Source organism: Citrobacter sp. RHBSTW-00029 (assembly GCF_014104295.1).
Classification (GTDB): Bacteria; Pseudomonadota; Gammaproteobacteria; order Enterobacterales; family Enterobacteriaceae; genus Citrobacter; species Citrobacter youngae.
Genome location: NZ_JABXRT010000002.1, coordinates 57,672 through 114,016, shown reverse-complemented (window position 1 = coordinate 114,016; position 56,345 = coordinate 57,672). Strand labels below are relative to the sequence as shown.

Sequence of the window (56,345 nt, the reverse complement as noted above, 5' to 3'; positions counted from 1 at the left end):
GTAAACGTTTTGTTACTGCTTTTAACGGCGTCAGAGAGGGGCAAAGGGAATTTGATTTTCGCGTTCTGCAAGGATTTGTCGGAAAATGAACGGATCGGGATCGCAAACCTTAGTATTTTCAGGGTTAACCGTTTCAATATGGAACGCATGTCATTTTTATCTGTTTCATATCAGAACAAAAAGACGAATGATTTTTTTGTTCCCGCCTCGCCATACAGTTATTGCATCGCTCCGGTCTCCCGTTTTCGCCGTTCGCAATAGGCTAAACAGGTTAACGCCAGGGCTCACCATGTAAAAACATGTACTTATTTGAGGATGAAAGGAATGCTAAAAGTTATTCAATCTCCAGCCAAATATCTCCAGGGTCCTGACGCTTCTACCTTATTTGGTCAATACGCTAAAAATCTGGCAGACAGCTTTTTCGTGATTGCAGATGACTTCGTCATGAAACTGGCGGGAGACAAAGTACTCAATGGCCTGCACAGCCACGGTATTAGTTGCCACGCGGAACGCTTCAATGGCGAATGCAGCCATGTTGAAATTAATCGCCTGATTGCCATTCTGAAGCAGCACGGTTGCCGTGGTGTGGTTGGGATTGGCGGTGGGAAAACGCTGGATACAGCCAAAGCGATCGGTTACTACCAGAAACTGCCGGTGGTGGTGATCCCAACTATCGCCTCAACTGATGCGCCAACCAGTGCGCTGTCTGTTATCTATACCGAAGCCGGTGAGTTCGAAGAATATCTGATCTACCCGAAAAACCCGGATATGGTTGTCATGGATACGGCAATTATCGCCAAAGCGCCGGTACGTCTGCTGGTAGCCGGGATGGGCGATGCGCTCTCGACCTGGTTTGAAGCAAAAGCGTGTTTTGATGCCAGAGCGACCAGCATGGCGGGAGGACAGTCCACGGCGGCGGCCCTGAGCCTGGCGCGCTTGTGCTATGATACGTTGCTGGCAGAAGGTGAAAAGGCTCGTCTGGCGGCGCAAGCTGGCGTGGTGACCGATGCTCTGGAACGTATCGTGGAAGCGAATACCTATCTCAGCGGAATCGGCTTTGAAAGCAGTGGTCTTGCGGGTGCACACGCCATCCATAATGGCTTCACCATTCTGGAAGAGTGTCACCATTTGTACCACGGTGAAAAAGTGGCGTTTGGTACGCTGGCGCAACTGGTGCTGCAGAACAGCCCGATGGAAGAGATCGAAACGGTGCTGAATTTCTGCCAGAAAGTAGATCTGCCGGTAACGCTGGCGCAAATGGGCGTGAAAGACGGCATCGACGCTAAGATTATGGCCGTTGCGAAAGCCACCTGCGCGGAAGGTGAAACCATTCACAATATGCCGTTCCCGGTGACGCCTGAAAGCGTCCATGCCGCTATTCTGACGGCAGACCTGCTGGGACAGCAGTGGCTGGCACGTTAATCAGACGTCGGTAAGCCTTTTATTTGGCATCTTCTCCCCCTCTGGCAGTCTCTGCCGGAGGGGTTGTCTATGGTAAAACAGCGGAAATGGATATGACGGCGCACACTCATGGCATCGGGAAGGAAGTCTCTTCGGTCATTGCTCAGTCATGGCATCGTTGCAGCAAGTTTATGCAGCGGGAAACCTGGCAGGCACCGCATCAGGCACAGGGACTGACTTTTGCGTCGATTTGTCGCCGTAAGACTGCGCTACTGACGATTGGACAGGCTGCGCTGGAAGATGCCTGGGAGTTTATGGATGGACGTCCGTGCGCACTGCTGATTCTGGATGAATCGGCTTGTATTCTCAGCCGGTGCGGCGATCCGCAGACGGTGGAACAGCTGGCGGAACTTGGCTTTCGTGACGGTAGCTACTGCGCGGAAAGCATTATCGGCAGTTGTGCGCTATCGCTGGCAACGATGCCAGGGCAGCCGACAAAAACCTCTGGCGATCAGCATTTTAAGCAGGCGCTGCATCCGTGGTCGTTCTGCTCGACGCCGGTCTTCGATAACCATGGTCGACTGTTTGGCTCTATTTCCTTGTGCTGCCTGGTAGAGCATGAGTGCGTTTCTGATTTATCCCTGACGCTGGCGATCGCCAGAGAAGTCGGCAACTCTTTGCTGACTGATAGCCTGCTGGCCGAATCTAACCGCCATCTGAATCAGATGTACGGACTGCTGGAAAGCATGGATGATGGCGTGATGGCGTGGAACGAGCAGGGCGTTCTGCAATTTCTTAATGCCCGTGCCGCTTTGCTTTTACATCTGGATGCACAGGCCAGCCAGGGTAAAAACATTAATGACTTGCTCAATCTGCCCATGCTGCTGCGCCGGGCGATCAAACATGCCCGCGGCCTGAATCACGTCGAAGTCACCTTTGAAAGTCAGCATCAGTTTGTTGATGCCGTCATTACCCTGAAGCCGATTGTTGAAGAGCAGGGCAACAGCTTTATTCTGCTGCTGCACCCGGTCGAACAAATGCGCCAACTGATGACCAGCCAGCTCGGAAAAGTCAGCCACACCTTTGAACAGATGTCGACGGATGACCCGGAAACCCGTCGGCTGATCCATTTTGGTCGCCAGGCGGCGAGAGGGAGTTTCCCTATTCTGTTGTGTGGTGAAGAGGGAGTGGGTAAAGAGCTATTGAGCCAGGCTATTCACAATGAAAGTGAACGTGCCAGCGGGCCGTATATCGCCGTGAACTGCCAACTGTATGCCAACAGCGTGTTGGGGCAGGATTTTATGGGCAGTGCGCCAACCGATGATGAAAACGGTCGGCTGAGCCGCCTTGAACTGGCGAACGGCGGTACGCTGTTTCTGGAAAAAATTGAGTATCTGGCACCAGAGTTGCAATCCGCGTTGTTGCAGGTTATCAAGCAGGGCGTATTGACCCGCCTTGATGCCCGCCGCCTGATCCCGGTAGATGTCAAAGTGATTGCTACTACCACGGTTGATCTCGCCAACCTGGTGGAGCAAAACCGCTTTAGCCGCCAACTGTATTACGCGTTACACTCCTTTGAAATTGTTATTCCACCGCTGCGGGCACGGCGTAACAGCATTCCGGCGCTGATTCATACACGCTTAAATAGCCTGAAAAAACGCTTTTCATCCAGCCTGAAGCTGGACGATGACGCGCTGGCGCAACTGGTGGCCTACTCGTGGCCGGGCAATGACTTTGAGCTGAACAGCATTATCGAAAACATCGCCATCAGCAGTGATAACGGCCATATTCGACTGAGCAATCTACCGGATTATTTGTTTGCCGAACGTCCGGGTCTGGAGACGGCATCTTCACTGCTGCCTGCCAGTCTGACGTTTACCGCTATCGAAAAAGAGGCGATTATCCATGCTGCCCGCGTCACCAGCGGACGCGTACAGGAGATGTCGCAACTGTTGAATATCGGTCGCACTACCTTGTGGCGCAAGATGAAGCAGTACGACATTGATGCCAGCCAGTTTAAGCGCAAGCATCTGGACTAGTTTCTTCAATTCTCGCCATCGAGAACAGCGCGTCTGACAGTCGGTTGATATAACGCCTGAGTTCATCGCGTAACGTTAGCGATCTGCTCATCGCGATGAGCACCCGTTCCAGTCGGCGCGTCAGGGTTCGCGCAACGTGTAGCTGTGCCGATGCGAGATTTTTCCCCGGAATAACAAACTCTTTGAGCGGGCCACTTTGCGCCATATTGCGGTCAATAAGCTGCTCCAGCGCCTGAGTATCCTCTTCACCAATACGCTGTTGTAAGCGAGCGAGTCCTTTCTCATCGCTGGCGAGTTCCGCACCCAGTACAAACAGCATTTTCTGTATGGCGTGCAGATCCTGGCGTAGCCCGGCCTGACGCGTGCTGGCATAGCAGACGCCAAGTTGGGAAATCAGTTCATCCACCGTGCCATAGGCCTCAACGCGGATGTCGTCTTTGTCGATACGGCTGCCGCCAAACAGTGCGGTCGTGCCTTTATCGCCGGTTCGGGTGTAGATGCGGTACATTTATTTTATCTCGCTGAAGGGAAGCACTTTGACCAGTTGACCGGCATTGGCGCCAAGCGTGCGGATCTGCGCAATTCCGGCGCGGATATGACCACGGATCAGCGCCCGATCCTCGGGCAACTGGGCGTGGGTTAAAGCAATATCACCCGTGGCGTTAAGACCCAGACCGACACGTAGCGTTGAGCTTTTGGCCGCAAGTTTGCTCAATGCCAGTGCGCAGTCATGCTCGTCGCAACAGATTGCCCGGCAAGGGACGCCTTGCTCTTCCAGTCCCCAGCACAGCTCATCAAGCACGCGAGTATCCTGCCAGCGTGAGTGATAAAACAGATGTACGCCCGGTGATGAAAGTGACATTGCGCCCCCTGTACTATCAGAATGCCTGACGGAAAATCTCGGCAATTTCTTTCTCGTTCCCTTTGCGCGGGTTAGAGAAGGCGTTGCCGTCCTTCAGCGCCATTTCCGCCATGTACGGGAAATCAGCTTCTTTAACGCCCAGATCGCGCAGATGCTGCGGAATGCCGATGTCAGCGGAGAGACGGGCAATGGCGTGAATGGCCAGTTCGGCGGCATCCATGGTGGAAAGTCCGTCAGTGTTTTCGCCCATAAACTCAGCGATATCGGCAAATTTTTCCGGGTTAGCGATCAGGTTATAGCGCGCCACGTGCGGCAGCAGTACGGCATTCGCCACGCCGTGCGGCATGTCGTACAGACCACCGAGCTGGTGTGCCATCGCATGAACGTAGCCGAGGTTGGCGTTGTTGAAAGCCATACCCGCCAGCAGAGAGGCGTAGGCCATGTTCTCGCGAGCTTTCAGGTTGCTGCCCAGCGCTACGGCCTGACGCAAGTTGCGTGCGATCAGGCGAATAGCCTGAATAGCGGCAGCGTCGGTGACCGGGTTGGCATCTTTGGAAATATAGGCTTCCACGGCGTGGGTCAGGGCGTCCATACCGGTCGCGGCGGTCAGCGGGGCGGGTTTGCCGAGCATCAGCAGCGGATCGTTAATGGAGACCGACGGCAGGTTGCGCCAACTGACAATCACAAACTTCACTTTAGTCTTGGTATTGGTCAGCACACAGTGGCGGGTGACTTCGCTGGCGGTACCGGCAGTGGTATTCACCGCAACGATCGGCGGCAGCGGGTTGGTCAGGGTTTCAATCCCGGCATAGCTGTAGAGATCGCCTTCGTGAGTTGCTGCGATACCGATGCCTTTGCCGCAGTCATGCGGGCTACCGCCACCGACGGTAACGATGATATCGCAATGCTCTTTGCGAAAGACTTCCAGACCGTCGCGCACGTTGGTGTCTTTGGGGTTAGGTTCTACGCCGTCAAAAACCACCACCTCAATACCGGCTTCACGCAGATGGGCGAGAGTTTTATCTACCGCGCCGTCTTTAATGGCCCGCAGACCTTTATCAGTAACCAGCAGCGCTTTTTTACCGCCTAACAGTTTGCAGCGTTCGCCGACAACGGAAATAGCATTGGGGCCAAAGAAGTTAACATTCGGCACAAGGTAATCAAACATACGATAGCTCATAATATACCTTCTTAGATTTAAATTATAATTCAGAGAAACAATTCAATGCGGTCTCAGCCAATAATCTATCTTGTTCCACAGTACCGCCGCTAACGCCGACGGCACCAATTAATTGACCGTCAAATACAACAGGTAAACCGCCACCAAAAATAACGATTCGCTGTTGGTTGGTGAGCTGTAAACCATATAGAGAAGCACCTGGTTGTACTGCATCGGTAATTTCATGGGTGCCCTGCCGCAGACAGCAGGCGGTCCAGGCTTTATTGAGAGAAATATCACAACTGGTGACAAACGCCTCGTCCATGCGCTGCATCAGTAGCGTGTTTCCGCCGTGGTCGACCACGGAAAAGACCACCGGAACGTTGATTTCAATCGCTTTTGCCTCGACGGCAGTCGCCATTTTCTTTGCGGCCGCCAGCGTAATGGTGGCGATTTGTTGGCTCTTATTCACAGTATCTCCTGACAAGGTTGTAGGGCTGAGGTCGCAAAAAATATCGCGCTACAGCTATTTTTTCTCATTGGGTTTTCTGTATTTTCTCGCGACGCGTTATTAAGTCAATAGTGTGGATTTTTCTAAAATATTAATTTAATTCCCTGCGTTCGGCATTTGTTGATAATGATCATTTAAGCGCGTCACAATTCTTTATGGATATTCCTGTTGACCGTTTCAATATGAAACGCTGACATTTAAATATGTATCAAATTGGAACGTAATTAATTTTATTTTTTTATCGGCCTGCTCATTTAAAGTTCGGCTATTGCTGATAAAGGCGATTGCTGGGGGGATAGAGCACCAGCGATACAGCCTGGCGTCCCTATTCTTTATCTTTTGAGTCTATAAACTATGAGAAGATCAAAACGATTCGAAGTTCTTGCGAAGCGCCCTGTAAATCAGGATGGGCTTATTGGCGAATGGCCGGAAGAAGGTCTGATCGCCATGGAAAGTCCCTACGATCCAGCGTCGTCGGTGAAGGTGGAAAATGCTCGTATTGTTGAGCTGGACGGTAAGAGCCGCGCCGAGTTCGACATGATCGACCGTTTCATTGCCGACTACGCCATTAACGTGGCTGAGGCCGAGCGCGCCATGCAGCTCGACGCGCTGGAGATCGCCAGAATGCTGGTGGATATCCACGTCAGTCGGGAAGAGATTATTGCCATTACCACCGCTATTACCCCGGCGAAAGCGGTGGAGGTGATGGCGAAAATGAACGTGGTAGAGATGATGATGGCGCTGCAAAAAATGCGCGCCCGACGCACCCCCTCTAACCAGTGCCACGTGACCAACCTGAAAGATAATCCGGTGCAGATTGCCGCCGATGCCGCTGAAGCGGGGATTCGTGGTTTTTCCGAGCAGGAAACGACGGTCGGGATTGCCCGCTATGCGCCGTTTAACGCCCTTGCGCTGTTGGTCGGTTCTCAGTGTGGTCGCCCTGGCGTACTGACACAATGTTCTGTTGAAGAGGCTACTGAGCTGGAGCTGGGAATGCGTGGGTTAACCAGCTACGCCGAAACGGTGTCGGTCTACGGAACGGAATCGGTATTCACTGACGGCGACGATACGCCATGGTCAAAAGCGTTTCTCGCCTCGGCCTATGCGTCCCGCGGCCTGAAGATGCGCTACACCTCCGGTACCGGTTCGGAAGCCTTGATGGGCTATTCCGAAAGTAAATCGATGCTGTATCTGGAGTCGCGCTGCATTTTTATCACCAAAGGCGCGGGCGTACAGGGGCTGCAAAACGGCGCGGTTAGCTGTATCGGGATGACGGGCGCAGTGCCGTCGGGGATCCGCGCGGTACTGGCGGAAAACCTGATTGCGTCGATGCTCGACCTTGAAGTGGCCTCGGCTAATGACCAGACCTTCTCACACTCCGATATTCGCCGTACCGCCCGCACCCTGATGCAGATGCTGCCCGGCACCGACTTTATCTTCTCTGGCTATAGCGCCGTCCCCAATTACGACAACATGTTTGCCGGTTCTAACTTCGATGCTGAAGACTTCGATGATTACAACATACTGCAACGTGACCTGATGGTTGACGGCGGCCTGCGCCCGGTAACCGAAGAAGAAACCATCGCTATCCGTAACAAGGCGGCGCGGGCTATCCAGGCGGTATTCCGCGAACTGGGCCTGCCGACTATCAGTGATGAGGAAGTGGAGGCTGCCACCTACGCTCACGGCAGCAAAGACATGCCTGCGCGCAATGTGGTGGAAGATCTGGCGGCAGTGGAAGAGATGATGAAGCGCAACATTACCGGGCTGGATATCGTCGGGGCGCTAAGCGGTAGCGGATTTGAAGATATCGCCAGCAATATTCTCAATATGTTGAGACAGCGCGTGACCGGTGATTACCTGCAAACATCGGCCATTCTGGATCGTCAGTTCGACGTGGTCAGCGCCGTGAATGACATCAATGATTATCAGGGACCCGGCACCGGCTATCGCATCAGTGCCGAACGCTGGGCAGAAATTAAAAATATTGCGGGCGTGGTTCAGCCCAGCTCGATTGAATAAGGCGGTACACCGTGGAATGCACAACTGAACGTAAGCCCGTTTTTACCTTGCAGGTCAGTGAAGGCGAGGCGGCAAAAGCAGACGATCGCGCTGATGAAGTGGTGATTGGCGTCGGGCCGGCCTTTGGCAAGCACCAGCATAAAACCCTGATTGATATGCCGCACAACGCGATTCTGAAAGAGCTGGTGGCAGGGATTGAAGAAGAGGGGCTGCATGCGCGAGTGGTGAGAATTCTGCGCACCTCTGATGTCTCTTTTATGGCGTGGGATGCGGCGAACCTCAGTGGCTCCGGCATCGGGATTGGTATCCAGTCAAAGGGAACCACAGTTATTCATCAGCGTGATTTACTGCCCCTGAGTAACCTTGAACTCTTCTCTCAGGCCCCGCTGCTGACGCTGGAAACCTATCGCCAGATTGGAAAGAACGCTGCGCGCTATGCACGCAAAGAGTCGCCCTCGCCGGTTCCGGTGGTCAATGACCAGATGGTGCGCCCCAAATTTATGGCCAAAGCCGCGCTGTTTCACATTAAAGAAACCAAGCATGTGGTGCAGGATGCTGCGCCTGTCACGCTGCATATTGCATTAGTAAGGGAATGACAATGAACGACAACATCATGACCGCGCAGGATTATCCTTTAGCTACCCGCTGCCCGGAGAAAATCCTGACCCCCACCGGGAAACCGCTAACCGATATCACCCTTGAGAATGTGCTGGCGGGACATGTAGGGCCGCAGGATGTGCGTATTTCTCAGCAAACGCTGGAGTATCAGGCGCAGATTGCCGAACAGATGCAACGTCACGCCGTGGCGCGCAACTTCCGCCGGGCGGCGGAACTGATTGCCATCCCGGATACCCGCATTCTGGAAATCTACAACGCGCTACGTCCGTTTCGCTCTTCATTCGCGGAGCTACAGGCGATCGCTGATGAGCTGGAACATACCTGGCACGCGACGGTGAACGCCGGATTTGTGCGTGAGTCGGCAGAGGTGTATCAGCAGAGAAACAAGCTGCGTAAAGGCAGCCAGTGACGGAGGGAATATGCCGTTAATCGCAGGGATTGATATCGGCAACGCCACCACGGAAGTGGCGTTGGCGCAGCATGACCGGTTTATCGCCAGCGGGATTGTCGCGACCACGGGCATGAAAGGAACGCGGGACAATATTGCCGGGGTGGTCGCTTCCCTGCAGCAGGCGCTGGAAAAAACGCCATGGTCGCTTAAAGATGTGGCGAAAATCTGTATCAATGAAGCCGCACCGGTGATTGGCGATGTGGCGATGGAAACCATCACGGAAACCATCATTACCGAATCAACGATGATAGGGCATAACCCACAAACGCCCGGCGGCGTTGGCGTGGGAATGGGAACCACCATTGCTGTGGAGAAGCTGGCGGCATTGAGTGAGGATCGATTTGCTCAGGGCTGGATCCCATTGGTGGGTGAGGCAATGGATTTTCTCGAGGCAGTTTGGCTCATTAATGAGGCACTGGATCGCGGAATCAACGTGGTGGCGGCCATCCTGAAAAAAGATGATGGCGTGTTGGTGAATAATCGCCTGCGTCGGCCAATGCCGGTGGTTGATGAAGTCACCCTGCTGGAGAAGGTGCCGGAAGGTGTGCTGGCGGCGGTGGAAGTGGCGGCCCCGGGACAGGTGGTGCGGGTGCTGTCGAATCCTTACGGTATCGCTACCTTCTTTGCCCTGACGCCGGAGGAAACACAAACCATCGTCCCTATTGCCAGAGCGCTGATTGGTAACCGCTCCGCCGTGGTGCTAAAAACCCCGCAGGGCGATGTGCAATCAAGAGTGATCCCGGCGGGTAAGATCTTTATCCGTGGTGAAAAGCGCGGCGGTGAAGCCGACGTAGCGCAAGGTGCGCAGGCCATTATGCAGGCGATGAACGCCTGCGCGCCCGTGCGCGATATTGGTGGGGAAGCTGGTACGCACGCAGGCGGCATGCTAGAGCGAGTGCGAAAGGTGATGGCCTCGCTGACTGGGCATGATATGAACGCGGTGCATATTCAGGATCTGTTGGCGGTTGATACGTTTATTCCGCGCAAGGTGCAGGGCGGCATCGCCGGGGAGTGTTCGATGGAAAATGCTGTCGGCATTGCGGCGATGGTGAAATCCGATCGTTTACAAATGCAGGCTATTGCCAGCGAGTTGAGCGCGCGATTAAACACCTCCGTTGAAGTAGGAGGGGTAGAGGCCAATATGGCCGTGACAGGTGCGTTAACGACGCCTGGATGTGCTGCACCGCTGGCGATCCTCGATTTAGGCGCAGGTTCCACTGATGCAGCCATCATCAATAGAGAAGGGACAGTAAAGGCGGTACATCTGGCCGGTGCGGGTAATATGGTCAGCCTGTTGATTCAGACGGAGCTGGGTCTGAGTGATCCGTTTCTGGCCGAGGAAATAAAAAAATACCCGTTGGCGAAAGTAGAGAGCCTGTTCAGTATTCGTCATGAGAACGGTGCGGTGGAGTTTTTCCGCGAACCGCTCAGCCCATCAGTATTCGCCAAAGTGGTGTATCTGAAAGATGGCGAGTTGATCCCGGTAGATAACCAGACTTCGCTGGAAAAAATTCGTCTGGTGCGACGTCAGGCCAAAGAGAAGGTTTTTGTGACCAACTGCCTGCGTGCATTGCGCCAGGTGTCCCCCGGCGGATCCATTCGCGATATCTCTTTCGTGGTGCTGGTGGGCGGTTCCTCGTTGGATTTCGAAATCCCACAGATGATTACCGACGCGCTGGCACATTACGGGGTTGTCGCCGGACAGGGCAACATTCGTGGTACCGAAGGGCCGCGTAATGCGGTGGCGACCGGGCTGGTTTTGGCCGGAATGGCGAATTAATCGTGCAGAAAACAGCCGCCGCAAGCGTTTAGCTGCGGGGTAAATCAAATAAAGGCAACGTTCTCTTTGATATCCCGGCGGAGTTGGGTACATAGTATAAATGTGTCTCTCACGTGGTTAATTTTAAGGATAAGAGCATGCCAACAGCAATTGAGAAAGCATTGGATTTTATTGGTGGTATGAACACTTCGGCGTCAGTACCCCATTCAATGGATGAAAGTACCGCTAAGGGAATCCTAAAGTATTTGCATGACTTAGGTGTGCCAGCGAGTCCGGAAGTTGTAATGGCACGGGGTGAGCAGGAGGGATGGAATCCTGAGTTCACGAAAAAAGTAGCCGGATGGGCAGAAAAAGTCGCCTCCGGTAACCGTATCCTTATCAAGAATCCAGAGTATTTTTCGACCTATATGCAGGAGCAGCTCAAAGAACTCGTGTGAGCTGACTATCGAATAACACGCTAACGGACGTTTCCATCTCTGATGGTAGCGTCCTAATGGCATGCCAGCGATATGGGCTGGCGTATCGCATGATATACCTTATTCCCCGCGTGGCGTGTTCCCAGAGACCATTACACATCCCGAACTACTCAATTATTGGTTTGCCAACAATTGAATATATTTCCCATAACAAAAAGGACCTGCGATTTCTCGCAAGTCCTTGAAATTTGGTGGCCCCTGCTGGACTTGAACCAGCGACCAAGCGATTATGAGTCGCCTGCTCTAACCACTGAGCTAAGGGGCCGTGGCGGTGGATTATAAAGTAACTCCGCGTTGCAATCCAGACATAAGCGTACGGATGCTGTTTTTATAAACAATGTATTTTCAGTCCGTTATACTTGTCCCTTGATGTATTGTTCGGAGTAATTATGGTTAAGGACATACTGGCACCGGGGCTGCGGGTAGTATTTTGCGGCATCAATCCGGGGCTCTCTTCTGCGGGTACAGGATTTCCCTTTGCGCATCCCGCGAATCGCTTCTGGAAGGTTATCCATCAGGCGGGGTTCACCGATCGCCAGCTTAAACCTGAAGAGGCACAGCATCTGCTGGATTTCCGCTGCGGCGTGACTAAGTTTGTCGACAGACCAACGGTACAAGCCAATGAAGTGAAGCTACAAGAGATGCGTAGCGGCGGTCGTCTGCTCATTGAGAAAATAGAAGAGTATCAGCCCGCCGCGCTCGCAATCCTCGGTAAGCAGGCCTTTGAGCAGGGCCTTAGCCAGCGTGGGGCGCAGTGGGGGAAGCAGACGTTGACCATTGGCGCGACGCAATTATGGGTATTGCCGAATCCCAGCGGGTTAAGCCGGATCACGCTGGATAAACTGGTGGAAGCGTATCGGGAAGTGAACGACGCCCTGCTCAGGCGGGGACTATAAAGAAAAACGCCACCTTGCGGTGGCGTTTATGCTTATGTGGCGAGATTAATCGTCGAGGAAGCTACGCAGTACTTCAGAGCGGCTCGGGTGACGCAGTTTACGCAGCGCCTTCGCTTCGATCTGACGGATACGTTCACGGGTAACATCGAACTGTTTACCGACTTCTTCCAGCGTGTGGTCGGTGTTCATGTCGATACCGAAACGCATACGCAGAACTTTCGCTTCACGGGCGGTCAGGCCAGCCAGAACGTCGTGCGTTGCGGCACGCAGGCTCTCGGTGGTCGCAGAGTCCAGTGGCAGCTCGAGGGTGGTATCCTCGATGAAATCACCCAGATGCGAATCTTCATCGTCGCCGATCGGCGTTTCCATGGAGATAGGCTCTTTAGCGATCTTCAGCACTTTACGGATCTTGTCTTCTGGCATCAGCATGCGTTCAGCCAGCTCTTCCGGCGTCGGCTCGCGGCCCATCTCTTGCAGCATCTGACGGGAGATACGGTTGAGCTTGTTAATGGTCTCAATCATATGCACCGGGATACGAATGGTACGCGCCTGATCTGCGATCGAACGGGTGATCGCCTGACGGATCCACCAGGTTGCATAGGTGGAGAACTTGTAACCACGACGGTATTCAAACTTATCCACCGCTTTCATCAGACCGATGTTACCTTCCTGAATCAGATCCAGGAACTGCAGGCCACGGTTGGTGTATTTTTTAGCGATAGAGATAACCAGACGTAAGTTCGCTTCAACCATCTCTTTTTTCGCACGGCGGGCTTTCGCTTCACCGATGGACATGCGACGGTTGATATCTTTAACCTGCTCGATGGTCAGGCCGGTTTCTTCTTCAATCTGCTGCAGTTTCTGCAGGCCGCGGTGAACGTCATCTGCCACATCGTGCAGTTTTTCAGACCACGGCTTGTTCATCGCGATTGCCGCGTTGAACCAGGTTTCGCTGGTTTCGTTGCCAGTAAACAGGGTGATGAAGTTTTTCTTCGGCATTTTGCACTGCTCAACGCAGAGCTTCATGATCAGACGTTCCTGAGTACGCACGCGGTCCATCATGACGCGCATGCTGTTTACCAGGTAGTCGAACTGCTTCGGTACCAGGCGGAACTGTTTGAACACTTCAGACAGCTTCTGAATTTCTTCCTGCGCGGCTGCATGGCTGCGGCCTTTCGCTTTGATAGTGTCGCGGGTGATTTCGTACTGAGTACGCAATTCACCGAATTTTTCACGCGCTAACTCAGGGTCGATGCTGTTGTCGTCATCGCTGCTGTCGTCGTCGCCATCTTCTTCATCTTCGTCTTCATCGTCATCCATCTCTTCCTGAGAGAGTTCAGAACCGACGTGGGTCGCCGTTGGCGCCATGTCTTCTTCCGCGTTTGGATCGACAAAGCCAGTGATCAGATCGGAAAGACGTGCTTCTTCAGCTTCAACGCGATCGTACTGCTCAAGCAGGTAGGTGATAGCTTCCGGGTATTCGGCAACGGAGCATTGAACCTGGTTAATCCCGTCTTCGATGCGTTTAGCGATGTCGATTTCGCCTTCGCGGGTTAACAGTTCAACGGTACCCATTTCACGCATGTACATGCGGACCGGGTCAGTTGTACGACCGATTTCGGACTCAACGCTGGACAGAACCTGGGCAGCCGCTTCTTCCGCGTCTTCATCGGTGCTGTTGGAGGTTTCAGCAAGCAGCAGATCATCGGCATCAGGTGCTTCTTCCATCACCTGAATACCCATGTCATTGATCATTTGGATGATGTCTTCGATTTGATCTGAATCGACGATATCTTCCGGCAGATGGTCATTGACCTCGGCATAGGTCAGATAGCCTTGCTCCTTACCACGTTGGACAAGAAGCTTCAGCTGTGACTGCGGGTTTTGCTCCATAAGACGGTATCCACACTTAATTCGTTTGATTGGTGTTGGGCGGTAAAACCGCCAACGGCAAAACGAGGGCATACTTATATTTTGCCGCTGCCTCTCCGTGCGGCTGTCGGGGGCTTCCCGATCGATATTCGGCAGTTAAGCCGTTAAATACTTCATCCTTCACGTTGTCTCTGCGTTAGCTGCGTTCTCTTTTCCTGGTCATGTACTTATGTACACTCCCAGGCGTTCGTTCACTTGCTGCCTTGATACAACGCGAATGATTTTGTCTTTGTTTTGTCTTTCTCTTATTTCCTGGCCAGTTCCTGGTTCAGTGTCCAGAGTTCCCTGCGTTCTTCGCTGCTTAAACCGTGTGTGCGCTCACGAGCTATCAACTCTTCCTGGCGCAGTTCAAGCATCGAATCAAACATATGGTTGAGTGAGTCGGTGAAGGTTTTTTCCGCGATATCTTTATCTGCTATATCGTCCCACATCGACAGTTTTTCAAGGGTCGCAGCATCATTTGTGCCACGGTAGTGTTCTAAAAGTTGCCCGGTGGTCAGACCTGGCTGAGCCAGACAAGTGTTGACCAGTTCTCTGAATAAGCCAAGTCCAGGCAGCTTATTGCTATCGAGTGCGCCTAACGGTGGAACCAGCGGGGCGAGCTCCGGGTTCTGCACCAGCAACCCTATAAGTATACGCATGGTCGTACGTTTTAGCTGTGGAACAGGGCGGGAAGCCCCATTTTCTGCCAGTTTTGGCATTAAACGTTCAAGCTGGCTGTCATCCAGAATGCCGAGCTTGTTTCCCAACTCCTGTCGCAGGTAAATGCGCAACGTTTCGCCTGGTACCTGAGTAATCAGCGGTAATGCCAGCGTGCTGAGCTGTGCGCGTCCGTCCGGGGTACTCAAATCCACCTGCGGCAACAGGCTGTTAAATAAAAACGCGGAGAGCGGCAGCGCCTGCTCCATCCGGGCTTCAAAGGCCTCTTTCCCTTCTTTACGCACCAGCGTATCGGGGTCTTCGCCGTCAGGTAAAAACATAAAGCGTAGCTGGCGTCCGTCTGTCATATAGGGCAGTGCGGTTTCCAGCGCGCGCCATGCTGCGTCGCGTCCGGCACGGTCGCCGTCGTAACAGCAAATTACGTTGTTCGTCGCGCGGAACAACAGTTGGATGTGATCGGCGGTGGTTGACGTCCCAAGGGATGCCACGGCGTAGTTAATGCCGTATTGCGCCAGCGCCACCACATCCATATAGCCTTCTACCACTAACAGGCGCTGTGGATCGGCGTTATCTTGCTGGGCTTCATAAAGACCATACAGCTGGCGACCTTTATGGAAAATATCGGTTTCCGGGGAGTTCAGATACTTCGGCAGGGCATCGCCCAGCACGCGTCCACCAAAACCAATGACCCGACCACGTTTGTCGCGGATGGGGAACATCACCCGTTCGCGGAAGCGATCGTAACTGCGTCCCTGATCGTTGGTGACCAACATCCCCGCATCGACCAGCGATTTGCGATTTTCAGCATTACCGCCAAACCGTTTCAGGACGTTGTCCCAGCCGGGGGGCGCAAAACCAATAGCAAAACGGGTGATAACGTCGCTACTTAATCCTCGCTTTTCCAGGTACTGGCGCGCAGGGGTAGCGGCGGGTTGCATCAAAGACTGTTGATAAAAAGTGTTCAGGCCGTCCATCAATTGATAAAGGCTTTGCCGTTGATGGCGCTCTATCTGACTGGGGCCACTGCCTGCTTCATAGGGCACTTCAAGGTTGTGCATTGCGGCCAGTTCTTCGACGGTTTCCACAAACTCGAGCTTGTCGTAGTTCATGAGAAAGTCGACGGCGTTGCCATGCGCGCCACACCCAAAGCAGTGATAAAACTGTTTTTCACCGTTTACGGTGAAAGAGGGGGTTTTTTCGTTATGGAACGGACAGCACGCGTGATAATTTTTGCCCTGCTTTTTCAGCTTTACCCGCGCGTCGATGAGATCGACGATGTCGGTTCTTGCCAGCAGGTCATTGATAAATACGCGTGGAATTCGTCCAGCCATATGCCCCTTTTATACACTTCATCCTTCAGCCTGCCTCTGTGTTGGCTGCGCTCGCTCACCCCTGTCACTTACTTATGTAAGCTCCGGGGCTTCACTCACTTGCCGCCTTGATGCATACTGAATGATTTTGTGTATATGCCAATGCATAAACGAAAATAAGCCGCGCATTCCTTCCGGAAGCACGGCCTTACAACTACAACTCAGTCTGAATTGAGAGCTTTGGCTCTCAATAGATTAGTACAGACGAGTGCGGCGTGCGTTTTCGCGAGCCAGTTTCTTCGCGTGACGTTTCACAGCAGAAGCTTTAGCGCGCTTACGTTCGGTAGTCGGTTTTTCATAGAACTCACGACGACGAACTTCCGCCAGAACACCTGCTTTTTCGCATGAACGCTTGAAGCGACGCAGTGCTACGTCGAACGGCTCGTTTTCACGTACTTTAATTACCGGCATGTAACTCTCACCTTTAATAAATTCGGTTTGCCGCTGGCATCAACGCCAGCTTATTTCAAAATGGTGCGGAATTTTACTGCAATTGCTGCTGCTTTGTAAAGCACCGACGCGATTTTGAAAGGGACTTTTATAAGGACAAGGAGTATACACGAGCGGAACTCCTGGGGCGAACAAAGTTTTACATCAACCCGCATTGGTCCTACACTGCGCGGTAATAGAGCGAGGTAAAACAAGTCATGCGTGTACTGGGTATTGAAACATCCTGCGATGAAACCGGCATCGCCATTTACGACGATGAAAAAGGTCTTTTAGCCAACCAATTGTATAGTCAGGTGAAATTACACGCTGACTACGGCGGCGTAGTGCCAGAACTGGCCTCGCGCGATCACGTACGTAAAACCGTACCGCTGATCCAGGCCGCGCTGAAAGAGGCGGGACTGACGGCAAAAGAGATTGATGCGGTAGCGTATACCGCAGGTCCTGGTTTGGTTGGTGCGCTGCTGGTTGGCGCAACCGTAGGACGTTCACTGGCGTTCGCCTGGGGCGTACCAGCAATTCCTGTGCACCATATGGAAGGGCATCTGCTGGCGCCGATGCTGGAAGATAATCCGCCTGCTTTTCCGTTCGTCGCGCTGCTGGTTTCTGGCGGTCACACGCAGCTTATCAGCGTCACCGGTATCGGTCAGTATGAATTACTCGGCGAATCGATTGATGATGCTGCTGGCGAAGCGTTCGACAAAACCGCCAAGCTGCTGGGACTGGATTATCCTGGCGGTCCAATGCTGTCAAAGCTGGCCTCGCAAGGCGTTGAAAAACGTTTTGTCTTCCCGCGCCCGATGACCGATCGTCCGGGGCTGGATTTCAGCTTCTCCGGGCTGAAAACCTTTGCCGCGAATACCATTCGTAATAACGAAAATGACGATCAGACGCGCGCAGATATCGCCCGAGCCTTTGAAGATGCGGTAGTTGATACGCTGATGATCAAGTGTAAACGCGCGCTGGATCAAACCGGTTTTAAACGTCTGGTGATGGCGGGGGGCGTGAGCGCTAACCGTACACTACGCGCAAAACTGGCTGAGATGATGCAAAAACGTCGTGGCGAAGTATTTTACGCGCGTCCGGAATTTTGTACCGACAACGGGGCGATGATCGCCTACGCGGGCATGGTGCGTTTTAAAGCAGGCGCAACGGCGGATCTTGGCGTGACCGTGCGTCCACGCTGGCCACTGGCGGAATTACCGGCGGCGTGATTTTTGCCCGGTGGCGCAATGTTACCGGGCAAGACGCTACATCCGCAGCATTCCTTTCTCTTCCAGAAACGCGATAATTTTTTCCAGACCCTCTCCGGATTTTAAATTACTGAACGTCCACGGACGCTCGCCGCGCATACGCAGGGTATCGCGTTCCATCACCTCCAGCGAGGCGCCGACGTAAGGGGCCAGATCGGTTTTATTGATAACCAGAAAATCGGATTTAGTGATCCCCGGGCCTCCCTTACGCGGGATCTTCTCGCCTTCGGCAACGTCGATCACATAGATTGTCAGATCCGCGAGTTCCGGACTAAAGGTGGCGCTCAGGTTATCGCCGCCGCTTTCCACAAAAATCAGATCCAGATTGCCGAATTTCTCGCTTAACGCCTCTACGGCAGCCAGATTCATCGATGCATCTTCGCGGATGGCGGTATGCGGGCAACCGCCGGTTTCCACACCGACGATCCTGTCTGGCTCCAGGGCGCCCGCCTCGGTGAGAATGCGCTGATCTTCTTTGGTGTAGATATCGTTGGTGACTACCGCCAGTTGATAGCTGCTGCGCATGGCTTTGCATAACGCTTCCAGCAGCGCCGTTTTGCCGGAACCGACCGGGCCGCCAACGCCTACGCGCAGGGGATGCTTGCTGTTACTCATTTTTTCTCCTCAGGAGCGGAATAATCGGGAATATTGCGTTTCATGCCGGGCAGAGGCGATGGCGGCCAACGGCGTTGCGGAGCCGAGACTGGCGTCAGGACACGCCAGCGCCTGTGCCAGACCCTGCGCATAGCGATCGCAGAGCGCAATAATCAAACGCTGGGCCGCCTGTTGTCCAAAAGGAACCAGCTTGACGCCAGCCATCACTGCGCTCTCAATCCAGCTGTAGCCGAGGCTTAACGCCAGCTCGGTCAGGGGGATTTTCCAGCGCACGCCCAGCCAGGCCATGCCGCAAAGCTGGCTGTCGGCGAAGAGAGTGCGCCACTCTCGCGAGCAATCCGCCTCCCAGTCGGTGACCAGCCGCGTAAACGCCGCGCCCCGGCTGCGTTCTTCATCCCGCAGTTCGCGGGTTTCGCGACAGGCCAACAGGTAAGTGGTCCAGCGGCGCGCGGAAGCGAGATCGTCCTGCTCGCAGGCGTGATACAGCCTCGCCAGCAGCGGTAGGTCGACGGTAAAAAAGTTCTGCTCCATCTGTTGAATTTGCCAGGCAGAGAAGTCATCGACGCTTTTCACCCAGCCGATTTCCACCGCCCACTCCAGACCCTGGGACCAGGTAAACGACCCCACCGGGAGAGCGCTGCTGGCGAGCTGCATCAGACGCAGCTGTTGGGTGTTATGCATCAGTGCGCATGGCCGTGATGATGCCCGTGTGATTCACTGGCATAAGCGCCTGCTTCCGGTTCAAACGGTAGTTGAGCGAACGTCACCTCGAGGTTGAACTGGCGCAGCATGGCGTCCAGCACGTGATCGTGGTGGTAGCGCAGCTCATCGGGCAGGATTTGCAGCGGAACGTGGCGATTGCCGAGGTGATAACAGGCTTTGGCGAGCAGGAAAGGATCGGCGCAGCGCACCACGGAAACCGACTCCGGCGCGGCGATCACTTCGATCACCTCGCTGCCATCGTCGGTGGTCAGCAGGTCGCCACCGCGTAACAGCAAACCGCGCGGTAGTATTAGCCCGGCTTCGCGACCGTCGTTCAGCGCCACTCTGGCACGACTTTTTACCCGCATATCAATGGGTAGCGTGACGCTTGCGGTGGCGCGGTGAGCGTGGTCAAGGCGTTGGGTCAGGTAGATCATCGTCACTCCTCAAAACAGAAAATAGCGTTGTGCCATCGGCAAAACGTTTGCCGGTTCGCTGGTAATCAGTTCGCCATCAATACGCACCTCGTAGGTCTGAGCATCGACGGTGATATTGGGTTGCAGGTCGTTGTGGATCATGTCGGCCTTTTTCACCGTTCTGCAGCCTTTGACGACGGCGATGGCGCTTTGCAGGTTGAGCTGCTGCGCGATGTTTTGCGCGTCAGCGGCTTGCGAAATAAAGGTCAGCCGGGTGTGATGCCGCGCTGCGCCAAGTGCGCCGAACATCATGCGGTAATGCACCGGCTGCGGGGTGGGGATCGAGGCATTGATGTCGCCCATCGGCGCACAGACGATCATCCCGCCTTTAACGATCGTCGCCGGTTTTACGCCAAAGAATGCCGGTGACCACAGCACCAGATCGGCCAGTTTGCCAGGCTCAACGGAGCCGACTTCATGGGCGATACCGTGGGTTAGCGCCGGATTAATGGTGTATTTGGCGACGTAGCGTTTAACGCGCAGGTTGTCGTTGTCGCCGGTTTCTTCTGCCAAAGCTCCACGCTGCACCTTCATACGGTGTGCCACCTGCCAGGTGCGCAGGATCACTTCGCCCACGCGCCCCATTGCCTGCGAATCGGACGAGGTCAGGGAAAAGGCGCCAATGTCATGCAGCACATCTTCGGCAGCGATCGTTTCCCGGCGAATGCGTGATTCGGCAAAGGCCACGTCTTCGGCGATATCCGGATCGAGATGGTGGCAAACCATCAGCATGTCGAGATGCTCGTCGATGGTGTTGATGGTATAGGGCAGCGTCGGGTTCGTAGAGGAGGGCAGGATATTCGGATGCGCGCAGGCGGTGATGATATCCGGTGCATGACCGCCGCCCGCGCCTTCGGTGTGAAAAGTATGAATGGTGCGATCGCCAATCGCCGCCAGCGTATCTTCCACGAAACCGGACTCATTGAGCGTGTCGCTGTGCAACGCGACCTGGATGTCCATCTCGTCGGCCACGGTCAGTGCGCAGTCGATGGCGGCAGGCATGGCACCCCAGTCTTCATGGATTTTCAGGCCAATTGCGCCCGCGGTGATTTGCTCGCGCAGGGCGTCAGGATTTGAGCCGTTACCTTTGCCCAGTAAACCGATGTTAACCGGCAACGCGTCCGCCGCCTGCAGCATGCGTGCGATGTACCACGGACCCGGCGTACAGGTGGTGGCGTGCGTTCCCGCGGCCGGACCGGTGCCGCCGCCGATCATCGTCGTCACGCCGGAAACCAGCGCCTCTTGCGCCTGCTGTGGGCAGATCCAGTGAATATGCGTATCCACGCCGCCCGCGGTGACGATCTTGCCTTCCCCGGCGATGACTTCAGTTCCCACGCCTATCGGGATCGTAACGTTGGGCTGAATATCGGGATTACCTGCCTTGCCGATGGCGAAGATCCTGCCGGCTTTGATACCGATATCCGCTTTCACGATCCCCCAGTGATCGACGATCAGCGCGTTGGTTATTACCAGATCCACACATGCATCGGCGCGCATTTGCCCCTGGCCCATGCCGTCGCGGATCACTTTTCCGCCGCCGAATTTGACCTCTTCGCCGTAGGTGGTGAAGTCTTTTTCTACCTCGATCCACAGGTCGGTATCCGCCAGACGCACTTTATCGCCGGTGGTTGGGCCAAACATGTCGGCGTACGCCTGCCGGGAAATTTCACTCATTATCTGCCTCCAGCGCGCCCATTACTTCGCTGCGAAAACCCACGATCCTTTGTGCGCCAGCAACGCGCACCAGTTCGACTTCGCGTTTTTGTCCTGGCTCAAAACGCACCGCTGTGCCCGCAGCAATGTTCAGACGAAAGCCGCGTGCGGCCAGCCTGTCAAAGCGCAGCGCCGGGTTCACTTCGTAAAAGTGATAGTGCGATCCCACCTGGATGGGCCTGTCGCCATGATTTTCCACCACGATCGTGCAGATCTCCCGCCCTGGATTGAGTGCGATATTGCCTTTTGCGATCTGATATTCACCTGGGATCATTGCCGCTCCTTAGACGATCGGGTTGTGGACGGTGACCAGCTTCGATCCGTCCGGAAATGTGGCTTCAACCTGAATATCCGGGATCATTTCAGGTACGCCTTCCATCACCTGATCGCGGCGCAGGACGTGACGCCCGTCCTCCATCAGCGCGGCCACGGTTTGCCCGTCGCGCGCCCCTTCCATGATGAAAGCGCTAATCAGCGCCACCGATTCCGGGTAGTTCAGCTTCAGCCCGCGGGCCAGGCGACGTTCCGCCACCAGCGCGGCGGTAAACAGCAACAACTTGTCTTTTTCTCTGGGAGTCAGTTCCATAAGGGTTCTCTTAGGTTTGCCAGATTCGCGGTAGCACAGGCGCTTTGTGTGTCAGCAACGGGCGTAGGAATTGCCAGATGTCACGCATAACGCGCTGTACAATCAGGTTGTCGTCGGCAAGAAAGCGGATTGTTAGCAGCGAGTCATTAAGCGTTGCCCCGGCGTAATCGCCAAGCGGTGTAAGCCGCTCGCGCGTGCCCTCCAGCATGTGTTCGCTGGCCGGATAACACAGCAACGTGCCGACCCAGGGATGATGCGCAATGCCACTCAGATTCCCCTCCTGCAATATCAAGCGTTCTATCAACAGCGGCTGGTCATCTCGCCACACTTCCAGACGGTTTTGCAGCACGCCGTGGCTGAAGGTCTCTTGCATAACCGGTCGCCCAAGACACAACAGATCCCAGGCCAGCAGGCGGCTTGCGGATGTCAGATGAAAGACGGTCTGAATAGCGGCGTTGGCGCCGGGAAAGAGGATCGTATCCTGCGGCAACCACTCCAGCGTGGCATGCGAGGCGAGGGTAAAGTGCTGGCGCAGCAACGCTTGTGGCCCTCGGCTGCGATAAAACTTGCCCGCGCCGGGCTGGGTGATTAACGCATGGCTGTTTTCGTCGAGCGTGACGGCAATATGAAGCTCATCTCCGCCAACGATCCCCGCAGGTGGATGCAGCAAATAGAGGTGACAGACCTCCTCTTCCGGGTAAAACGGACGCTGAACCGTCAATGGACCATGATGACGCGCCGAGGCGAGCACCGTTTTGTGCCCGGTGCGGGTAAAATGCAGATCCAGTTCGGCCTGCCAGCCCCGTGTGAGTGTCTCGTGCGCAACCGTGTCCAGAGCGTTTCCCCTATCAGCATGAGGGTGTTTGCATACAAAAAAGTATGCCTCAGCGCATCGGGAAAAGGGTCATATGAGAAGCTTATGGAAAAAGGGGCGACAATACGCCGCCCCAATGGGGTTTACAGTAAAACGAGGGGCATCCAGACCAGACCGGTGATCACCAGTAGCACGAGGAAAATCAGGCCAAAAATAGCACCGAGCCGCCAGTAATCCACCGTCGGCAAATAACCGCTGCCGTAGTAGATAGGGCTAGGACCGGTGGCGTACGGGGTCAGAATACTGCCCAGGCCAATGGCGGCGCCGACCATCAGGCAGAAGACCGGTAGCGGGATTTCCGGCATTGCCAGCGCGGCGGCAATCATCATCGGCGCGAGGGCAGAGGTATACGCCGTGGCGCTGGCAAAGAAGTATCGCAGCAGGTAGAACACCACGATCAGCGCTACCATCACCATCATCGGCGAATAGCCGCTCAGTCCTCCCGCCAGCAGCTTGCCGAACCAGGTGATAAAACCGGTGTTATTGAGCCCGGTGGCGAGCGTTATCAGCGAGGCCAGCCAGAAAAAGACGTTCCACGCGGCTTTATTACTGACGATGTCATCCCAGTTGATGATGCGCAAAACCAGCATCAACGCCACTACGCTGTATCCGACCATCGCCGCGTCAATAAAATCGCCGCCGAAAATCCACAACACCAGTGCGCCGACCATCAGCACCAGCATCTTTTTCTCGCGGGCGCAGAGTGGTCCCATCGCTTTTAGCTCTGTATCCGCCCAGCGTGGAACCTGATCGCCGGATTTCAGTACCGGTGGATACAACACATATGCCAGCCACGGCACGATCAGCACCAGCAAAATGCTCAGTGGCAGCATGCCTAAGAACCAGTCGCCCCAGCTCAGCGCCGTGTGGGACGCGCCTTTCATCAGGCCGATCAACAGCAGGTTCGGTGCCATCGCCGTTAAGAAAATAGCGCTGGTAACGCAGTCAGCGACAATGCCCATCCACATGATGTACGAGCCAATGGAGCGTGAACTGGCGCTATTGGGTTGTGAATTATACAGCGGCGGCAGGTTGCGGATAATCGGGTAGATTATTCCGGCTCCGCGCGCGGAGTTGGAAGGCGTGACGGGAGCGAGGATCAGCTCTGAGAACATCACCGCATAGCCGAGAAAAAGCGTCCGGTGTCCCATCTTTTTCACCAGCATCAGCGCGATACGCCGACCGAGCCCGGTTTTTTCATAGCCGGTACCAAACATAAAGGCCGCGAAGATCAGCCAGATAACCGAGTTTGAGAATCCAGATACCGCCCACGACAGCGATTTGGCGGTAAATTTAAAACCGTCCTGCGCGAGTTGCTCCGGGCTGAACAGCAGCCACGGTGAAAGGACGGCGATGATCGAAATTCCAATCATCGCCACCACTGCGCCCGGTACAGGTTCCAGAATAAGCCCGACAATCACACCGGTAAAGACGGCAAAATAGAGCCAGGTATGACTCTCAAGACCGGTGGGGACGGGCAGAACAGCAATAATGGCGATGACCACCAGCGGAGCCAGGTATCGCCACCAACCAGCTAAAGGTGCCATTGTTGTATCCCTGCGAAGAGGGAGAGGCGTTACGCCCCTCCGGGAGGGTTATTTGATGTAGTGCACGTGCTCGCAGATTTCATCGACGATAGGATCGCGACGTTCAGCGAACAGCTTTTTGTTTTCGGCAATCAGGTTATTGCCGTGGGTATCGATGGAAACGATCAGCGGGCCGAACTCTTTTACCCGGCATACCCACAGAGATTCCGGCATGCCGAGTTCAGTCCAGTGTACCTCTTCAATTTCTTCAACCTGAGTTGCCGCCACGACCGCACAGCCAGCCGGGAAGATGACGTGCAGCGCTTTGAACTGTTTGCAGCCTTCTTCCGTCAGCGGTCCCATGCCGCCCTTGCCGACCACCAGCTTGACGCCCGTCTGCTCGATAAAGTCTTTCTCAAACGCTTCCATACGCATGCTGGTAGTTGGGCCGACGGAGACCATCTCCCATTTTTCACCGTTCTTACGGACGATCGGGCCCGCATGGAAAATGGCTTTGCCGTTCAGGTCATAAGGAATCGGGCGCTTCAGTTCGATCAGGCGGCGGTGGCAAACGTCACGGCAGGTCACCAGCGTACCGGTCAGGTAAATGACATCGCCAACGCGAATGTCTGCCAGATCTTCGGCTTTGATCGGGGTTGTGAGGATCTTTTTCATAACGCGCTCCGGGTGTGAGACAGGTTTTCGAAGGAGAGGTCGGCATGAACCAACAGCGTGCCGCGACGATGCGCCCAGCAGCCGGTAGAGACGGCAACGCCGATAGTCGACGGGTGGCGCGCGGCGGATTCGATATGCACACCCATCACTGAGCTATTCCCGGTCAACCCTTGCGGCCCAATGCCCAGACGGTTAAGTCCTTCTTCCAGGCGCAGTTCCAGTTCTGCCGCTTTTGGGTTTGGATGGCGTGAACCGATTGGGCGCAGCACCGCTTTACGAGAAAGCACGGCAGCGGTTTCTACGGAGGTGGCAATACCTACGCCCACCAGCACCGGCGGACAGGCGTTGACTGCCAGCGTGGAGATATTTTCGAAGACAAATTTCACCACGCCTTCGTAGCCTTCAGAAGGCATTAACACTTTCGAGCGCCCCGGCAGCGTACAGCCGCCGCCTGCCATGTAGACTTCGATTTCCGCGTCATCATTATCAGGGATGATGTCCCAGGTGACCCACGGCACACCGGTACCGGTATTTTTTCCGGTATTCACTTCGTCAAAAATCTCAACCGCGTTATGGCGCAGCGGCGCTTTTACCGTGGCGTCTTCAACGGCCTGTTTCAGAATGCTTTGTAGTTCGCCAAGTAGCGGAAAACGGGAACCGACCTTCACGAAGAACATAATCTCCCCGGTGTCCTGACAGGCAGGACGGTTCAGGTCGATAGCTTTCTGCATGTTGTCAAACATGGTGTGGTAGATGATTTTACCCATCTTTGATGTTTCGCCTTCACGCAGCTGTTTTAATTTATCCACAACATCGTCAGGCATGCGGGTAGAAATCATGGCGGTAAAGTCGGCGACAATGTTCGTCAGCGTAGTTATCGCTTGTTGGTTATTTTGATTGCTCATCTTATTAACTCCAGTTCTTTTATTTGTCTGGAAATAAATTCTCCGCCACAAACTACCACTAAAAATGTGGTTTTATATTATTTGGCACTGTGAATATCTAATTAACAGTTCGTGAATGATGTCCAGATAAGGCAATAAAAATTGCGCCAGGGCAGGGTTTAATACGTATGGGAGAATTACACTGCGGTTAACCACATTACGGATTACCGATCATGCTGAACACGTATCCCCTGGCGAAAGACCTGCAGGTGCTGGTTGAAATTGTGCATAGCGGCAGTTTCAGCGCCGCCGCTGCGACGCTGGGGCAAACGCCGGCGTTTGTGACGAAACGCATTCAGATCCTTGAGTCCACACTAGGGGCTACGTTGCTAAGCCGCTCTGCGCGTGGCGTAGCGCTCACTGAGAGTGGTCAACGTTGCTATGAACATGCGCAGGCGATCCTCGCAGGTTATCAGCATCTGGTCGATGACGTTACGCAACTCAAAACGCGTCCGGCAGGGATGATTCGTATCGGCTGTAGCTTTGGTTTTGGGCGCAGTTATATTGCACCGGCAATTACCGAATTGATGCATAGCTATCCGGAATTACAGGTGCATTTTGAACTTTACGATCGGCAAATTGATTTGGCGCAGGATAATATCGATTTGGATATTCGTATTAATGATGAAATTCCGGATTATTATATTGCGCATTTGTTAACGAAAAACAAAAGAATATTGTGTGCGGCCCCGACGTATTTACAAAAATACGGTGAGCCGATGACGTTACAGGAATTAATTCGGCATGATTGTCTGGTCACCAAAGAACGGGATATGACTCACGGGGTGTGGGAACTGGATAACGGCCAGGAGAAAAAGTCGGTTAAGGTGGCGGGACATCTTTCCTCTAACAGCGGTGAGATTGTGCTGCAGTGGGCGCTGCAGGGAAAAGGGATCATGCTGCGTTCTGAATGGGACGTACAACCGTTTCTGGCTAGCGGTGAACTGGTGCGGGTGCTACCGGACTATGCGCAAAGCGCCAATATCTGGGCGGTTTATCAGGAGCCGTTGTATCGCAGCGTGAAGCTTCGCGTGTGCGTGGAGTTTCTGGCGACGTGGTGTCAGAACCGATTAGGCAAACCGGTGGAGGGGTATCACATCCCCGAGGCCGGATAAGACGCCGACGCGTCGCTATCCGACAATAAAATCACTCGGGGTCTTTTTCGCGTTTTTTCTTTAGCTTGGTCCAGATCTTCGGCTCCTGACGACGCCACAGACGCTGAATGTTGTCATGGTGACGAAGCAGAATTAAGCACGACAACATGGACACCGGGAAAGTGAACTGGGGATTGAACCACCAGACGTAAAAAGGGGCGATCAGCGCACTGACGATAGCGCCTAACGACGAATAGCCGCTTAACAGGACGGTTAGTAGCCAGGTTCCGGCCATCACGCCGGTTAAGTCCCAGCCAATCGGCGCAATTGCGCCAAAGGCGGTGGCAACGCCTTTTCCACCTTTAAAGCCGAAAAATACCGGCCAAATGTGTCCCAGACAGGCGGCGATTGCGATCAATCCCAGCCAGAAGGGGCTGACGCCTAGCGCATAGGCACCCCAGACGGGTAACATACCTTTCAGGACGTCGAAAATCAGTACCGCGACGGCGGCTCCCTTGCCACCGATGCGCAGCACGTTTGTCGCGCCCGGATTCCCAGAGCCGCTGTCGCGCGGGTCCGGCAATCCAGCAAGGCGGCATACCAGAATAGCACTGGAAATTGAGCCACAGAGGTACGCGAAGATAATCATTCCAGGCGCGATTGCACTCATAAGCTGTTCCGTTTTGAAAATGTCGTGTAAAACGCTACTTCTGTGGATAATACGCATATTTCGCCGGAAGTGGTATCCGGGTTAGCCAAAAAGCAGGCAGGTCGTGATGGATATTGTATTTATAGAGCAACTTTCTGTAATCACCACTATTGGTGTTTACGACTGGGAACAAACGATCGAACAACGGTTGGTGTTCGATATCGAAATGGCATGGGATAACCGCAAAGCGGCGAAAAGCGATGATGTGGCTGATTGCCTGAGCTATGCTGATATTGCTCAAACGGTTGTTAACCATGTGGAAGGCGGGCGTTTTGCGCTGGTAGAACGTGTGGCGGAAGAGGTGGCGGATCTGCTACTTAACCGCTTTAATTCTCCGTGGGTGCGCATCAAGCTGAGCAAACCTGGTGCGGTGGCCCGTGCGGCAAACGTCGGGGTCGTTATTGAGCGTGGCAATAATCTGAAAGAAAATAATTAATTTAATAATTTCTAAATCAAACGGGTATAAAAGAGTCCTGACGTCGGCTCTTTTTTGCCGTGTTTTTTCTCTTTCGTTAGGGGTTTATTGATGAGTGATATGCACTCGCTGCTGGTGGCGGCAATTTTGGGTGTGGTCGAAGGGCTGACGGAGTTCCTACCCGTTTCCAGTACCGGCCATATGATAATTGTTGGCCACTTGTTAGGTTTTGAGGGCGATACCGCAAAAACGTTTGAAGTCGTGATCCAACTGGGTTCCATTCTGGCGGTAGTGGTGATGTTCTGGCGACGTCTGTTTGGTTTAATTGGCATTCACTTTGACAAGGCCCCGCATGAAGGTACTGGTAAAGGTCGGCTGACGCTGGGGCATATCCTGTTGGGGATGATTCCAGCCGTTGTCCTGGGGCTGGTCTTCCACGACACCATCAAGTCACTGTTTAATCCGATCAACGTGATGTATGCGCTGGTGGTGGGGGGCGTGCTGCTGATTGTCGCAGAGTGCCTCAAACCGAAAGAGCCGCGCGCGCCGGGTCTGGATGATATGACGTATCGACAGGCGTTTATGATTGGCTGTTTCCAGTGTCTGGCGCTATGGCCTGGTTTTTCTCGTTCCGGTGCGACGATTTCTGGCGGTATGCTGATGGGGGTGAGCCGTTACGCGGCCTCTGAATTCTCTTTCCTGCTGGCGGTGCCGATGATGATGGGCGCGACGGCGCTGGATCTCTACAAGAGCTGGTCGTTCCTTAGCGCATCAGATATCCCAATGTTTGCCGTCGGCTTTGTGACCGCGTTTATTGTGGCGCTGGTGGCGATCAAAACCTTCCTGCAGCTGATTAAGCGTATCTCGTTCATTCCGTTTGCGATTTACCGCTTTGTTGTGGCGGCTGCCGTCTATGTGGTTTTTTTCTGATCGCCACTAAATGCCGGATGGCGCTGCGCTTATCCGGCCTGCGGGCGCAATATGTAGGCCGGATAAGGCATTTATGCCGCCATTCGGCAACGCCAGTTTAATGGGCAGGTTTCGGGCACCGCTTCTCCTTCCAGTTGGCCACCGCCGCGATGCGGCGTCGGGTCAGTTCTTCACGAATTGCCTGACCTTTGAATCCCGCTTCCACGACATCTTTCGTGGGTACCGCCTGCGCAACCTGCCAGGCTTCGCGCAACAGCCTGCCTTGCGGGTAATCCGCCGCTTCAAAACCGGTTCGCCCACGTACGTCGGCCTCACTGGTCAGGGCGATTTGCTCCACGCGCTGCGGTTTGCGCCACGCATCGATGGAATCAAACAGCTTAACGATGGTTTTCGGTTGCAGGATCGGGAAGGTATGAATCAGGTCGTGGAACTCGGCTACCAGTTTGGCTAAGTCGCGGATGTCATTCGGCACGCGCAGGCGCTGACACAGTTGCTCGACCAGCTTAACGCCCGCCGGACCGTGGCCATGATGGCGCGGCCATAGCGCTTTAGGCGTTAATGCTTTACCGAGATCGTGACACAGCGTGGCGAAACGCACGTCGACCTCCGGACTTAACATGGCTGCCATCGACAGCGTCATCAGCGTGTGAATGCCGGTGTCAATTTCCGGGTGCCACTGCGCGGGCGCGGGAACGCCGAACAGAGCATCTACTTCCGGGAACAGCACGCGCAGGGCATCGCAATCGCGCAGGACCTGAAAAAATACCTGTGGGTTGCGGGTGGTTAAGGCGCTTTCTGTCTCTTTCCACACGCGTTCTGGCGTCAGGTGTTCCAGCTCGCCAGCGGCGTTCATGTCGCGCATCAGCGTCATGGTTTCGTCAGCGATACGAAAGCCGAGGTGCGCATAGCGAGCAGCAAAGCGCGCCACGCGCAGAACGCGTAGCGGATCTTCGCTAAAAGCCGGGGAAACATGACGCAGCAGGCGGTTTTCCAGATCGTCGCGCCCGTTATACGGGTCGATAATCTCCCCGTTGTCATCGCGGGCCATTGCGTTGATGGTCAGGTCGCGCCGCTGAAGATCGGCTTCCAGCGTCACATCTGGCGCGGCATAACAGGTGAATCCGGTGTAACCTGAGCCCGATTTTCGTTCGGTGCGCGCCAGCGCATACTCTTCTCGGGAGTGTGGGTGGAGAAACACGGGGAAATCGCGGCCTACCTGCTGATAGCCCGCGTCAAGCATCTCCTGCGGCGTGGCACCGACAACGACCCAATCTTTATCTTTAATCGGTAGCCCTAATAACGCATCCCGAACAGCACCACCGACCAGATAAATCTTCACGCCACTTTCCTTTTGAAAAAAACATCCCTTAATCATATGTCAGTGTGGCGGAGAAGGCGATTCAGTTCATCCAGCGATCTTTGCGTTTACGGCTTGGGATCATGTGCGGCAGAACCAGACCGAGCAGCAGACCAAGACCCAGCACGCCGCCGCCATACATAAACCATTGCATGATGATAGTACGCTGTTTGTCATCAAGCTGAAGGTTGGCTGCGCTTACCTTCTTTTGCGCCACGATAAGCTCGTTCTTCAGCTTCTGGTTTTCTTCTTTCAACCCGTCGATCACGCTGTCGCTTTGCGATACTTTTTGCTGCATATCGGCGGTACGCTGATTCCATGTGGTATCGATATTATTGAGCTTATCGGTCAGTGTTTTAACCTGGTTTTCCAGATCGGGTACACGGGTACGCAGGCTTGGCGTACTGTTCAGCTCTTTCAGTGGGATCCAGGCGGTACGTCCGGTGCTGTCTTTCACCTGGGCGTAGTTGGTGTTGGCATCGGTCTGTAATAGCGTGACTTCCTCGCCGGCGTTAACCGTACCCACGAGGCGATAATTATCTCCCGGACCGCTGCGGACCCAGGTGTTCAGTTCGTCAGAGACATAGCGCTTCTCTTCGGCATGAGAGACTGCAGTGGCGCTAAGTACGAGTAAAGTTAATCCAATCAGGCGTAATTTTGGCATCAGGCTGTCGTTATTGTCATAGAAAGTGGAACGATAGTAGTGGCATCAGTGTCTCTACGCAAAGCATTCGACATCAATCGGAATCATCTGTGTCCTTTTTGCCACCACCCGAAACTTTTACGCCCGTCAAATTGCTCGTTGCATGGCAATTTGGCGCAAAATACTATCTACTGACCATAAAGAACGAACTTAGTTCGCAGTCAGTTTTCTCAACTGTGACATAACCCATAAGTACAAGACCATGGCCCAGGAAATCGAATTAAAATTTATCGTTAATAGTGACGCTGTCGATGCGCTACGTGAACGTCTGAATACGCTGGGGGGAGAGCATCATGCGCCCAGCCAGTTGCTGAATATTTACTACGAAACGCCGGATGCGTGGTTGCGTGGTCACGATATGGGGCTGCGTATTCGCGGTGAAAACGGTCATTACGAAATGACCATGAAAATTGCCGGACGCGTGACGGGCGGACTGCACCAGCGGCCGGAATATAACGTTGCACTAAACGCGCCTGAGCTGGATCTCACCTTGTTCCCAACGGAAGTCTGGCCTGATGGCGAGCTGCCCGCTGAACTTGCTTCTCAAGTGCAGCCGTTGTTCAGCACCGATTTTTACCGTGAGAAATGGTTGGTTGATGTTGATGGCAGCCGTATTGAAATGGCCCTCGATCTGGGGGAAGTGAAAGCGGGCGAGTTTGCAGAACCTATCTGTGAGCTTGAACTTGAGCTGTTAAGCGGCGATACCCTGGCGGTACTGAAGCTGGCAAATCAGCTGGTTTCGCAGGCCGGTTTACGCCAGGGCAGCTTGAGCAAAGCGGCGCGCGGCTATCATCTGGCTCAGGGGAATGCGCCGCGCGAACTCAAACCGACGCGGATTTTAAAGGTTCCGGCGAAGGCGAGCATTGAGCAGGGGCTGGAAGCGGCGCTGGAGCTGGCATTATCACAGTGGCAGTACCATGAAGAGCTGTGGGTACGCGGCGTCAAAGGGGCGAAAGCCGAGGTGCTGGCGGCAATGGGGCTGGTGCGTCACATTCTGATGTTGTTTGGCGGTAATGTGCCACGAAAAGCGAGCGCTCACTTACGTGAGTTGCTGACCCAATCGGAAGCGATCATTGCGTCGGACGTTTCTGCTATTTCGGCGGTTTACAGCACCCAAACGGCAATGGCCAAACTGGCGTTAACCGAATGGCTGGTGGCCAAAGGGTGGCAGCCGTTCCTGGATGCGAAGGCGCAGGGCAAAATTGCCGACTCCTTTAAGCGTTTCTCGGATACGCATCTCTCACGCCATGCCGCTGAACTGAAAACCACTTTCGCTCAGCCGTTGGGCGATAAGTACGTCGATCAGCTACCGCGCCTGACGCGCAACATTGATAGCATGCTGATGCTGGCGGGATACTACGACGAAAATGTTGCATCGGAATGGATCGCCAACTGGCAGGGCTTACGTCGCGCCATTATAGCTAACCAATATATTGAAATTGAACACTTCCGCAACGAGGCGATCGCGCTGGAGCCGTTCTGGCTGCACAGCGGAAAACGATAATCAGGGTTGAGGCCGGGATGCCTGATGGCGCTGCGCTTATCAGGCCTACGAGGCCATACCATGAGCCTCAATACGCAAAGGATGTCCCATACATGAAGCAGCTCTCTTCACCGTTACAGCAGTACTGGCCGACCGTTGTTGAGCGGCTGCCAGCAGCAATCTCTGAGTCCTCGCTTAGCGTGCAGGCGAAGTCAGTGCTTACATTCAGTGATTTTGTCCGCGACAGCATGATTGCCCATCCCGAATGGCTGGTTGAGCTGGAAAGTGTGCCACCTCAGGCGGATGAATGGCAACACTATGCCGAGTGGTTGCAGCAAGCATTGGTTGGCGTTGGCGATGAAAACACGCTGATGCGCGAGCTGCGCCTGTTTCGCCGCCGCATCATGGTGCGTATTGCCTGGGCGCAGACGCTGTCGCTGGTGACGGAAGAGAGTATTTTGCAGCAGTTAAGCCATCTGGCTGAAACGCTGATTGTCGCCGCACGCGACTGGTTGTATGACGCCTGCTGTCGAGAGTGGGGTACGCCCTGTAATTCTGAAGGTGTGGCGCAGCCGCTGCTGATTTTAGGTATGGGAAAACTCGGCGGCGGCGAGCTGAATTTTTCCTCCGATATCGACCTGATTTTTGCCTGGCCGGAACACGGCAGCACACAGGGTGGGCGCCGCGAGCTGGATAACGCCCAGTTCTTTACTCGTATGGGCCAGCGGCTTATCAAAGTGCTGGATCAGCCCACAATGGATGGGTTTGTCTATCGGGTGGATATGCGTTTACGCCCGTTTGGCGACAGCGGCCCGCTGGTGCTGAGCTTCTCTGCGCTGGAGGATTATTACCAGGAGCAAGGGCGCGACTGGGAACGCTATGCGATGGTCAAAGCCCGCATTATGGGCGATTCTGACGGTACTTACGTCAGCGAGCTTCGCGCGATGCTGCGACCTTTTGTCTTCCGCCGCTATATTGATTTTAGCGTGATCCAGTCTCTGCGTAACATGAAAGGGATGATTGCCCGAGAAGTGCGCCGTCGTGGCCTGAAAGACAACATTAAGCTGGGGGCGGGCGGCATTCGTGAAATCGAATTTATCGTGCAGGTATTCCAGCTTATTCGCGGTGGGCGGGAGCCGTCGCTGCAATCCCGCTCGCTGTTACCCACGCTCAGTGCCATCAATGAATTACACCTGCTGTCTGATACCGACGCGGAACAACTGCGCGCAGCCTATCTCTATTTACGCCGCCTGGAAAACCTGCTGCAAAGCATCAATGATGAACAGACCCAAACGCTGCCGGGCGATGAACTGAATCGCGCGCGACTGGCGTGGGGGATGAACGTTGATGACTGGCAGCAATTAACCGATGTACTGGCCAATCATATGGACAACGTACGCCGGGTATTTAACGAGCTGATTGGCGATGACGAGGCCGAAACCCAGGAAGAGTCACTCTCAGAACAGTGGCGCGAACTGTGGCAGGACGCATTACAGGAAGATGATACCACGCCGGTGCTGACGCATCTGGCGGATGAAGATCGCCGGCGCGTGCTGTCTCTGATTGCCGATTTCCGCAAAGAGCTGGATAAACGCACCATTGGCCCGCGCGGACGTCAGGTGCTGGATCATTTAATGCCGCATCTGTTGAGCGATGTCTGTACGCGTGACGACGCCTCAATACCGCTGTCGCGCATCACACCGCTGCTGGTGGGCATTGTGACCCGCACGACCTATCTGGAGCTGCTGAGTGAATTCCCGGGAGCGCTTAAGCACCTGATTTCGCTCTGTGCCGCCTCGCCGATGATTGCCAGCCAGCTGGCGCGCTATCCGCTGTTGCTCGATGAACTGCTGGATCCGAACACCCTGTATCAACCCACCGCGACGGATGCCTACCGCGATGAGCTGCGCCAGTATTTGCTGCGCGTACCGGAAGATGACGAAGAGCAGCAACTGGAGGCACTGCGCCAGTTTAAACAAACGCAGCTTTTGCGAATTGCGGCGGCTGATATTGCCGGTACGCTGCCAGTGATGAAAGTGAGCGATCACTTAACCTGGCTGGCGGAAGCGATTATCGATGCGGTAGTCCAGCAGGCGTGGACGCAGATGGTTGCTCGCTACGGGCAGCCAACGCATCTTGGTGAACGTGAGGGGCGCGGTTTTGCCGTCGTCGGCTATGGCAAACTGGGCGGCTGGGAACTGGGCTACAGTTCGGATCTCGATTTGATCTTCCTGCATGATTGTCCGATGGACGTGATGACGGACGGTGAGCGTGAGATTGACGGGCGACAGTTCTATCTGCGTCTGTCGCAGCGCATTATGCACCTTTTCAGCACCCGCACCTCGTCCGGTATTTTGTACGAAGTGGATGCGCGGCTGCGTCCATCCGGCGCGGCGGGAATGCTGGTGACCTCAACAGATGCTTTCGCTGACTACCAGCGTAACGAAGCCTGGACGTGGGAACATCAGGCGCTGGTGCGTGCTCGCGTGGTATACGGCGACCCGCAGTTGACCTCTCAGTTTGATGCGATTCGTCGCGATATCATGACCCTCGTCCGTGATGGGAAAACCTTGCAGACCGACGTGCGTGAAATGCGTGAGAAAATGCGCGCCCATTTGGGCAATAAGCATCGGGATCGTTTTGATATTAAAGCGGATGAGGGTGGCATCACAGACATTGAGTTTATTACGCAGTATCTGGTGTTGCGCTATGCGCATGAAAAACCGAAGCTGACGCGCTGGTCGGATAATGTGCGCATTCTGGAATTACTGGCGCAAAACGACATTATGGATGAGCAGGAAGCGCTGGCGCTTACCCGCGCTTATACAACGCTGCGCGATGAACTTCACCATCTTGCGTTGCAGGAACTTCCGGGCCATGTAGCGCCTGAACACTTCAGTGCTGAACGTACGCTGGTGCGTGACAGCTGGCAGAAGTGGCTGGTTGCCGAGTGAAGTGTGCTATTATCGCGCGCAAATTTTAAGACCCTCAGAGAATCTCTCAGGAGACAGGAATGAAAGTAACGCTGCCAGAGTTTGAACGTGCAGGAGTCATGGTTGTCGGTGATGTGATGCTGGATCGCTACTGGTACGGCCCTACCAGCCGTATTTCACCTGAAGCGCCGGTTCCGGTGGTGAAGGTCGATACCATCGAAGAACGTCCCGGTGGCGCAGCAAACGTGGCGATGAACATTGCCTCTCTGGGCGCAAATTCTCGTCTGGTGGGTTTGACTGGTATCGACGACGCGGCGCGTGCGCTGAGCAAAACGCTGGCGGATGTGAACGTAAAATGCGACTTCGTTTCCGTGCCGACGCATCCGACAATCACCAAACTACGCGTACTTTCCCGTAACCAGCAGTTGATTCGCCTGGATTTCGAAGAAGGTTTTGAAGGCGTAGATCCGCAACCGCTGCACGAGCGTATTAATCAGGCGCTGGGTTCTATCGGCGCTCTGGTGCTCTCTGACTACGCCAAAGGCGCGTTGGCAAGCGTGCAGCAAATGATTGCTCTGGCGCGTAAGGCTGGCGTGCCGGTGCTTATCGATCCGAAAGGGACCGATTTTGAACGTTACCGCGGCGCAACGCTGCTAACGCCGAACCTGTCTGAGTTTGAAGCGGTCGCCGGTAAATGCAAAAGCGAAGATGAACTGGTTGAGCGCGGCATGAAAGTGATTGCTGATTTCGACCTTTCCGCACTGCTGATTACCCGTTCAGAACAGGGGATGACGTTGCTGCAACCGGGCAAATCGCCACTGCATATGCCGACGCAGGCGCAGGAAGTGTATGACGTGACCGGTGCGGGCGATACGGTAATCGGTGTGCTGGCGGCGACGCTGGCGGCGGGTAATTCGCTGGAAGAGGCGTGCTATTTTGCTAACGCTGCAGCCGGTGTCGTGGTCGGTAAACTGGGAACCTCCACCGTTTCTCCGATTGAACTGGAAAACGCCGTGCGTGGCCGGGCTGATACTGGTTTTGGCGTGATGAGCGAATCTGAGCTGAAACAGGCCGTCGCCAGCGCCCGCAAGCGCGGTGAGAAAGTGGTGATGACTAACGGCGTGTTCGACATCCTGCATGCGGGCCATGTCTCCTATCTGGCAAATGCGCGCAAGCTGGGCGATCGCCTGATCGTGGCGGTAAACAGCGATGCGTCGACCAAACGTCTGAAAGGCGAAACGCGTCCGGTCAACCCGCTGGAACAGCGCATGATCGTGTTGGGCGCGCTGGAATCCGTCGACTGGGTGGTCTCTTTTGAAGAGGATACGCCGCAGCGTCTGATCGCTGGCATCCTGCCGGATCTGCTGGTCAAAGGCGGCGACTATAAGCCAGAGGATATTGCGGGCAGCAAAGAGGTATGGGCCAACGGCGGAGAAGTGTTGGTGCTGAACTTCGAAGATGGTTGTTCGACGACCAATATCATCAAGAAGATCCAGAAAGACAGCGATAAATAACAAATGCTGGAAACGGGTCAAACTTTTCGTTTCTGTGCGTTTCCCGCTGTTGACGCTGCTGTTTTTTCGACCTAAAGTACAGGAATAAGGGTGAGAGGGGATTTCTCCCCCCTCTGATTGACTGTTAGTAAGCGTGGAAACTTAACAGTAACAGCACAACCAGTATGATGACTCGCTTCATCATAACCCTTTCCTTATTAAAGCCCCTTCTTCGAGAGGGGCTTTCTCGTTGCAGCCCCTTGCTGACCAAGCGATTGTTAGTGAGCGACCTGACAGGCGCAAGGGCTTTCTCCCGCAGGTTTTTTATTGCTGGAGCATCCACGCAAAACGGCGCGCCAGAATAAAAAATCCCCGGCTTTATGGGCCAGGGACGGGGGACATAAGGGCAGAAGTCGTTATTCTTCTTTTATCGTTGTCTGATGGTTAACGTCGACTGTTGTCGTGGCGTTTAACTGAGTGGTAAGCGCATTTAGCGAACCGCCAGACAAACCAATTTCATTTAACAGCGAGTCAATCAGCGGCGCTTGTGTACGATAGGCAAGGGCGGCTGATAATGCCTGCTCAGCCAAATTTCCACCGCTTACGTTACCTGCATTCACTTCACCGACGGCGCCACCACGATTCAGGCCATCAACCTGGATAATCTTGATCCCATCGATAGACTTCATTGGCTCAACGGATTTCTCAATAACCGCTGGCAGAGACTGCAGCAGAGCCAGCTTAAATTTCAGGCTGGTCTGTTCGTCGGAAAGCACGTTGATGGCATCGTTGAGCGCACGCTGGGCTTCGGCTTCTGCGAGACCTTTTTTGCGCGTCGCTTCGGCCAGTTCAACAATTGCCGCCGCCTGCAATTCTGCGGCTTCTTTTTCGGCTTTTGCCCGCACGGTCAGTTCAACTGCCTGGGTTTCTGCATCCTGCGCCGCGGCGATCAGCGCGACCTGTTTGGCACGATCCGCTTCCGCGGTCTGGCGGGTGGTTTCTACGTTCTGCTGGGCGCGAACCGCTTCGGCCAGCGCATCGTTAGCTCGCGCTTCAGCCTGAGACTGTTGCTCGGACTTGGCAGCAATGGCGATGGACTTGGTTTGGTTGGCTATCTCCGTTGCCTGCTGCTGTTCGATCTCTTTGATACGAACTTCACGCTCGGCCTCGACTTTTCTGGATCGCACCGCCTGCTCGCGCTCGATTTCTGTTTCCTGAATCTGGCGTTCGGCAAGGATACGCGTCTGTTCAGCTTCACGATGACGTTCGGCTTCGAAGGCGGCGATTTTGGCGTTTTGCTCGGCCGTGCGGGTTTTCACCTGCTGCTCCTGCTCGAGCGTCATGAAGGCTTCCTGCTGCTCGATCTCCAGCTTGCGCGACAGCGCATCACGGTTTTTCTCACGCACTGCAACTTCAACGTCCTGTTCGACTTCGTTACGTTCGCGGCGACGGCGTTCTGTTTCCTGGGTCAGCTTGGTCAGACCCTCGGCATCAAAGGCGTTATTCGGGTTGAAATGGACTTTTTCGGTCTGGTTAAAGTTGGTGAGTGAAACGCTCTCCAGTTCCAGGCCGTTTTTGGATAGATCTTCCGCGACGGTATTTTGTACGCCCTGAACGAAGTTTTCACGCGTATCCTGCAGTTCATGCATGGTCATCTGCGACGCAGTGGCACGCAGGGCATCGACAAACTTATCTTCTATTAGCACACGTAAATCCTCTGGTGACAGCGTCCGCTGCCCCAGGGTCTGTGCGGCGGTAGCAATCCCTTCAACAGACGGTTTTACACGCACGAAAAAGGCGACGACGACATCCACACGCATACGGTCTTTAGTGATGAGGCTGTCGACAGTCGAACGGCTCACCTCAAGTTTGAGGGTGTTCATGTTGATAGGAATAATTTCGTGGAAGATGGGCATGACAATTGCGCCACCGCTCATCACCACCTTTTGCCCGCCAAGTCCGGTACGTACAAACGCCTGTTCAGCTGACGCGCGGCGATACAGGCGGGCAAAGATAATCCCGATAATTAATAAGACGACCACCGCCACAATAGCGGTAAACATCCATGAAGGTAACATGCCAAAAACATCATCCATTGTGTTATTCCCTTAAAGTAAAAATTACAAAACATTTGGCCAGGGGTTTAGCTCGGCCAGGTAACGCGTTGCGGAGAGTCGGCAGATAATCAGCACCTTGTCTCCTTTTTTGAATTCTTTGCCTGCTTCAGGCTCTAGTAGCACATAGTGGGTCTGCCCGAACTTATCGGTAAATTTCCCTTCGCATGGGGTTCCGGCACTTGCGGAATGTCCGGTAATAATCGCCATGCTGCCGATAAACTCATCTTCTGCGAGAGCGGTGGTTTCATCCCGTGGCAGCCAGGGAGCAATGATTTTTCCGCTGTAATGCACGGCGAAGACGGCAAGAATAAAACTCACCGGAGCAAGCAGCAGGTTGCTGAGCGGAGCTTGCCACAGTGTGACCGAACCATGTTGAAGAAGGATGCCGAAGAGTCCAAAGAAGCCAGCGAGTAAGCACAGCACGATCAGTGCGGGAATACGTCCGATATTCAAATAGTGCAGCGCTTGTCCAATATTGCCTGAAGTCAGGGCATCGTAGTGATCGAGATGCGCATCCAGTGCGCCCGAAAGGAAGTGCCCGAAAACAAGAGAGATGACTTCCAGTAAGCCAATCAGCAGGACAAATGAAATAGCAAACAGGTAGGGTCCGTTATAATCCGTGAATAAAACCAACTTTCTTCCTCCTGCGACCGCGTTCCCTGATAGTGTCAAAAGTAATGGTTTCACCTCTTACTTTTACATGACGTTACAATAACATGCGTCCTCCTGGTCTTGAATCCGAAAAGAGGCTCATCCCCCTCTTAGATTTCGTAGGAAACTGTGAAGCTGAAGGTTTTTTTGCGCACAATATGTGCAGAATATCTTCGCATCCAGGGAAATACTGAAATCAGAAAAAGCATATGGCCTTAGCAGATATTCAATAACTGGAGGGTATGCTCATGAACAGCAGTATGTATTCAATGAATAATTTCGATTTCCTGGCCCGAAGTTTTGCCAGGATGCAGGCTGAGGGCCATCCCGTTGATATCCAGGCGATAACTGGGAATATGGATGAAGAACACCGTAGCTGGTTTTGCAAACGCTATGCACTTTACTGCCAGCAGGCGACGGAGGCCAGGAAGCTGGAACTGGAACACTAACAGAGAAACGGGCCTTGCGGCCCGTTGTCGTTTTTACTCTTGCGGATCGACTGATGGGATCGCCGGGGCAGGCTTAACTTCTGCCGTTGTTTCACGCGATTCCAGCTCAGTCAGGCGTTGCTCAAGCAGCGCCAGCTTCTCACGAGTACGCAGCAAAACCTGAGTCTGTACATCAAACTCTTCACGGCTTACCAGATCCAGACGGGTCAGCTGTGACTGAAGCGTTTGACGAATTTTCTTCTCGACGTCTTCGCCAAACTCGCGGATCCCTTTCGGCATCGACTCATGAACCTGACGAGCAATCTGCTCAATTTTTTTCGGGTCAATCATTGTGGTTTCCCTGAACTGGTACGTGTTGCTGCATATTGTAGTGCGAACTGGCACAGGCATAAACCAGAATTGTGTGAAGCTAAGACGAGCAAAGGCGTTGATGAAGGTAATCAATAGCGTTATAGTTAACTCGCTTATTCTCAGGGCGGGGCGAAATTCCCCACCGGCGGTAAATCAACTGATGTTGAAAGCCCGCGAGCGCTTTTCGTGAATGCGAAAAGGTCAGCAGATCCGGTGTAATTCCGGGGCCGACGGTTAGAGTCCGGATGGGAGAGAGTAACGATCCAGTCGGGCATGGACCCGCTCACGTTATTTTTTTGCCGCTTTGACGGCACTCCTAAGACTGCCCTGATTCTGGTAACCATAAATTTAGTGAGGTTTTTTTTACCATGAATCAGACGCTACTTTCCTCTTTTGGTACGCCTTTCGAACGTGTTGAACATGCGCTTGCTGCACTGCGTGAAGGACGCGGTGTGATGGTGCTTGACGATGAAGACCGTGAAAACGAAGGTGATATGATTTTCCCGGCAGAAACCATGACCGTTGAACAGATGGCGCTGACCATCCGTCACGGTAGCGGTATTGTTTGCCTGTGCATCACTGAAGACCGACGCAAACAGCTCGATCTGCCGATGATGGTGGAAAATAACACCAGCGCTTATGGTACGGGTTTTACCGTGACCATTGAAGCTGCAGAAGGTGTGACTACCGGTGTTTCCGCAGCAGACCGTGTCACTACAGTTCGCGCGGCGATTAAAGATGGCGCTAAACCTTCCGATCTGAATCGCCCGGGTCACGTTTTCCCGCTGCGTGCTCAGGCTGGCGGTGTGTTAACTCGCGGTGGCCACACCGAAGCCACCATCGATCTGGTGACGCTGGCTGGTTTTAAACCGGCTGGTGTGCTGTGCGAATTGACTAATGATGATGGTACTATGGCGCGTGCGCCACAGTGCATTGAGTTTGCCGGCAAGCACAATATGGCTGTAGTCACTATCGAAGATTTAGTGGCTTATCGTCAGGCGCACGAGCGCAAAGCCAGCTAATAGACTATTACCACGTTAGTTGTGGTAAGCATAAAAAACCGAAGCCGTCTTCCTGGCTTCGGTTTTTTTGTTTCTTGCTCCAATTATTTGGTTCTGGTCAGTTTTAAAGCCCAGGCTCCACTCATTATCACCAGCAGTAGTAAACATAAACCAAAGGCCAGCAAACAGGCCTGTGCCATGTTCATAAAATGCCACGGCGGGAGCAGATACCAGCCTTCAGACTGTTGGTATAGATCGATAAACCACTTTTGCGTACTGCTGAGCGCTACGCCATCGGGAACCACGGGGGCGTCATAGCCGCAATCTCCTGTGGGCTTAAACCACTCCGGAGCCCAGTTTGCCAGCGGCAAATTGAAAGGGAATATCGGATCGGTGGAACATCCCTGGACGCCAAACAGCGAGTCCGGATCCGGGTTATGTACAGCATAATGAATGCCGTTAAGTTTGATGGAGAACTTAATGCCCATGATGCTGCCATAAAATGCCGCGATGCAGCCAATAAGCTTCAGAGCAACATTTTTGGGATTTATTGCCGCGATCAATCCACTGAAAACCATCACAAACATGGCGAAGCGAATGTAGACACACTGCTCGCAGGGAGCCATATAGAGATAGATTTGAAAGAATGAGTGCGCCAGTATTATTAACCCGCCCATCGCGCACGCCATCAGTAGCCACAGAAAGCGCCGTTCCTGCCATCTCACCAGCGTATCAACCGGCGTGGTACGTAAGTCCCGCCAAAATCCTTTTATGAAAGCCATAGCCTGGTCCCTGTTTATTTTGTCGCCAGCTCTCTGACAAGCTCAGCCATGGAGTCAATGGATTTGATACTTTTGGTGTAGATCAGGTATTTACCATTAACGACGTAAGCCGGAACCCCCTGAATTTTGGCGACGTCGTATGCCGCTTTCCATTTCTCCAGCGTTTGCTGAACGGTGGGATCTTGCAGCGCGGCGTCAAAATCTGTCTGGCTCATGCCTGCAGCATCCAGACCTGTTTTAATGAATGCGGCCGGATCTTTACCATCTGACCAGCGCTCTTTCTTGTCGTGGTAAGCAGCGTAATAAGCGAATTTCGCTTTTTTGAACTGCGATTTGGCATCAAATAATGAAATCCCTGCGGCCTGATCTTTAGCAATCATTACTGCAAAAACTTCACTGGCCTGTTTACCATATTCCCCTTTGGTTTCCAGATGAAATGGTGTGAAGGTGACGAGATCGGCCACTTTTTCAGAAACCGGGCCAGTCACGGCTTTATCATATTTGTAACAGAACGGACAGGCGTAGCTAAATACTTTGATTAACGTTTTATCAGCATTCGGAATCGGTTTCTCTAAAACCATATAATCAGTGCCTTCTGTAAAAGCGGAGGCGGCAAACGACGTGGCAAGCGCTGCAGTTAATATCACGCTTTTAAATAATGAAGTAATCCATTTAGATGACATAATTAATCCTTAATCTAACGCGATTATTTAAATATGTGTTGTGGGCGGACCAGTAATGCACGGTAGTGAGTTTGGTTTGGCTTATCTGAAAGGACATCAATCTCAACTTTGACTTCTTTGGTCTTGTAGTCAATTTCATTAATTTTGCCAATGGTTGGTTGCCCAACGTCAAATAAATTAATTGAACCACCAAAGCCAAACATGGTGTCACGGTCTTTCTGATATTCGATAACCGAGGTGATGGGACTATAGAAGTCGTAACCGCGTTCTTTGCCGTATTCCCAGATTTGCTGAACGGTACCTTTTTTCTCGTCAATTTTATATTCGACGAAACGGGAATATTTCATCGTCGGCAATGCTGGTTGTTCGAGCCCACGACCATCGCCGTTGTCAAAGATGGTTAATGTCCCTTTGCTCGAGAGCCATGCGGTGTGCTGTGTATAAGTAAAATCGAAATCGGTGTTTTCGCACTTGCCGTTTTCGTCACATTTTAGCGCGTTGCCTTTACCATCAACCGGTTTTAACAGCTTGCTTGCCAGCGCCTTATTCCAGCCTTTCGACGGAGCGAGGATCCATTTCACCTGTTTATCGCGACCGATTTTAACGACGCCCTGATGGCGGGAAGAGATAATAATGGAGTCATCTTTGGCATCATAGGCAATGGAGTTAACGTGCGCCCAGTTACGACCTGCACCCACCCCGAGGGCGTCACCGTAAGGTGTATCTGGCTCCAGTTTCGCCTGTTGACCGGCATGAGCGAGGTCAACGTTGACGCATACCGCGCCTGCGTCCAGTGCACCCAGAAGCGCATCACGCATCGGATCGAGTATTTTTGTCAGATCCCACACGTCAACCACACGGCCGGACTTGTCTACTTCAATTATCTGATCACGGATGGTTTGCACATGGATGCCATCTTCTTTGCGATAATCGCGTTTGCCCACGCGAAGCAGCACGGTGTCGTTGATTGTTTCGATCGATTCATGCGATGCGTCAAGGAATCCGCGCGGTAGCTTATGATCGGCCAGAATCTGCCCCATCATATCGAATTCGTACCAATGCTGACCCTGAACGGCTGTGAAGGTGCCGCGCGGCGTTTCCCGGATACCCATCAAGTAACCGCGCTTATTGATATCCATGTCATGGCCATCGTAGAAGGTATCTTGATCCAGCCACCAACGATATTCACCTTCCGTATCGACGATAAAGGTGAAGGGGGCAATGTCAAAGGGTAATGCCCCGCCCGCAGGACCCGCATCCAGGATGCCGGCATTTTTATCTTTTTCACCATGCCAGTGGAATTCCGCCCCTTGTGCAGTGAAGGTATGGGTATTCACCAGATAGAGACGGTCTTCAAAACCAGGCGCTACCTTAATCACTTTCGTTTGCTGTAAATCGGAAATTGAACGGTTATCCATGTAGTGATTAACGATGGCGGACGTTTGCACCACATAATCATCCTTCATGGCTTTGCCATTTTCTTTATATTCAACGGTGACCTTATTAGCAAACTTTTGATAAAGACCAAAAATAGGCACGCCGTCATAGGTTGCTAACGATTCTTTGCCAACAGTATAAGTAACAGGAACTCCTTTCTCGCCTTTGCCATGAACGGTGACTTTAACATCTGAGATAACGTGGCTGTCTAATTCCACTAACGCGGTAAGCGGGGCGTTTCCATAAGGATCAACGACTATTGCGCCCAGTTTTCCTGCGGGTTGGGCGGGTTGAAAACCCGCGGCAAAAGAGTTTCCTACCGTTAATCCAAACGTCAGTGCCAGAGTGCCTGCGAGAAGCGTTTTTCGATATTGTCTAAACATGGATATATCTCCTTATATTACCTATAAATATAATTATGCTGAATATATTATGTTTTCATGGTGTCGATAAAATATAAAATGGCGTTACTGATTCAACTATTATGGTGAATATATTAATATTGATAAAATGTATTATTTGCAGAAATTATTTTTTATTATTTCCGATAGTATGAGTGAGATATTCTGAGAACAATATTTATTATTGCGTAGTGTGATCTTGTCGACATTGTTTTATTTTCTATAGCGAGTTTGACTATTGGCTTAGCCGCTGATTTATATGATCGAAATCATATATTTGTTTCTGGAATATGCCACTATAGGAGTATGTCAGAATAAGCTTGTGTAAAATTTTAACGTTAAATGTTTAATGATGTTAAATGTTAAGGGTAAAAGAATGTTTATTGCCTGGTATTGGATCGTATTAATTGCATTCGTTGCATTGGGTTATTATTGCCATATGAAGCGTTATTGCCGGGCATTCCGGCAAGACAGAGACGCATTGCTCGAGGCGCGAAACAAACTCTTCCGTCGTTCTGGTGAAGATAACAGCGTGATTAAGGAACAGGAATAGTCCTTCACGTTCTGCTATGGATGAGCGGATGCTGTAAATGAGCAGGGTGGCATCCGCCCTCTGGATTATCCGATTCCCATGGACTGGAGGATGACGAGGCTTAACCCCATCACCGACATTCCGCACAGGACCCCATAGCTGGGATTATTATTTGGGTCGATCTCTTTTGCCAGTGGCATCAATTCATCGACTGACAGCGCCACCATAATTCCGGCGACCGCGGCCATAATTGCCGCCATCACCACGGGCGAAATCAAACTGCCCAGAATTAACCATGCCAGTACCCCACCTAATATTTCCGCCATTCCCGAGATCCCGGCCCAGAATATAGCGGTACGTTTGGAGCCCGTGGCTGCATAGACCGGACCTGCAACGGCTAATCCTTCAGGAATATTGTGTAATGCGACGGCAAGCGCGATACCAAAGCCCAGTTCGAGGTTGCTGCTGGCGGTAACAAAAGTTGCAATCCCTTCCGGGAAGTTGTGCAGGCTGATACCCAGAGTTAATAAAATCGCAGTACGCTTAATGGAACCGGGTAACGGTTGTGTGGTTTTTTGGACTAAATCCTGAGGGTGAGCGTGCGGCAGCAAACGATCCAGGCCAAAGTAGCCCAGCAAACCAACGATAAACATCCCGTAACCCAGCACCGGCGACATTCCCTCTGCTGCCAGTGCGGCTGGCAACATTTCCATCAGGGAGATCAGCAACATGATACCTGCGGCAAAACCCAGAGAAAACGCGAGAACGCGGTTAGAGGGTTTTTGTCCCAGCACGCCGAGAAATGCACCGATAAATGTGGCGGCGCCTGCCAGTAAGGTCAGAAGTAAAGGTACTGACATCGACAAATAAAACTCCTTATCAATCTGCTGTTCGGGGCGGATCGTCAAAATAACTGATGATCTTCATCATGGTTATCTGAGTTCTTCATCAACCGAAAAAGCGTATTGTGGTGATATCAAAATGACTCCCTCAGTAAGGATATCATCATGTCTTCAACTCGTATGCCAGCATTGTTTTTGGGACACGGCAGCCCAATGAATGTTCTGGAAGATAACGTTTATACCCGTGCCTGGCAGCAACTGGGGGAAACGTTGCCGCGCCCGAAAGCGATTGTTGTGGTATCGGCACACTGGTTTACACGCGGTACTGGCGTAACCGCGATGGAAGCACCTAAAACTATCCACGATTTTGGTGGTTTCCCGCAGGCACTGTATGACACGCATTATCCGGCCCCGGGCTCGCCAGACCTGGCACAGCATCTGGTTGACTTGCTTGCTCCTGTGCCCGTCGCCTTAGACAAAGAAGCGTGGGGTTTTGACCACGGTTCATGGGGTGTGCTAATCAAGATGTACCCGAACGCAGATATCCCGATGGTGCAGTTGAGTGTCGATAGCACCAAACCTGCGGCGTGGCATTTTGAAATGGGCCGTAAGCTGGCAGCGTTGCGCGATGAAGGCATTATGCTGGTGGCCAGTGGCAACGTAGTGCATAACCTGCGTACAGCACGCTGGCATGGTGAGAATACACCATACCCGTGGGCGACCTCATTTAACGATTATGTTAAAGCCAACCTGACATGGCAGGGACCGGTTGAACAGCACCCGCTGGTTAACTATATGGATCATGAAGGCGGATCGCTGTCGAACCCAACGGCGGATCACTATCTGCCGCTGCTGTATGTCCTCGGCGCGTGGGATGGCAAAGAGCCGGTGACGATTCCTGTTGATGGGATTGAGATGGGTAGCCTGAGTATGTTGTCAGTGCAGGTGGGATAAAAACGTAGGCCCGGTAAGCATTAGCGATACCGGGCACAACGAATTACTCGACAAAAATATGCGGATAGAAGCGTGAGAGATCCTGGGTGATCAACGCTCTGTCTTCGCGAATGCCGATCCCGGCAGGTTGATCGTTAATCAGCCAGCTGCCGATCAGCATATAGCTGTCGCCAAACTTCGGTAGCTGATGGAACTGCTGCACGATCATGCCTTCTTCACCGTATGGCCCTTCCACGGCTTCGATCGTTTTACCGTTCTCAATGATGGAAACGTTAGCGCCTTCACGCGAGAAGATCGGTTTCACGACGAATTTTTCCATCTGCGGATAGTCGTCTTCGGCGAAGTACGCCGGCAGAAGATTCGGATGGTTCGGGAACATTTCCCACAGCAGCGGTAACAACGCTTTGTTGGAGATAATGCTTTTCCAGGCCGGTTCCAGCCAGCGGACGCCAGCGTCTTCCAGCTTGGTGGAGAACATTTCACGCAGCATAAACTCCCACGGATAGAGCTTGAACAGATTGGCGATCACCTGGTCCTGCATGTCCGTAAACTGACCTTTTTCACCGAGCCCGATATCCTCGACATAGAGAAATTCAGTGGCAATTTCAGCCTCAGCCGCGCAATCCTGCAAATACTGGATCGTTCCACGATCTTCGACCGTATCGCGACAGCAGGTCAGGTGCAGCAACTGAAAACCGTACTGCTCGCGCAGCGCAGTGAAACGTTCGATCAGCTTTTCCTGCAGGCTGTTGAACTGATCGCTGCCTTCCGGCAGGTTGCCCGCATTAAGCTGATCTTCCAGCCAGATCCACTGGAAAAAGGCGGCTTCGTACAATGAGGTTGGCGTATCGGCGTTGTTTTCTAAAAGCTTAGGTTCACCGGTACCGTCCCACGCCAGATCGAGACGGGAATAGAGCGACGGTTGCTGTGTCAGCCAGGACTGGCGGACAAAGCCCCAGGTATGCTTTGGAATGCGAAACTTGGTCATCAGCTCATCGCTGGCAATGACCTTTTCCACCACTTTGAGGCACATCTGATGCAGCTCTGCGGTGACCTCTTCCAGCTTTTCGACCTGAGCAAGCGTCAGCTTATAGTACGCGTCTTCACACCAGTACGGCTCGCCGTACATGGTGTGAAAGTTGAAACCGTATTCGGTGGCCTTATCGCGCCAGTCCGGGCGCTCAACAATACTGACTCTTTCCATGACGATCAGCCACCCATTGAACGTGTGGTGGTGCCGCTTGCGCTACGCTGCATGGTGCTCTGTTTGGCGACTGACTCACCAAATCCGCCGCGGGTTACGGTAGAGGTGGTGGCAGGTTTCGGCGCCATGGCGGTTTTTGGTACGGTCATGGTGCGGCCCGGCGTTGCTGCGCCGTAGTTTTTGCCGCTGGCGTCAGTATATTTGCCGTATGCAGGGCTGGCCGGGTTTTTCGAGCTGAACAGCGGTTGCTGAGCGCCCATTCCGCCGCCCATCAGTCGGCCCATCATGTAGCCTGCCATCAGCGGCATCCAGAAGCTGCCGCTGCTTTGATTCTGCGCCTGGGCCTGGCCTTCGCCGGTCGGTGCCATGCCCGCCTGCGCAGGTGCCTGCTGGCACTGGCCTTCGCCGAATTCAGCAATACAGTCTTCACGCGTGGCGTATTTTGGCGCGGTGCGTTCAGCTTCTTTCAGCGCGTTGTTAAACGCGGTGGTGCATTCGGCGCTTTTACCCGGATTCGCCGCAGAGCAGTCGTCCGCGTTCTGATAAAGCGAAACCGTTTCGTCACTCTTTTCACAGCCCGCGAGCATAAACACTGCGGTAACTGCCAGGGCGACAGGAGTCAGGTGGCGCGCGCTCCAGCTTTTGCGGAACGAGGCATGATGTATCGATTTTGTCCGTTTCATTTTTGTCTTCCAGGACCCAGTGGTAAACACAGTAAATAATGCTCAGGATAGAGGATGACTGGTCGAAATTGAAGCGGGAAGAGGCGAGAATGCGCAGGAAGGGGCAGATCTTTACGTTGCCTTACGTTCAGACGGGGCCGAAGCCCCGTCTACAGCATCAATTACGGAACGGGTTGTTGCCGTTACTGCTGCTGGTTGTACGTGCTGTTGCCGGTTTGACCGCTGGTGCCGCACTGTTGGCAGTATAACCATCTGCTGCGGCGTCTTGCTGGGTGTTTTCCGGCGCAACGGCGTCAGGCGCGGTGGAAATAGGTTTACCCAGCGTATTGTTCAACGCCACCAGATCCTGCTCGTTAAGCGTACCGAGCGCAGACTTGATATTTAACTGGTTGATCAGATAGGTATAACGCGCATTTGCCAACTGCTGCTTAGCGTTGTACAGCGTGGTAGTGGCATCCAACACGTCCACAATGGTACGTGTACCTACAGAATAGCCGGCTTCCATCGCATCCAGGGAGCTTTGGGCAGAGACAACCGCTTGTTTGTACGCATTAATGCTACTGATAGACGCATTAATGTTGTTGAATGATGAACGAACGGTCTGTACTACGCTGCGGTGCGCGCTTTCCAGTTGTTCACTGGCACCAACAAAGTTGTACTGCGCTTGTTTCACCTGCGAGTTAACCATCCCGCCCTGGTACAGCGGCAGCGAGAAGTTCAGACCAATTTTATTCTGGCCCTGGTTGCTGTCGTCATACTGAGAGGTATTAGTTTTAGAACCACTGTAAGAGGTATCAGAAACACCAGTAGAGGCAGTTAAACCCAGCGTCGGCAGATGACCGTCCTGTGCCAGACGAATTTGCTCACGCGCCAGATCCTGGCTTAAACGTGCCTGCAATAACGTCAGATTGCGGTTTTCTGCTTCTTTCAGCAGCGAATTTACCGCCTGCGGTTTGTTGGTTTTAAAGCCATCAACATTCAGCGAAGCCAGTTCCGGGTAGTAATTGCCGGTGACCTGACGCAGCTGTTCAACGGCGTTGTCCAGGTTGTTACGCGCGGTAACTTCATTTGCCAACACGGTATCGTACTGTGAACGGGCGTTCTGTACGTCAGTGATGGCGACCAGGCCAACGTTAAAACGCTGGGTCGTCTGATCCAACTGACGATAAACGGCGTCTTTTTGTGCCTGGGTATAAGAGAGCACGTCAATCGCGTTCAATACGTTAAAATAAGCCGTGGCAGTATTCAGGATCAGCGTTTGCTGATCGGTCTGATACGTTACGTCCTGGATGCCCGCTGATTTTTCTTGCAGCGTCAGGGCACGCCATTTTGACATATCGAACAGAGTCTGAGTCAGGCTTAACGAAGCACTGGTCGCGTTGGAGTTGACGCCATTGGCATCACGAAAGCCATTGCTGTAGGTGTAATCGGCACCTAAGCCCAGTTGCGGCAGTAAAGGACTACGCGCTTCGTTAATTTTTTCGAATGCAGCATCGCGATCGGCGGCGGATTTACGCAATTCCGGGTTGCTCAGGCGTGCTTGCTGATAAACCTGCATCAGGTTTTCTGCCTGGCTCAGAGTACTGAACCCCGACAGGCTCAGGCCGATAAGGATGGGGAGCAATTTCTTCATTTGCATTCCTTGTTGTGAAGCAGTATTTAGCGCTGATCAAATTGTAAAAATAATTGCTGATTCTAGCAGAATCCGCCACTTCAAAAAGTTGGCGTTACGTGCCATACGGCGTTAATTTGCATCAATTTAACACAAGGGCGCTCAAACAGCAGTCAAACGACCTTGAAATTCACATTTTAATCACTATTGGTACCAGGACAGCACAATGCGTAAACCAGACAACTTGCCAATGACATTCACTAAAAATGATGTAGAAATTATTGCACGAGAAACACTATACCGCGGTTTTTTTTCACTGGATCTTTATCGCTTCCGTCATCGCCTGTTTAACGGTGGTATGAGCGGTGAAGTGAAGCGTGAAATTTTTGAGCGCGGACACGCGGCAGTCTTGCTACCCTTTGACCCTGAGCGGGATGAAGTTGTGTTGGTCGAACAAATCCGTATCGCGGCCTATGACACCAGCGAAACGCCGTATCTACTGGAAATGGTAGCCGGAATGATTGAGGAAGGCGAAACCGTTGAAGATGTGGCTCGCCGTGAAGCAATGGAAGAAGCCGGACTGGATGTGAAGCGGACTAAGCCCGTGCTGAGTTATCTGGCAAGCCCTGGCGGCACCAGTGAGCGCCTGTCTATTTTGGTAGGTGAAGTGGACGCTTCGACCGCAAATGGTATCCACGGTCTGGCGGATGAAAACGAAGATATTCGTGTTCATGTGGTGAGTCGGGAACAGGCTTATCAATGGGTAGAAGAGGGGATAATCGACAACGCGGCTTCTGTCATCGCCTTGCAATGGTTACAGCTGCACTATCAAGAGTTAAAAACTGAGTGGAAAAAATGAAGCGTTACACACCTGACTTCCCTGAAATGATGCGCCTGTGCGAAACCAATTTTTCGCAGTTGCGCCGCCTGTTGCCACGCAATGATGCAGCCGGTGAAACAGTGAGCTATCAGGTTGCAAACGCACAATATCGATTAACGATTGTGGAATCGACCCGATACACTACGCTTGTCGCGATCGAACAGACGGCACCAGCGGTTACCTACTGGAGCCTGCCGTCGCTGACCGTGCGCCTGTATCATGATGCGAGGGTGGCTGAAGTGTGTTCAAGTCAGCAGATCTTTCGCTTCAAAGCGCGGTATGATTATCCAAATAAAAAGTTGCATCAACGCGACGAAAAGCATCAAATTAATCAGTTTTTGGCCGACTGGTTACGGTACTGTTTAGCACATGGAGCGATGGCGATTCCGGTTTATTAGCGTCGTGAAACCTAAGGACACCATTTGGAAAGCCTGTTAACCCTTCCTTTGGCTGGTGAGGCCAGAGTCAGGATCTTACAAATTACAGACACTCACCTGTTTGCCGAAAAGCATGAAACCTTACTGGGTGTGAACACCTGGGATAGCTACCAGTGCGTACTGGATGCCATACATGCAGAGTCGCCAGAGTACGATCTGATCGTTGCGACTGGGGATTTGGCGCAGGATCAATCCGCTGCGGCCTATCAGCATTTTGCTGAGGGCATCGCAAGTTTTCGTGCGCCCTGCGTTTGGTTACCAGGTAATCACGACTTTCAGCCAGCGATGTACAGCGCGCTTCAGGATGCGGGTATTTCCCCCGCCAAACGCATCTTCATCGGTGAACAGTGGCAAATATTGTTGCTCGACAGCCAGGTGTTCGGCGTCCCTCACGGTGAGTTAAGCGAATTTCAGCTTGAATGGCTGGAGCGTAAACTTGCCGATGCGCCTGAGCGCAATACCTTGCTGCTTCTGCATCATCATCCTTTGCCTGCGGGCTGCAGTTGGCTCGATCAACACAGTCTGCGCAATGCGGCGGAGCTCGACAACGTGCTGGTGAACTATCCGCGCGTGAAGTATCTGCTGTGCGGGCATATTCATCAGGAGCTGGATCTCGACTGGAACGGCCGCCGCCTGCTGGCGACGCCATCGACCTGCGTGCAGTTTAAGCCGCATTGTTCCAACTTCACGTTAGATACCATCAGCCCCGGCTGGCGGACGCTGGAACTCTTTGCCGACGGTACGTTACAGACCCAGGTGTGTCGTCTACAGGGTAATCGGTTCCACCCTGATACCGCTTCAGAAGGCTACTGATGTCTACGCTTCTCTATCTTCACGGATTTAACAGTTCTCCTCGCTCGGCGAAGGCATGTCTGCTAAAAAACTGGCTGGCGGAGCACCATCCGCACGTTGAGATGATTGTACCGCAGTTACCTCCGTATCCGGCCCAGGCCGCAGAGATGCTGGAGTCAATTATCCTTGAGCATGGCGGCGAGTCGCTGGGGATTGTCGGCTCGTCATTAGGAGGCTATTACGCCACCTGGCTGTCGCAATGTTTTATGCTGCCGGCAGTGGTGGTGAACCCTGCTGTACGGCCTTATGAACTGCTGGTCGACTATCTCGGTCAAAACGAGAACCCCTACACGGGGCAGCAATATGTGCTAGAGTCACGCCATATTTACGATCTTAAAGTCATGCAGATTGACCCGCTGGAAGCGCCGGATTTGATTTGGCTGCTTCAACAAACGGGCGATGAAGTGTTGGACTACCGCCAGGCGGTGGCGTATTACGCCTCCTGCCGTCAGACAGTTATTGAGGGCGGAAACCACGCATTCACGGGCTTCGAAGATTATTTCAACCCGATTGTCGATTTCCTTGGACTGCACAGTTTCTGACGATCAATTCGAATTGCTAATTTAAACCATGACGCAAACTTATAACGCTGATGCCATTGAGGTACTCACTGGGCTTGAGCCGGTACGCCGTCGCCCTGGGATGTACACTGACACGACCCGTCCTAACCATCTTGGACAGGAAGTGATTGATAACAGTGTGGATGAAGCACTGGCGGGCCACGCGAAACGCGTGGACGTGATCTTACATGCCGACCAGTCTCTGGAAGTCATTGACGACGGACGCGGCATGCCGGTGGATATTCACCCAGAAGAAGGCGTTCCGGCGGTCGAGCTGATCCTCTGTCGTCTGCACGCGGGCGGCAAGTTCTCCAACAAGAACTACCAGTTCTCCGGTGGTCTGCACGGTGTCGGTATCTCCGTTGTTAACGCCCTGTCCAAACGTGTGGAAGTGAACGTACGCCGCGACGGGCAGGTATACAACATCGCGTTTGAAAACGGTGACAAAGTGCAGGATCTGCAGGTGGTCGGTACTTGTGGTAAACGCAATACCGGTACCAGCGTACACTTCTGGCCGGATGAAACCTTCTTTGACAGCCCGCGTTTCTCTGTTTCTCGCTTAACGCACGTACTGAAAGCCAAAGCGGTGCTGTGCCCGGGCGTAGAGATCACCTTTAAAGATGAAGTTAACAACAGCGAGCAGCGCTGGTGCTACCAGGACGGTCTGAATGACTACCTGAGCGAAGCGGTAAATGGCCTGCCGACGCTGCCGGAAAAACCGTTTATCGGTAATTTCAGCGGTGAAACAGAAACCGTAGACTGGGCGCTGCTCTGGCTACCGGAAGGCGGCGAGCTGCTGACCGAAAGCTATGTGAACCTGATCCCAACCATGCAGGGTGGGACGCACGTCAACGGTCTGCGTCAGGGTCTGCTGGATGCAATGCGCGAATTCTGCGAGTATCGTAATATTCTGCCGCGCGGCGTGAAGTTGTCTGCTGAAGATATCTGGGATCGCTGCGCCTATGTGCTGTCGGTAAAAATGCAGGATCCGCAGTTTGCCGGTCAAACCAAAGAACGCCTCTCTTCGCGTCAGTGTGCGGCGTTTGTTTCTGGCGTGGTGAAAGATGCCTTCAGCCTGTGGCTGAATCAGAACGTACAGTCAGCCGAACTGTTGGCTGAGATGGCGATTTCCAGTGCCCAGCGTCGCCTGCGTGCGGCGAAAAAAGTCGTACGTAAAAAGCTGACCAGCGGTCCGGCGCTGCCGGGCAAACTGGCGGACTGCACTGCACAGGATCTTAACCGCACCGAACTGTTTCTCGTCGAAGGTGACTCCGCAGGCGGTTCCGCCAAACAGGCGCGCGATCGTGAATATCAGGCGATCATGCCGCTCAAAGGTAAGATCCTTAATACCTGGGAAGTCTCTTCCGATGAAGTGCTGGCCTCGCAGGAAGTTCACGATATTTCGGTGGCGATCGGCATTGATCCGGACAGCGACGATCTGAGCCAGTTGCGCTACGGTAAGATCTGTATTCTGGCGGATGCGGACTCCGATGGTTTGCACATCGCGACGCTGCTGTGCGCGCTGTTTGTGAAACACTTCCGTACGCTGGTGAAACACGGTCACGTCTACGTGGCGCTGCCGCCGTTGTACCGTATCGATCTCGGCAAAGAAGTGTATTACGCTCTGACAGAAGAAGAAAAAGCGGGCGTGCTGGAGCAGTTAAAGCGCAAGAAAGGGAAACCGAACGTACAACGCTTTAAAGGTCTGGGTGAAATGAACCCGATGCAGTTACGTGAAACGACGCTGGATCCCAATACGCGTCGTCTGGTGCAGCTCATCATTGATGATGAGGACGATCAGCGTACGAATGCGGTGATGGATATGCTGCTGGCCAAGAAACGTTCAGAGGATCGTCGCAACTGGTTGCAGGAGAAAGGTGACCTGGCGGATCTCGAAGGCTAAGGGATATGGGTATGTAGGCCGGATAAGGCGGTTAATACCGCCATCCGGCAAGGTCATTATGCCCGATGGCGCTGCGCTTATCTGGCCCGGCGGCCATGACGATAACTTAAATACCCGATTCCAGAATACGGATATTCATGTCCAGCACGTCGCCTTTCACGGCTTCGCTGTAGGCTTTCATATGCGGGGTCTGCAAATGCGCTTCAAGGTGCGCAATGCTTTCCCACTGTTCAACCATCACGATTGAGTCTGGCGCTATGGTCTGAAAACTCACACCTGCGGCATGATCCACCATCGGCGCATAGCCGTGGCAGCCTTCTTCTTTCAGTACGGTCGGAACGATTTTAGCAAACTGATCCAGTACCGCCTGGCGGTGATGTTGACCTGGACGTGTACGGATTTCTGCAATAACGGTAAGCATGGTTAACTCCTTCTAATTCCAGGTTACCAGTTAACCAAAAATTTCGGTCAGATGCTTGCGATATTCTGCGATATAGCGTGGGACGTCCGGCATTTTAATCACGTCATTGGTGATAAAGGTCGGCAGTGCTTCCATTCCCAGGAACTGGTTTGCTTTATGGAACGGGAGATAGACGCCATCAACACCAACGCCATGGAAGAACTGGTCTTTTTCAGTGAATGCTTCCATCGGTGCGTTCCAGGTCAGGGACAGCATGTATTTTTTGCCCTGAATCAGCCCGCCTGAGCCATATTTTTTAGAGGCATCTGAACGTGTGCGGCCATCGCTGGCGTACAGCGTGCCGTGACCTTCGGTAAACACATCATCGATGTATTTTTTCACGGTCCACGGTGCACCCATCCACCAGCCCGGCATTTGCCAGATAACCACATCGGCCCAGACAAAATTCTGCACTTCTGTTTTTACGTCATAATCGCTGTCCGCGCGTA

At 53.3% G+C, this 56,345-nt stretch carries 57 protein-coding genes, 1 tRNA gene and 1 riboswitch (1 of these 59 only partly in view); of the genes, 24 read left to right on the top strand and 34 right to left on the bottom strand.

What is annotated here, in order from left to right; translation table 11 throughout:
• Positions 1-324: 324 nt before the first annotated feature.
• Together HV041_RS23610 and dhaR are read left to right on the top strand one after the other, a co-directional pair.
• Positions 325-1,422, top strand: coding sequence for a glycerol dehydrogenase (locus HV041_RS23610; protein ID WP_005131422.1), 1,098 nt, complete (start codon positions 325-327; stop codon positions 1,420-1,422).
• 92 nt (positions 1,423-1,514) lie between these two features.
• A complete protein-coding gene (gene dhaR, locus HV041_RS23605; protein ID WP_121585507.1) occupies positions 1,515-3,440 on the top strand; it encodes a dihydroxyacetone kinase operon transcriptional regulator DhaR in 1,926 nt (641 codons plus the stop codon).
• On the opposite strand, the gene HV041_RS23600 is transcribed toward dhaR, so the two are convergent.
• From HV041_RS23600 to HV041_RS23585, 4 genes are read right to left on the bottom strand one after another with little or no spacing between them, the layout of a single operon-like run.
• Entirely contained in the window at positions 3,418-3,948 is a 531-nt protein-coding gene (locus tag HV041_RS23600) for a cob(I)yrinic acid a,c-diamide adenosyltransferase (RefSeq protein WP_121585077.1), read from the bottom strand. The two genes, dhaR and HV041_RS23600, sit on opposite strands and share 23 nt — an antisense overlap.
• Entirely contained in the window at positions 3,949-4,302 is a 354-nt protein-coding gene (locus HV041_RS23595) for a glycerol dehydratase reactivase beta/small subunit family protein (protein ID WP_079935255.1), read from the bottom strand.
• Positions 4,303-4,318: 16 nt separating this feature from the next.
• Positions 4,319-5,482, bottom strand: a complete 1,164-nt coding sequence (dhaT, locus tag HV041_RS23590; protein WP_086504587.1) for a 1,3-propanediol dehydrogenase — start codon at positions 5,480-5,482, stop codon at positions 4,319-4,321.
• Positions 5,483-5,504: 22 nt separating this feature from the next.
• A complete protein-coding gene (locus HV041_RS23585) occupies positions 5,505-5,933 on the bottom strand; it encodes a heme-binding protein (protein ID WP_061068649.1) in 429 nt (142 codons plus the stop codon).
• Between the two features lie 393 nt (positions 5,934-6,326).
• Between HV041_RS23585 and HV041_RS23580 the strand changes: the two genes are divergently transcribed.
• From HV041_RS23580 to HV041_RS23560, 5 genes are all read left to right on the top strand, one after another.
• Positions 6,327-7,994, top strand: coding sequence for a propanediol/glycerol family dehydratase large subunit (locus tag HV041_RS23580; RefSeq protein ID WP_121585076.1), 1,668 nt, complete (start codon positions 6,327-6,329; stop codon positions 7,992-7,994).
• An 11-nt stretch (positions 7,995-8,005) separates the two neighbouring features.
• Entirely contained in the window at positions 8,006-8,590 is a 585-nt protein-coding gene (locus tag HV041_RS23575; RefSeq protein ID WP_040230555.1) for a propanediol/glycerol family dehydratase medium subunit, read from the top strand.
• 2 nt (positions 8,591-8,592) lie between these two features.
• Positions 8,593-9,021, top strand: a complete 429-nt coding sequence (locus tag HV041_RS23570; protein WP_005131409.1) for a glycerol dehydratase small subunit DhaB3 — start codon at positions 8,593-8,595, stop codon at positions 9,019-9,021.
• A 10-nt stretch (positions 9,022-9,031) separates the two neighbouring features.
• Complete coding sequence (locus tag HV041_RS23565) at positions 9,032-10,843, top strand: diol dehydratase reactivase subunit alpha (protein ID WP_121585075.1); 1,812 nt, start codon at positions 9,032-9,034, stop codon at positions 10,841-10,843.
• Positions 10,844-10,956: 113 nt separating this feature from the next.
• The gene (locus HV041_RS23560) at positions 10,957-11,280 is read left to right on the top strand and encodes a DUF1889 family protein (protein ID WP_001573898.1); all 324 of its coding nucleotides are present in this window, start codon (positions 10,957-10,959) and stop codon (positions 11,278-11,280) included.
• Between the two features lie 228 nt (positions 11,281-11,508).
• Here the strand turns inward: HV041_RS23560 and HV041_RS23555 are convergent.
• A tRNA-Ile gene (locus tag HV041_RS23555) sits at positions 11,509-11,584 on the bottom strand.
• 124 nt (positions 11,585-11,708) lie between these two features.
• Here HV041_RS23555 and mug point away from each other — a divergent pair.
• Entirely contained in the window at positions 11,709-12,215 is a 507-nt protein-coding gene (gene mug / locus HV041_RS23550) for a G/U mismatch-specific DNA glycosylase (protein ID WP_048213266.1), read from the top strand.
• A 45-nt stretch (positions 12,216-12,260) separates the two neighbouring features.
• Here the strand turns inward: mug and rpoD are convergent, their stop codons facing one another.
• From rpoD to rpsU, 3 genes are all read right to left on the bottom strand, one after another.
• Positions 12,261-14,108 carry an RNA polymerase sigma factor RpoD gene (rpoD, locus tag HV041_RS23545; protein WP_003024699.1) on the bottom strand — a complete coding sequence of 616 codons (1,848 nt, stop codon included), beginning with the start codon at positions 14,106-14,108 and terminating at the stop codon, positions 12,261-12,263.
• Between the two features lie 284 nt (positions 14,109-14,392).
• Positions 14,393-16,138 (bottom strand): DNA primase, encoded by a 1,746-nt coding sequence (gene dnaG / locus HV041_RS23540; RefSeq protein ID WP_048213264.1) that lies wholly within the window; start codon positions 16,136-16,138, stop codon positions 14,393-14,395.
• 234 nt (positions 16,139-16,372) lie between these two features.
• Positions 16,373-16,588, bottom strand: a complete 216-nt coding sequence (gene rpsU, locus HV041_RS23535; protein WP_001144069.1) for a 30S ribosomal protein S21 — start codon at positions 16,586-16,588, stop codon at positions 16,373-16,375.
• A gap of 236 nt (positions 16,589-16,824) precedes the next feature.
• Between rpsU and tsaD the strand changes: the two genes are divergently transcribed.
• Positions 16,825-17,838 (top strand): tRNA (adenosine(37)-N6)-threonylcarbamoyltransferase complex transferase subunit TsaD, encoded by a 1,014-nt coding sequence (gene tsaD / locus HV041_RS23530; protein ID WP_003024694.1) that lies wholly within the window; start codon positions 16,825-16,827, stop codon positions 17,836-17,838.
• A gap of 36 nt (positions 17,839-17,874) precedes the next feature.
• On the opposite strand, the gene ureG is transcribed toward tsaD, so the two are convergent.
• The 10 genes from ureG to ttdA all read right to left on the bottom strand — a co-directional run bounded on the left by ureG (position 17,875) and on the right by ttdA (position 25,949).
• The gene (ureG, locus tag HV041_RS23525; protein WP_115601438.1) at positions 17,875-18,492 is read right to left on the bottom strand and encodes an urease accessory protein UreG; all 618 of its coding nucleotides are present in this window, start codon (positions 18,490-18,492) and stop codon (positions 17,875-17,877) included.
• Between the two features lie 9 nt (positions 18,493-18,501).
• Complete coding sequence (locus tag HV041_RS23520; RefSeq protein ID WP_121585069.1) at positions 18,502-19,173, bottom strand: urease accessory protein UreF; 672 nt, start codon at positions 19,171-19,173, stop codon at positions 18,502-18,504.
• Positions 19,173-19,631, bottom strand: coding sequence for an urease accessory protein UreE (gene ureE / locus HV041_RS23515; protein ID WP_121585068.1), 459 nt, complete (start codon positions 19,629-19,631; stop codon positions 19,173-19,175). The genes HV041_RS23520 and ureE overlap by 1 nt, the downstream gene beginning before the upstream one ends.
• A 9-nt stretch (positions 19,632-19,640) precedes the next feature.
• Positions 19,641-21,344 (bottom strand): urease subunit alpha, encoded by a 1,704-nt coding sequence (gene ureC, locus HV041_RS23510; RefSeq protein WP_165712693.1) that lies wholly within the window; start codon positions 21,342-21,344, stop codon positions 19,641-19,643.
• Positions 21,337-21,657 carry an urease subunit beta gene (locus tag HV041_RS23505; RefSeq protein ID WP_101742458.1) on the bottom strand — a complete coding sequence of 107 codons (321 nt, stop codon included), beginning with the start codon at positions 21,655-21,657 and terminating at the stop codon, positions 21,337-21,339. The genes ureC and HV041_RS23505 overlap by 8 nt, the downstream gene beginning before the upstream one ends.
• Before the next feature lie 9 nt (positions 21,658-21,666).
• Complete coding sequence (locus HV041_RS23500) at positions 21,667-21,969, bottom strand: urease subunit gamma (RefSeq protein ID WP_003024678.1); 303 nt, start codon at positions 21,967-21,969, stop codon at positions 21,667-21,669.
• Positions 21,970-21,979: 10 nt separating this feature from the next.
• A complete protein-coding gene (locus HV041_RS23495; RefSeq protein WP_202617567.1) occupies positions 21,980-22,804 on the bottom strand; it encodes an urease accessory protein UreD in 825 nt (274 codons plus the stop codon).
• Positions 22,805-22,926: 122 nt separating this feature from the next.
• The gene (locus HV041_RS23490; protein ID WP_121585065.1) at positions 22,927-24,390 is read right to left on the bottom strand and encodes an anion permease; all 1,464 of its coding nucleotides are present in this window, start codon (positions 24,388-24,390) and stop codon (positions 22,927-22,929) included.
• Between the two features lie 48 nt (positions 24,391-24,438).
• The gene (gene ttdB, locus HV041_RS23485; protein ID WP_003828447.1) at positions 24,439-25,044 is read right to left on the bottom strand and encodes a L(+)-tartrate dehydratase subunit beta; all 606 of its coding nucleotides are present in this window, start codon (positions 25,042-25,044) and stop codon (positions 24,439-24,441) included.
• On the bottom strand, positions 25,041-25,949 hold the full coding sequence (ttdA, locus tag HV041_RS23480; RefSeq protein ID WP_121585064.1) for a L(+)-tartrate dehydratase subunit alpha: 909 nt from the start codon (positions 25,947-25,949) through the stop codon (positions 25,041-25,043). The genes ttdB and ttdA overlap by 4 nt, the downstream gene beginning before the upstream one ends.
• Positions 25,950-26,161: 212 nt before the next feature.
• Between ttdA and HV041_RS23475 the strand changes: the two genes are divergently transcribed.
• A complete protein-coding gene (locus HV041_RS23475) occupies positions 26,162-27,103 on the top strand; it encodes a LysR family transcriptional regulator (RefSeq protein ID WP_121585063.1) in 942 nt (313 codons plus the stop codon).
• Between the two features lie 31 nt (positions 27,104-27,134).
• Here the strand turns inward: HV041_RS23475 and plsY are convergent, their stop codons facing one another.
• Positions 27,135-27,752 (bottom strand): glycerol-3-phosphate 1-O-acyltransferase PlsY, encoded by a 618-nt coding sequence (gene plsY, locus HV041_RS23470; protein ID WP_003024662.1) that lies wholly within the window; start codon positions 27,750-27,752, stop codon positions 27,135-27,137.
• A gap of 106 nt (positions 27,753-27,858) precedes the next feature.
• Between plsY and folB the strand changes: the two genes are divergently transcribed.
• A complete protein-coding gene (gene folB / locus HV041_RS23465) occupies positions 27,859-28,227 on the top strand; it encodes a bifunctional dihydroneopterin aldolase/7,8-dihydroneopterin epimerase (protein ID WP_101742464.1) in 369 nt (122 codons plus the stop codon).
• Between the two features lie 90 nt (positions 28,228-28,317).
• Positions 28,318-29,136, top strand: coding sequence for an undecaprenyl-diphosphate phosphatase (bacA, locus tag HV041_RS23460; RefSeq protein ID WP_121585062.1), 819 nt, complete (start codon positions 28,318-28,320; stop codon positions 29,134-29,136).
• A 97-nt stretch (positions 29,137-29,233) separates the two neighbouring features.
• Here the strand turns inward: bacA and HV041_RS23455 are convergent, their stop codons facing one another.
• Both HV041_RS23455 and HV041_RS23450 read right to left on the bottom strand, forming a co-directional pair.
• Complete coding sequence (locus HV041_RS23455) at positions 29,234-30,475, bottom strand: multifunctional CCA addition/repair protein (RefSeq protein ID WP_121585061.1); 1,242 nt, start codon at positions 30,473-30,475, stop codon at positions 29,234-29,236.
• A gap of 61 nt (positions 30,476-30,536) precedes the next feature.
• Positions 30,537-31,157, bottom strand: coding sequence for a TIGR04211 family SH3 domain-containing protein (locus tag HV041_RS23450; protein ID WP_121585060.1), 621 nt, complete (start codon positions 31,155-31,157; stop codon positions 30,537-30,539).
• Between the two features lie 241 nt (positions 31,158-31,398).
• Here HV041_RS23450 and HV041_RS23445 point away from each other — a divergent pair, with 241 nt between their 5' ends.
• The 3 genes from HV041_RS23445 to hldE all read left to right on the top strand — a co-directional run bounded on the left by HV041_RS23445 (position 31,399) and on the right by hldE (position 37,126).
• Positions 31,399-32,700, top strand: coding sequence for an inorganic triphosphatase (locus HV041_RS23445; protein WP_121585059.1), 1,302 nt, complete (start codon positions 31,399-31,401; stop codon positions 32,698-32,700).
• A 92-nt stretch (positions 32,701-32,792) separates the two neighbouring features.
• A complete protein-coding gene (glnE, locus tag HV041_RS23440) occupies positions 32,793-35,633 on the top strand; it encodes a bifunctional [glutamate--ammonia ligase]-adenylyl-L-tyrosine phosphorylase/[glutamate--ammonia-ligase] adenylyltransferase (RefSeq protein WP_121585058.1) in 2,841 nt (946 codons plus the stop codon).
• Positions 35,634-35,692: 59 nt separating this feature from the next.
• Positions 35,693-37,126 carry a bifunctional D-glycero-beta-D-manno-heptose-7-phosphate kinase/D-glycero-beta-D-manno-heptose 1-phosphate adenylyltransferase HldE gene (hldE, locus tag HV041_RS23435; RefSeq protein ID WP_048213251.1) on the top strand — a complete coding sequence of 478 codons (1,434 nt, stop codon included), beginning with the start codon at positions 35,693-35,695 and terminating at the stop codon, positions 37,124-37,126.
• 124 nt (positions 37,127-37,250) lie between these two features.
• Here hldE and HV041_RS24920 read toward each other — a convergent pair whose 3' ends face one another.
• The 3 genes from HV041_RS24920 to HV041_RS23420 form a co-directional block, all read right to left on the bottom strand.
• Positions 37,251-37,310: a type I toxin-antitoxin system Ibs family toxin gene (locus tag HV041_RS24920; protein WP_137346154.1), complete on the bottom strand. Its 60-nt coding sequence runs from the start codon at positions 37,308-37,310 to the stop codon at positions 37,251-37,253.
• Positions 37,311-37,521: 211 nt separating this feature from the next.
• The gene (locus HV041_RS23425) at positions 37,522-39,201 is read right to left on the bottom strand and encodes a flotillin family protein (protein ID WP_121585057.1); all 1,680 of its coding nucleotides are present in this window, start codon (positions 39,199-39,201) and stop codon (positions 37,522-37,524) included.
• Positions 39,202-39,225: 24 nt separating this feature from the next.
• A complete protein-coding gene (locus HV041_RS23420; RefSeq protein ID WP_048213249.1) occupies positions 39,226-39,855 on the bottom strand; it encodes an OB-fold-containig protein in 630 nt (209 codons plus the stop codon).
• A gap of 260 nt (positions 39,856-40,115) precedes the next feature.
• On the opposite strand from HV041_RS23420, the gene glgS reads away from it, so the two are divergent.
• Positions 40,116-40,322 (top strand): cell surface composition regulator GlgS, encoded by a 207-nt coding sequence (glgS, locus tag HV041_RS23415; RefSeq protein ID WP_086523459.1) that lies wholly within the window; start codon positions 40,116-40,118, stop codon positions 40,320-40,322.
• A 33-nt stretch (positions 40,323-40,355) separates the two neighbouring features.
• Here glgS and ubiK read toward each other — a convergent pair whose 3' ends face one another.
• On the bottom strand, positions 40,356-40,652 hold the full coding sequence (gene ubiK, locus HV041_RS23410) for a ubiquinone biosynthesis accessory factor UbiK (protein ID WP_048213247.1): 297 nt from the start codon (positions 40,650-40,652) through the stop codon (positions 40,356-40,358).
• A 132-nt stretch (positions 40,653-40,784) separates the two neighbouring features.
• A riboswitch (FMN riboswitch) is annotated at positions 40,785-40,934 on the top strand.
• Between the two features lie 107 nt (positions 40,935-41,041).
• Between ubiK and ribB the strand changes: the two genes are divergently transcribed.
• Entirely contained in the window at positions 41,042-41,695 is a 654-nt protein-coding gene (gene ribB, locus HV041_RS23405) for a 3,4-dihydroxy-2-butanone-4-phosphate synthase (protein ID WP_048213246.1), read from the top strand.
• 83 nt (positions 41,696-41,778) lie between these two features.
• Here the strand turns inward: ribB and dsbI are convergent, their stop codons facing one another.
• From dsbI to HV041_RS23390, 3 genes are read right to left on the bottom strand one after another with little or no spacing between them, the layout of a single operon-like run.
• Entirely contained in the window at positions 41,779-42,456 is a 678-nt protein-coding gene (gene dsbI, locus HV041_RS23400; RefSeq protein ID WP_121585056.1) for a protein-disulfide oxidoreductase DsbI, read from the bottom strand.
• A 14-nt stretch (positions 42,457-42,470) separates the two neighbouring features.
• Positions 42,471-43,139, bottom strand: a complete 669-nt coding sequence (locus HV041_RS23395) for a thiol:disulfide interchange protein DsbA/DsbL (RefSeq protein WP_061068601.1) — start codon at positions 43,137-43,139, stop codon at positions 42,471-42,473.
• A gap of 23 nt (positions 43,140-43,162) precedes the next feature.
• Positions 43,163-44,959 (bottom strand): aryl-sulfate sulfotransferase, encoded by a 1,797-nt coding sequence (locus tag HV041_RS23390; protein ID WP_101742471.1) that lies wholly within the window; start codon positions 44,957-44,959, stop codon positions 43,163-43,165.
• A 394-nt stretch (positions 44,960-45,353) separates the two neighbouring features.
• Between HV041_RS23390 and HV041_RS23385 the strand changes: the two genes are divergently transcribed.
• A complete protein-coding gene (locus HV041_RS23385) occupies positions 45,354-45,530 on the top strand; it encodes a hypothetical protein (RefSeq protein WP_071887388.1) in 177 nt (58 codons plus the stop codon).
• A 65-nt stretch (positions 45,531-45,595) separates the two neighbouring features.
• Here the strand turns inward: HV041_RS23385 and zupT are convergent, their stop codons facing one another.
• Positions 45,596-46,369, bottom strand: coding sequence for a zinc transporter ZupT (gene zupT / locus HV041_RS23380; RefSeq protein WP_003024600.1), 774 nt, complete (start codon positions 46,367-46,369; stop codon positions 45,596-45,598).
• A gap of 147 nt (positions 46,370-46,516) precedes the next feature.
• Here zupT and ygiD point away from each other — a divergent pair, with 147 nt between their 5' ends.
• Positions 46,517-47,305, top strand: a complete 789-nt coding sequence (gene ygiD, locus HV041_RS23375; RefSeq protein WP_121585055.1) for a 4,5-DOPA dioxygenase extradiol — start codon at positions 46,517-46,519, stop codon at positions 47,303-47,305.
• Between the two features lie 43 nt (positions 47,306-47,348).
• On the opposite strand, the gene HV041_RS23370 is transcribed toward ygiD, so the two are convergent.
• The 3 genes from HV041_RS23370 to tolC all read right to left on the bottom strand — a co-directional run bounded on the left by HV041_RS23370 (position 47,349) and on the right by tolC (position 50,831).
• Positions 47,349-48,509, bottom strand: coding sequence for a glutathionylspermidine synthase family protein (locus tag HV041_RS23370; protein WP_121585054.1), 1,161 nt, complete (start codon positions 48,507-48,509; stop codon positions 47,349-47,351).
• A gap of 5 nt (positions 48,510-48,514) precedes the next feature.
• The gene (locus HV041_RS23365; protein ID WP_003024591.1) at positions 48,515-49,192 is read right to left on the bottom strand and encodes a DUF1190 family protein; all 678 of its coding nucleotides are present in this window, start codon (positions 49,190-49,192) and stop codon (positions 48,515-48,517) included.
• 157 nt (positions 49,193-49,349) lie between these two features.
• Complete coding sequence (gene tolC, locus HV041_RS23360; protein WP_086523458.1) at positions 49,350-50,831, bottom strand: outer membrane channel protein TolC; 1,482 nt, start codon at positions 50,829-50,831, stop codon at positions 49,350-49,352.
• 199 nt (positions 50,832-51,030) lie between these two features.
• Here tolC and nudF point away from each other — a divergent pair, with 199 nt between their 5' ends.
• From nudF to parE, 5 genes are read left to right on the top strand one after another with little or no spacing between them, the layout of a single operon-like run.
• A complete protein-coding gene (gene nudF, locus HV041_RS23355) occupies positions 51,031-51,663 on the top strand; it encodes an ADP-ribose diphosphatase (protein ID WP_040233966.1) in 633 nt (210 codons plus the stop codon).
• Positions 51,660-52,082: a DUF1249 family protein gene (locus tag HV041_RS23350; RefSeq protein ID WP_005123087.1), complete on the top strand. Its 423-nt coding sequence runs from the start codon at positions 51,660-51,662 to the stop codon at positions 52,080-52,082. Before nudF ends, HV041_RS23350 begins: the two co-directional genes overlap by 4 nt.
• A gap of 24 nt (positions 52,083-52,106) precedes the next feature.
• Entirely contained in the window at positions 52,107-52,934 is an 828-nt protein-coding gene (cpdA, locus tag HV041_RS23345) for a 3',5'-cyclic-AMP phosphodiesterase (RefSeq protein ID WP_048213238.1), read from the top strand.
• On the top strand, positions 52,934-53,515 hold the full coding sequence (yqiA, locus tag HV041_RS23340) for an esterase YqiA (RefSeq protein WP_003024575.1): 582 nt from the start codon (positions 52,934-52,936) through the stop codon (positions 53,513-53,515). The genes cpdA and yqiA overlap by 1 nt, the downstream gene beginning before the upstream one ends.
• 28 nt (positions 53,516-53,543) lie before the next feature.
• Positions 53,544-55,436, top strand: a complete 1,893-nt coding sequence (parE, locus tag HV041_RS23335; RefSeq protein ID WP_005123094.1) for a DNA topoisomerase IV subunit B — start codon at positions 53,544-53,546, stop codon at positions 55,434-55,436.
• A 106-nt stretch (positions 55,437-55,542) separates the two neighbouring features.
• Here parE and HV041_RS23330 read toward each other — a convergent pair whose 3' ends face one another.
• Both HV041_RS23330 and HV041_RS23325 read right to left on the bottom strand, forming a co-directional pair.
• Positions 55,543-55,857, bottom strand: coding sequence for a putative quinol monooxygenase (locus tag HV041_RS23330; RefSeq protein WP_121585052.1), 315 nt, complete (start codon positions 55,855-55,857; stop codon positions 55,543-55,545).
• Positions 55,858-55,887: 30 nt separating this feature from the next.
• A protein-coding gene (locus HV041_RS23325) for an NAD(P)H-dependent oxidoreductase (RefSeq protein ID WP_121585051.1) crosses the window boundary here: on the bottom strand, positions 55,888-56,345 show its 3' portion. It continues 124 nt past the right edge of the window; only the last 458 of its 582 coding nucleotides appear in the window; the start codon falls outside the window, past its right edge — the gene reads right to left on this strand; its stop codon occupies positions 55,888-55,890.

What these genes read in the sequence shown, in the direction of transcription:
- HV041_RS23610 (WP_005131422.1), top strand. Translation starts at nt 325, where the DNA reads ATGCTAAAAGTTATTCAATCTCCAGCCAAATATCTCCAGGGTCCTGAC.
- dhaR (WP_121585507.1), top strand. Translation starts at nt 1,515, where the DNA reads ATGACGGCGCACACTCATGGCATCGGGAAGGAAGTCTCTTCGGTCATT.
- HV041_RS23600 (WP_121585077.1), bottom strand. Translation starts at nt 3,948, where the DNA reads ATGTACCGCATCTACACCCGAACCGGCGATAAAGGCACGACCGCACTG.
- HV041_RS23595 (WP_079935255.1), bottom strand. Translation starts at nt 4,302, where the DNA reads ATGTCACTTTCATCACCGGGCGTACATCTGTTTTATCACTCACGCTGG.
- dhaT (WP_086504587.1), bottom strand. Translation starts at nt 5,482, where the DNA reads ATGAGCTATCGTATGTTTGATTACCTTGTGCCGAATGTTAACTTCTTT.
- HV041_RS23580 (WP_121585076.1), top strand. Translation starts at nt 6,327, where the DNA reads ATGAGAAGATCAAAACGATTCGAAGTTCTTGCGAAGCGCCCTGTAAAT.
- HV041_RS23570 (WP_005131409.1), top strand. Translation starts at nt 8,593, where the DNA reads ATGAACGACAACATCATGACCGCGCAGGATTATCCTTTAGCTACCCGC.
- HV041_RS23565 (WP_121585075.1), top strand. Translation starts at nt 9,032, where the DNA reads ATGCCGTTAATCGCAGGGATTGATATCGGCAACGCCACCACGGAAGTG.
- mug (WP_048213266.1), top strand. Translation starts at nt 11,709, where the DNA reads ATGGTTAAGGACATACTGGCACCGGGGCTGCGGGTAGTATTTTGCGGC.
- rpoD (WP_003024699.1), bottom strand. Translation starts at nt 14,108, where the DNA reads ATGGAGCAAAACCCGCAGTCACAGCTGAAGCTTCTTGTCCAACGTGGT.
- dnaG (WP_048213264.1), bottom strand. Translation starts at nt 16,138, where the DNA reads ATGGCTGGACGAATTCCACGCGTATTTATCAATGACCTGCTGGCAAGA.
- rpsU (WP_001144069.1), bottom strand. Translation starts at nt 16,588, where the DNA reads ATGCCGGTAATTAAAGTACGTGAAAACGAGCCGTTCGACGTAGCACTG.
- tsaD (WP_003024694.1), top strand. Translation starts at nt 16,825, where the DNA reads ATGCGTGTACTGGGTATTGAAACATCCTGCGATGAAACCGGCATCGCC.
- ureG (WP_115601438.1), bottom strand. Translation starts at nt 18,492, where the DNA reads ATGAGTAACAGCAAGCATCCCCTGCGCGTAGGCGTTGGCGGCCCGGTC.
- HV041_RS23520 (WP_121585069.1), bottom strand. Translation starts at nt 19,173, where the DNA reads ATGCATAACACCCAACAGCTGCGTCTGATGCAGCTCGCCAGCAGCGCT.
- ureE (WP_121585068.1), bottom strand. Translation starts at nt 19,631, where the DNA reads ATGATCTACCTGACCCAACGCCTTGACCACGCTCACCGCGCCACCGCA.
- ureC (WP_165712693.1), bottom strand. Translation starts at nt 21,344, where the DNA reads ATGAGTGAAATTTCCCGGCAGGCGTACGCCGACATGTTTGGCCCAACC.
- HV041_RS23505 (WP_101742458.1), bottom strand. Translation starts at nt 21,657, where the DNA reads ATGATCCCAGGTGAATATCAGATCGCAAAAGGCAATATCGCACTCAAT.
- HV041_RS23500 (WP_003024678.1), bottom strand. Translation starts at nt 21,969, where the DNA reads ATGGAACTGACTCCCAGAGAAAAAGACAAGTTGTTGCTGTTTACCGCC.
- HV041_RS23490 (WP_121585065.1), bottom strand. Translation starts at nt 24,390, where the DNA reads ATGGCACCTTTAGCTGGTTGGTGGCGATACCTGGCTCCGCTGGTGGTC.
- ttdB (WP_003828447.1), bottom strand. Translation starts at nt 25,044, where the DNA reads ATGAAAAAGATCCTCACAACCCCGATCAAAGCCGAAGATCTGGCAGAC.
- ttdA (WP_121585064.1), bottom strand. Translation starts at nt 25,949, where the DNA reads ATGAGCAATCAAAATAACCAACAAGCGATAACTACGCTGACGAACATT.
- HV041_RS23475 (WP_121585063.1), top strand. Translation starts at nt 26,162, where the DNA reads ATGCTGAACACGTATCCCCTGGCGAAAGACCTGCAGGTGCTGGTTGAA.
- plsY (WP_003024662.1), bottom strand. Translation starts at nt 27,752, where the DNA reads ATGAGTGCAATCGCGCCTGGAATGATTATCTTCGCGTACCTCTGTGGC.
- folB (WP_101742464.1), top strand. Translation starts at nt 27,859, where the DNA reads ATGGATATTGTATTTATAGAGCAACTTTCTGTAATCACCACTATTGGT.
- bacA (WP_121585062.1), top strand. Translation starts at nt 28,318, where the DNA reads ATGAGTGATATGCACTCGCTGCTGGTGGCGGCAATTTTGGGTGTGGTC.
- HV041_RS23450 (WP_121585060.1), bottom strand. Translation starts at nt 31,157, where the DNA reads ATGCCAAAATTACGCCTGATTGGATTAACTTTACTCGTACTTAGCGCC.
- HV041_RS23445 (WP_121585059.1), top strand. Translation starts at nt 31,399, where the DNA reads ATGGCCCAGGAAATCGAATTAAAATTTATCGTTAATAGTGACGCTGTC.
- glnE (WP_121585058.1), top strand. Translation starts at nt 32,793, where the DNA reads ATGAAGCAGCTCTCTTCACCGTTACAGCAGTACTGGCCGACCGTTGTT.
- hldE (WP_048213251.1), top strand. Translation starts at nt 35,693, where the DNA reads ATGAAAGTAACGCTGCCAGAGTTTGAACGTGCAGGAGTCATGGTTGTC.
- HV041_RS23425 (WP_121585057.1), bottom strand. Translation starts at nt 39,201, where the DNA reads ATGGATGATGTTTTTGGCATGTTACCTTCATGGATGTTTACCGCTATT.
- glgS (WP_086523459.1), top strand. Translation starts at nt 40,116, where the DNA reads ATGCTCATGAACAGCAGTATGTATTCAATGAATAATTTCGATTTCCTG.
- ubiK (WP_048213247.1), bottom strand. Translation starts at nt 40,652, where the DNA reads ATGATTGACCCGAAAAAAATTGAGCAGATTGCTCGTCAGGTTCATGAG.
- ribB (WP_048213246.1), top strand. Translation starts at nt 41,042, where the DNA reads ATGAATCAGACGCTACTTTCCTCTTTTGGTACGCCTTTCGAACGTGTT.
- dsbI (WP_121585056.1), bottom strand. Translation starts at nt 42,456, where the DNA reads ATGGCTTTCATAAAAGGATTTTGGCGGGACTTACGTACCACGCCGGTT.
- HV041_RS23395 (WP_061068601.1), bottom strand. Translation starts at nt 43,139, where the DNA reads ATGTCATCTAAATGGATTACTTCATTATTTAAAAGCGTGATATTAACT.
- HV041_RS23390 (WP_101742471.1), bottom strand. Translation starts at nt 44,959, where the DNA reads ATGTTTAGACAATATCGAAAAACGCTTCTCGCAGGCACTCTGGCACTG.
- HV041_RS23385 (WP_071887388.1), top strand. Translation starts at nt 45,354, where the DNA reads ATGTTTATTGCCTGGTATTGGATCGTATTAATTGCATTCGTTGCATTG.
- zupT (WP_003024600.1), bottom strand. Translation starts at nt 46,369, where the DNA reads ATGTCAGTACCTTTACTTCTGACCTTACTGGCAGGCGCCGCCACATTT.
- ygiD (WP_121585055.1), top strand. Translation starts at nt 46,517, where the DNA reads ATGTCTTCAACTCGTATGCCAGCATTGTTTTTGGGACACGGCAGCCCA.
- HV041_RS23370 (WP_121585054.1), bottom strand. Translation starts at nt 48,509, where the DNA reads ATGGAAAGAGTCAGTATTGTTGAGCGCCCGGACTGGCGCGATAAGGCC.
- HV041_RS23365 (WP_003024591.1), bottom strand. Translation starts at nt 49,192, where the DNA reads ATGAAACGGACAAAATCGATACATCATGCCTCGTTCCGCAAAAGCTGG.
- tolC (WP_086523458.1), bottom strand. Translation starts at nt 50,831, where the DNA reads ATGCAAATGAAGAAATTGCTCCCCATCCTTATCGGCCTGAGCCTGTCG.
- nudF (WP_040233966.1), top strand. Translation starts at nt 51,031, where the DNA reads ATGCGTAAACCAGACAACTTGCCAATGACATTCACTAAAAATGATGTA.
- HV041_RS23350 (WP_005123087.1), top strand. Translation starts at nt 51,660, where the DNA reads ATGAAGCGTTACACACCTGACTTCCCTGAAATGATGCGCCTGTGCGAA.
- yqiA (WP_003024575.1), top strand. Translation starts at nt 52,934, where the DNA reads ATGTCTACGCTTCTCTATCTTCACGGATTTAACAGTTCTCCTCGCTCG.
- parE (WP_005123094.1), top strand. Translation starts at nt 53,544, where the DNA reads ATGACGCAAACTTATAACGCTGATGCCATTGAGGTACTCACTGGGCTT.
- HV041_RS23330 (WP_121585052.1), bottom strand. Translation starts at nt 55,857, where the DNA reads ATGCTTACCGTTATTGCAGAAATCCGTACACGTCCAGGTCAACATCAC.